We start from the raw sequence: 57,671 nt of genomic DNA, 5'->3' as shown, positions 1-57,671 counted from the left end.
CAGGGCGTCGGCGTCGACGCCGAAGACGATCTCGGCGACCGGCGCGTCCAGCACGGCGCACGCGGCGTCGAACGCCTCGGCGAACACCGGGTAGGAGTTGTACAGCTCGCGGCCCATGCCGAGGCGCTGCGAACCCTGGCCGGTGAACAGGATCGCGGTCCTGCCCTGCACCACCGTGTCCCGCACGGCCAGGGACTTCAGGCCGGACAGCAGTTCGTCGGTGTCGGCGGCGACCACGACGGCCCGGTGCTCCAGGTGGGCGCGGGTCGTGGCGGCGGAGAAGCCGAGGTCGGTCAGGTCGACGGAGTCCGCGATCGACTCCAGGTTCGACGCCTGGCCCAGCAGCGCGTCCGCGCTCTTGGCCGACAGGACGACCGGCGTGACCGGCGGGGAAGCCTTGGTCCCACCGACGGGCCGGGAGGGACCAGGACTTCCGAAGCCGCTGTTCCCGGCTTCGGGCGCCTGCTCGATGATCGTGTGGGCGTTGGTGCCACCGATGCCGAACGAGGAGACGCCCGCGCGGCGCGGGTGGCCGGTCGTCGGCCACCCGACCTGCTCGGTGATCAGCTCGACGTCACCGGCGGTCCAGTCGACCTGCGGGGTCGGCGCGTCGGTGTGCAGCGTGCGGGGCAGGACGCCGTGGCGCATGGCCAGCACCATCTTGATGATGCCCGCGACACCGGCGGCGGCCTGCGTGTGGCCCAGGTTGGACTTCAGCGCGCCGAGCAGCAGCGGGCGCTCGCGGTCCTGGCCGTAGGTGGCCAGCAGCGCCTGCGCCTCGATCGGGTCGCCCAGCTTCGTGCCGGTGCCGTGGCCCTCCACCACGTCGACGTCCTGGGTGGACAGTCCGGCGTCGGCGAGCGCGGCCTTGATGACCCGCTGCTGCGACGGACCGTTCGGGGCGGTCAGGCCGTTGGACGCGCCGTCCTGGTTCACGGCGGAGCCGCGCACCAGCGCGAGCACCTGGTGGCCGTTGCGCTGTGCGTCGGACAGCCGCTCCACGAGCAGCAGGCCGATGCCCTCGGACCAGGTGGCGCCGTCGGCGGCGGCGGCGAACGGCTTGCAGCGGCCGTTGGGGGCCATGCCGCCCTGGCTGGCGAAGTCGACGAACGTGCCGGGGGTCGCCATGACGGCGACCCCGCCGACCAGCGCCATGTCGCACTCGCCGCTGCGCAGCGACTGCGTGGCCACGTGCAGCGCGACCAGCGAGGAGGAGCAGGCCGTGTCGATCGTGACGGCCGGGCCCTCCAGGCCGAAGGTGTAGGAGACGCGGCCGGACGCGACGCTGCCGGAGTTGCCGGTGCCCAGGTAGCCGGACACCTCCTCCGGGATCGTGGTCAGGCCGTTGACGTAGTCGTGGTACATCAGGCCGGTGAACACACCGGTCTTGCTGCCGCGCAGCGTGGCCGGGTCGATGCCCGCGCGCTCGAACGTCTCGTAGGAGACCTCCAGCAGCAGCCGCTGCTGCGGGTCCATCGCGACGGCCTCGCGGGGCGTGATGCCGAAGAACGCGGAGTCGAACGAGCTGGCGTTGTGCAGGAACCCGGCCTCGGTCGAGTCCAGCGCCTGGCGCAGCAGGTCGAGGTCCCAGCCGCGGTCGGTCGGGAACGGCGAGATCGCGTCCACGCCGTCCGTCATGACCTGCCACAGGTCCTCCGGCGAGGCGATGCCGCCGGGGAAGCGGCAGGCCATCGACACGATGGCGAGGGGCTCGTCGGTGTTCTTGCGGGCGGCGGGCTTCGCGACGACCTCGGCGGGCACGGTGCCGAGCAGTTCGCCGCAGAGGAAGTCGGTGAGCACGGCGGAGGTCGGGTAGTCGAACACCAGCGTCGCGGGCAGGCGGAGGCCGGTCGCGGCGGAGAGCTGGTTGCGGAACTCGACGGCGGTCAGCGAGTCGAAGCCCAGCTCCTTGAACGCGCGGCTCGCGTCCACCTCGGAGCCGGAGCCGTAGCCGAGCACGGCGGCGACGTAGGCGCGGACGATCTCCAGCACCTCGGGCAGCCGCTCGGCCTCGGGCAGCGCGGCCAGCCGACCGGCGAGACCCGCGACGGCGGCCTCGTCGGCGGCGGTCGCCCTGCGGCGGGTGGTGGTGCGGACGAGCCCGCGCCACAGGCGGGGCACGGAGCCGTCGGCGGCCTTGAGGGCGCTCAGCGTGACGCGCACCGGCAGCAGCAGGTCGTCGCCGGTGGTGAGCGCGGTGTCGAACAGCGCCAGACCCTCGGCGTCGGTCAGCGCGCTGAACCCGCCGCGCGACAGGCGGTCCTGGCCACTGGAGCCCATCGCGCCGGACATGCCGCTTGCGCGCTCCCACAGGCCCCAGGCCAGCGAGACGCCGGGCAGCCCGAGGGCGCGGCGGTGAGCGGTGAGGGCGTCGAGGAACGCGTTCGCGGCGGCGTAGTTGCCCTGGCCGGGCGAGCCGAGCACGCCCGCGGCGGAGGAGAAGGAGACGAACAGCGCCAGGTCGTCGTCGGCGGTGAGGTCGTGCAGGTGCCAGGCGGCGTCGACCTTGGGCCGCAGCACGGCGTCGACCCGCTCCGGCGTCAGGGAGGCGAAGATCCCGTCGTCGAGCACACCGGCCGCGTGCACGACGCCCGCGAGGCGGTGCCCGGTCCGGATGTCGGCCAGCACGGCGGCGAGCGCGTCGCGGTCGGCGGCGTCGCAGGCGACGATCCGGGCGTCGGCGCCCAACCCGGCCAGCTCGGACAGCAGGTCGGCGGCGCCGTCGGCGTCCGGGCCGCGGCGGGAGGTCAGGACCAGGTCGCGCACGCCGTAGGCGGTGACGAGGTGCTTGGCGAGCAGCGCGCCCAGTCCGCCGGTGCCGCCCGTGACGAGGACCGCGCCGTCGACGACGGGGGCCTCACCGGCGGGAACGGCCCTCGCCAGACGGGGAGCGAGCACGACGCCGTCGCGGATGACGACCTCGGACTCGTCGGCGGCGAGCGCGATGCTCAGCGCCGACTCCGACGACGGCAGGCCGTCGGTGTCGACCAGCAGGATGCGGCCGGGGTTCTCCGACTGCGCGGAGCGGACGAGGCCGCGGGCCGCGGCGGCGGCGAGGTCGAGCACGTCCTCACCGCTCGTGGAGACGGCGTTGGAGGTGACCAGCACCAGGCGTTCGGCGTGGTCGCCGCCCAGCCACTCCTGCACGAGCTGGAGCACGGAGTGCGCGGTGGAGTGGACCGAGTCGACGTCGTTGGTGCCGCGCACCGGGATGACCACGGCGGGCGACTCGTCGTCGGCACCGTCGGTGACCGGGATCCAGGTGAGCGTGAACAGCGACTCGGAGGTCGTGGAGCGGACGGCGCTGAGCTGGTCGGTGGAGATCGCCCGCAGGACCAGGGATTCCACGGACGCGACCGGCTGGCCCGCGCCGTCGGCGACGAGCAGCGAGACGGCGTCGGTGCCCGCGCGGGTGATGCGGACCCGCAGCGCGGTGGCACCGGCGGCGACCAGTTCGACGCCGCTCCAGGAGAACGGCAGCCACGGGCCGTCGGCGGAGCTGAGGAACTCGCCGTGCGCGATGGCGTGCAGCGAGGCGTCCAGCAGCGCGGGGTGCAGGCCGAAACCGTCGACGTCGGTGCCCTCGGGCAGCGCGGCCTCGGCGTAGACGGCGTCGCCGTCGCGCCACACCGCGCGCAGGCCCTGGAACACCGGGCCGTAGTGCAGGCCACCGGCCGCGAGGGCCTCGTAGAGACCGTCCAGGTCGACGGACTCCGCGCCCGCGGGCGGCCACGTCGTCAGGTCGGCCCGCTCGCCGAGCGACGACGGCGCGAGGGTGCCGGTCGCGTGCCGGACCCAGGCGCCCTCGTCCTGGCGGGCGGAGATGGTGAACGAGCGGCGGCCGGACGGGTCGGCCTCGGCGACGGCGACCTGGAGCTGCACGGCCCCGTGCTCGGGCAGCACCAGCGGCGCCTGCACGGTCAGCTCGTCCAGCAGCGCGCAGCCGACGTGGTCGGCGGCGCGGATCGCGAGGTCCACGAACGCGGTGCCGGGCACGAACACCAGGCCGGACACGACGTGGTCGGCGAGCCACGGGTGGGTGCCGACGGACACGCGGCCGGTGAACACCACACCGCCGTCGTCGTCGGACAGGTCCACGACCGCGCCGAGCAGCGGGTGGTCGGCCTCGCCGAGACCGGCGGCGGTGACGTCCACGACGGACGAGGTGCCGCCGATCATCCAGTAGCGGCGGTGCTGGAAGGCGTAGGTGGGCAGCTCGACGGCGCGGGCGCCGGAGCCGTCGAACAGCGCGGGCCAGTCCACGGGCAGGCCGCGGACGTGCGCCTCGGCCAGCGACGCGAGGAAGCGGCGGAGGCCGCCCTGGTCGCGGCGCAGCGACCCGAGGGCGAGACCGGTGACCTCGGCGTCGTCGAGCATGTCCTGCACCGGCATGGTGAGCACCGGGTGCGGGCTGACCTCCACGAACGACCGGAAGCCCCGGCCGATCATGTCCTCGACCGTCGGGGCGAAGACGACCGTGCCGCGCGCGTTGCCGTACCAGTACTCGGCGTCCAGCTCGGCGCCGTCGACCAGTTCGCCGGTCACGGAGGAGAACATCGGGATCGTGGTGGCGCGCGGGGTGATCGGCGCGAGCGCGGCCAGGACCTCGTCACGGATGATCTCCACGACCGGCGAGTGCGAGGCGTAGTCGACGCGGATGCGCCGGGCGCGCAGGCCCTCGGCCTCCAGCTCGGCGACCAGGCGGTCCAGCACCTCGGGCTCGCCGGAGAGCGTGACGGAGCGCGGGCCGTTGATGGTCGCGATCGTCACGCCGTCCACGCCGGCGATCCGCTCGCGCAGGTCGGCGAGGGGCAGGCCGACCGAGGCCATGCCGCTCTTGCCCGCCAGGGCGATGAGCGCCTTGCCGCGCAGGGCGACCACGAGGGCGGCGTCCTCCAGGGAGAGCGCGCCCGCCACGCACGCGGCGGCGATCTCGCCCTGCGAGTGGCCGATGACGGCGTCGGGCTTGATCCCGTGGGACTGCCACAGCGCCGCGAGCGACACCATGACGGAGAACAGCGCGGGCTGCACGACGTCCACGCGGTCGAGGCCCGGCGCGCCGTCCTCGGCGCGCAGCACGGCGGTCAGCGACCAGTCGACGTGCGCGGACAGGGCCTGCTCGCACTCGGCGATGCGGGCGGCGAACACCGGGGAGGAGTCGAGCAGCTCACCGGCCATGCCCGCCCACTGCGAACCCTGGCCGGGGAAGACGAAGGCGGTCTTGCCGCGCACGTCGGCGGTGCCGCGCACGAGGTCGGTGACGGGGCCGTCCTCGGCGAAGGCGCGCAGGCCCGCGGCCAGCTCGGCGCGGTCGTCGCCGACCAGCACGGCGGCGTGGTCGAAGCGGGAACGCCTGGTGGCCAGCGAGTAGGCGACGTCGGTCAGGTCGACGTCGTCCTCGATCAGGGCGACGAGCCGGGCGGCCTGGGCGCGCAGCGCGTCGGACGTCTTGGCCGACAGCAGCAGCGGGACGACGGGGAGCGGCTTTCGCTCAAGAGTCCCCACGACGGGCTGGGAAGGATCAGAACTTCCGAAGCCGCTGTTCGCGGCTTCGGGCGCCTGCTCGATGATCGTGTGGGCGTTGGTGCCGCTGATGCCGAACGACGAGACGGCGGCGCGGCGCGGGCGGCCGGTCTCGGGCCACGGCGTGGTCTCGGTGACCAGCTCGACGGCTCCGGAGGCCCAGTCGACGTGCGGGGTGGGGTTCTCGGCGTGCAGGGTCTTCGGGACGACGCCGTTGCGGATCGCCATGACCATCTTGATGACACCGGCGACACCGGCGGCGGCCTGGGCGTGGCCGATGTTGGACTTGAACGAGCCCAGCAGCAGCGGGGTCTCGCGGTCCTGGCCGTACGCGGCGAGCAGCGCCTGCGCCTCGATCGGGTCGCCGAGCTTGGTGCCGGTGCCGTGCGCCTCGACGGCGTCCACATCGGACGGTGAGAGCCTGCCGGAGGCCAGCGCCTGCGCGATGACGCGCTCCTGGGCGAGGCCGTTGGGGGCGCTCAGGCCGTTGGACGCGCCGTCCTGGTTGATGGCGGAGCCGCGCACGATCGCGAGGACCCGGTGGCCGTTGCGGCGCGCGTCGGACAGCTTCTCGACGGCGAGCATGCCGACGCCCTCGGCCCAGCCGGTGCCGTCGGCGTCGGCGGAGAACGCCTTGCAGCGGCCGTCGGTGGACAGGCCGCGCTGGCGGGAGAACTCGACGAACATGCCGGGGGTCGCCATGACCGCGACACCGCCCGCGAGCGCGAGCGTGCACTCGCCGGAGCGCAGCGCCTGGATGGCCCAGTGCAGCGCGACCAGCGAGGAGGAGCACGCGGTGTCGATCGTGACGGCCGGGCCCTCCAGGCCCAGGGTGTAGGAGATGCGGCCGGACGCGACGCTGGTGGCGTTGCCGGTGAGCAGGTAGCCCTCGACGCCGTCCTCGGCGTCGGCGGTCTCGGCGGCGTTGCCGTACTGGTACTGGGCGGCGCCGACGAACACGCCGGTCTGGCTGCCGCGCAGGGTGTGCGGGTCGATGCCCGCGTGCTCCAGCGTCTCCCACGACGCCTCCAGCAGCACCCGCTGCTGCGGGTCCATCGCCAGGGCCTCGCGGGGGCTGATGCCGAAGAAGTTCGCGTCGAACTGGGCGGCGTCGTGCAGGAAGCCGCCGTCGGCCACGTACGCGCTGCCCGCGGCCTCCGGGTCGTCGTCGAGGTTCAGCTCCCAGCCGCGGTCGCCCGGCATGCCGCCGATCGCGTCACCGCCGGACTCCACGAACCGCCACAGCTCGTCGGGGGACGACACACCGCCGGGAAAACGACAGCCCATGCCGACGATCGCGATGGGCTCCTGGCCCTCGCGGTCGAGCTCGCGCAGCTTCCGCTTCGCGTCGTCGAGCTCGCTCGTCACCTTTCGCAGGTAGGCGAGGACCTTGTCTTCGTTGGCCATTCGAGTCGTCTCCTCTACAGCGGTGCAGGCGGGTTGGGGGTGATCACGAGGAGCTGAGGTTGTTGTCGATGAAGTCGAACAGCTCGTCGTAGCCCGCCTCGTCCAAAGTGGCCTTTCCGGCGCTCTCCTCCGAGGAGCCGCCGTTCCACTTGGCCAGCACGCGCTGCAACCGGCTGGTGATCTTGGTGCGCATCGGGTCGTCCGCGCCGACCTCGCCGAACGCGAGTTCCAGGCGGTCGAGGTCGTCCAGGAGCGTCGCGGCCGTGCTGTCGTCGCCCGCCAGCTCCACGCGCAGGTGGGCGGCCAGCTCGATCGCGTTGGGGTAGTTGAAGACCAGCGTCGCGGGCAGCTTCACGCCGGTGGCGGCGCTGAGCGTGTTGCGCAGCTCCACCGCCGACAGCGAGTCGAAGCCGAGTTCCTTGAACGCCAGCGTGGGCTTGATGTCCAGCGCCGACTCGTAGCCGAGCACGGTCGCGACCTGCCCGACCACGAGGTCCAGCAGCAGTTCGTCCTGCTCGGCCTTGGTCCTGCCCGCGAGCCGCTGCGACCAGGAGGCCGGTTCGGCCTTGCCCGCGGTGGTGGCCGCCGCGCGCCGGGCCGGGGCACGGACCAGGCCGCGCAGCAGCGGGTGGACCTCACCCGAGTCGCGCAGCGTCGCGAGGTCCAGCTTGACCGGCGCGAGCAGGGCGTCGTCGGTGGCGCGGGCCAGGTCGAACAGCGCCAGGCCGTCGGCCGCGGCCAGCGCGGGCATCCCCGAGCGGGCCATGCGGGCGAAGTCCGCGTCGGACAGCGTCGAGCCCATGCCCGCGGTCTGGTCCCACGGGCCCCAGGCCAGCGAGACCGCCGGGAGGCCGCGGTGGCGGCGGTGCACGGCGAGCCCGTCGAGGAAGGTGTTGGCCGCGGCGTAGTTCGCCTGCCCCGCACCGCCGAACAGGCCGGAGGACGAGGAGAAGACGACGAACATCGCCAGGTCCGCGTCGGCGGTCAGCTCGTGCAGGTGGGCCGCGGCGTCCGCCTTCGGGCCGAGCACGGCGGACAGCCGCTCCGGGGTGAGCGAGTCGAGGACGCCGTCGGCGAGCACGCCCGCCGCGTGCACCACGCCGGTCAGCGGGTGCTCGATCCCCTTGAGCAGGGCCGCGACGGCGGCGTGGTCGGCGACGTCGCACGCCGCCAGGTCGACGGTCGCGCCGAGGCCGATCAGCTCGTCGGCCAGTTCGCGGGCGCCGGGGGCGTCCGCGCCGCGGCGGGAGGTCAGGACCAGGTGCTGCACACCGTGCTCGGCGACGAGGTGCCGGGCCACGAGCGCGCCCAGTCCCCCGGTGCCGCCGGTGATCAGCACCGAGCCGTTCGGGTCGAGCGGGGTCGGGATGGTCAGCACGACCTTGCCGGTGTGCTTGGCCTGGCCGAGGAAGCGGAACGCCTCCGGGGCGCGGTGGACGTCCCACGTCGTCACGGGCAGCGGCGACAGCGAGCCGTCGGCGAACCAGCCGTGCAGGCGGGTCAGCAGCTCGCCGATGCGGTCCGGTCCGGCCTCGATCAGGTCGAACGCGGTGTACTCCACGTCGAGGTGCTGCCGGGCGACCTCGTCGGGGCGCCGCACGTCGGTCTTGCCCATCTCCAGGAACCGGCCGCCGTGGCCCTGCGCCAGCAGGCGCAGCGAGGCGTCCACGAACTCGCCGGACAGGGCGTTGAGGACGACGTCCACGCCCCGGCCGTCGGTGGCGATGGTGAACTCGTGCTCGAAGTCGGTGGTGCGGGAGGAGGCGATGTGGTCGTCGGCGATCCCGGCGGCCCGCAGCGCGTCCCACTTGCCCTTGCTCGCGGTGCCGTAGACCTCGGCGCCCAGGTGCTTCGCGATCTGGGTGGCGGCCATGCCGACACCACCGGCGGCGGCGTGGACGAGGATCGACTCGCCGGACTTGAGGCCGCCCAGGTCCTCCAGGGCGTAGAGCGCGGTGAGGAACACCAGCGGCACGCCCGCGGCCTGGGTGAACGACCAGCCGTCCGGGATCGGGCAGACCTTGCGGCGGTCGGCGATCACGACGGGGCCGAACGCGGCGTCGACCATGCCCATGACCCGGTCGCCGACGGCGAGGTCGTCCACACCGGGACCGACCTCCAGCACGACGCCCGCGCCTTCCAGGCCCATGATCCCGGCGTCGCCGGGGTACATGCCGAGCACGTTCATCACGTCGCGGAAGTTGACGCCCGCGGCGCGCATCGCGATGCGGACCTCGCCGGGCTCCAGCGCCGACTCGGCGTGGGGCCAGGGGATGGTGGTGAGGTTGTCGACCGTGCCGGGGGCGGTGAAGTCCAGGCGCCAGGCGGAGTCCGTGGCGGAGGGGGCGATCGAACCCGAGTTCGCGCGGACCAGGCGCGGGGCGTACAACGTGCCCGCGCGGACCGCGACCTCCAGCTCGTTCGCGCCCAGCACGGCGGGCAGGACCGCGTCGAGCGCGGCCACGTCGTCCAGGTCCACCAGCACGATCGCGCCGGGGTGCTCGGACTGCGCGGAGCGCACCAGGCCGGACGCCGAGGACTGGGCGGGGACGGTGACGTCCTCGCCGGGCAGCGCGGCGACGGCGTGGCTGGTCACGACGACCAGCACGGACTCCTCGGTGCGCTCACCGTCCACGAAGGACTTGAGTCCCGTGAGCAGTTCCGCGGTCACGGTGTGCACGTCGGCCGAGTCGGCGACGTGCAGGATCGTCACGTCCTCCACCGACGCGGCCTCGGTGGTCACCGGCGTCCAGTCGACCCGGTAGAGCGAGTCGGTGCCGCCGCCCGCTCGGGTGAACTGCTCGCCGCTGATCGGGCGCAGCACCAGCGAGTCGACGCGGGCGACCGGTGAACCGGTGCCGTCGGCGACGTCCACCGAGATGCCGTCCCCCTGCGGCGACGGGGAAACGCGGGCGCGCAGCGTCTCGGCCCCGGCGGCGAACAGGCTCACGCCGGTCCAGGAGAACGGCAGCGACGCCGGGCCGCTCTGCTCCTGGGCGTCGCCGTCGGCGATGCCCAGGGTGTGCAGGACGGAGTCGAGCAACGCCGGGTGGACGCCGAACGCGCCCGCCCGACGCTGTTCCGCCTCGGGCAGCACGACTTCGGCGTACACGTCGCCGCCGCCGCGCCAGGCGTTCACCAGCCCGCGGAACACCGGGCCGTAGCGCAGACCGCCGACGGCGAGGTCCTCGTAGAGGCCGGTCAGGTCGAGGGGAACGGCTCCGGCGGGCGGCCACTGCGCCAGCTCGAACGCGGGGGCCGTGGTCTCGTCGGTGAGGACGCCGGTCGCGTGCACGACCCACGCGGCGTCGTCGTCATCGGTGCGGGAGTAGACGGTGATCATCCGGCGGCCGGGCTCGGCGTCCAGCTCGACGTGCAGGCTGATGCCGCCCTGGGCCGGGACGACCAGCGGGGCCTGGAGCAGCAGCTCCTCCAGGTGGCCGCAGCCGACCTGGTCGCCCGCGCGGATCGCCAGCTCCACCAGCGCGGTGCCGGGCACGACCACGTTGTCCGCGACGACGTGGTCGGCCAGCCAGGCGTGCGTGGCGACCGAGAGGCGCGCGGTGAACAGCACGCCGCCGTCGGGCATCGGCAGGACCGCGGCGAGCAGCGGGTGCCCGGCGGCCGACAGGCCCGCGGAGGTCACGTCGCCGACCGAGCCGTTGTCCTCCAGCCACAGGCGCTGGCGGTCGAACGCGTAGGTCGGCAGGTCGACGCGGCGGGCGCCGGTGCCGTCGAAGTAGGCGGCCCAGTCGATCCGGGTGCCCCGCACGTGCAGCGCGGCGAGCGCGGTGGTGATGGCCGAGACCTCGGGGCGGTCCTTGCGCAGCGCCGGGACCAGCACGGCCTTCTCGACGCTGTCGGCGCCCATCGCGGTGAGCACGGCGTCGGGGCCCAGCTCCAGGAACGTCGACACGCCCTGGCCTTCCAGCGTGCGGACGGCGTCGGCGAACCGGACCGCGTCGCGCACGTGGGAGACCCAGTGGTCGGCGGAGCACAGCTCGACGGCGGTCGCGACCCGGCCGGTGGCCGTGGAGACGATCGGGATGGTGGGCGAGGAGTAGGTCAGCCGCGCCGCCACCGCGCGGAAGTCGTCGAGCATGGCGTCCATGTGCGCCGAGTGGAACGCGTGGGAGACGCTGAGCCGCTTGGACTTCCGGTCCGGGAACCGGGCGACCACCGCGAGGACGGCGTCCTCGTCGCCCGCGAGGACGATCGAGTCGGGGCCGTTGACCGCGGCAATAGAAACGTCGTTACCAATGACCGTGAGGACTTCCTCCTCGGTGGCCTGGAGCGCCACCATCGCGCCGCCGGTCGGCAGCGCCTGCATCAACCGGCCACGCGCCTCGACCAGCGTCGCGGCGTCCTCCAGGGACAGGACACCGGCCACGTGGGCGGCGGCCAGCTCGCCGATCGAGTGCCCGGCCAGGAACTCCGGCCTCACGCCCCACGACTCGACGAGGCGGTAGAGCGCCACCTCGATCGCGAACAGCGCGGGCTGGGTCGTGCCGGTCCGGTCCAGCGCGGCGGCGTCGTCGCCGAACACCGCCTCGCGCACCGGGCCGTCGAACTCGGCGCACACGGCGTCGAAGGCTTGCGCGAACACCGGGAACGCGTCGTGCAGCTCGCGGCCCATGCCGAGCCGCTGGCTGCCCTGCCCGGTGAACAGGACCGCGAGGCCGCCGTCGGTGACGGTGCCGCGCTGGAGGTTCGCCGCCGCGCCGCCGTCGACCAGCGCGTCCAGGCCGGCGTGCAGGGCGGGGGCGTCGGCGCCGACCACGACCGCGCGGTGGGCGAGCGCGGTGCGGGTCGTCGCCAGGGAGAAGGCCACGTCGTCGAGGTGGGGGTCGGCGGCGGCGAGGTGGTCGCGCAGGCGGCGGGCCTGCTCGCGCAGCCCGTCCTCGGTGCGCGCGGCCAGCAGCCACGGCAGCACCTCGCGGCCCGCGCGCCGGACCTCGACCGGCTCGGCGGCGGGCGCCTGCTCGATCACGACGTGGGCGTTGGTGCCGCTGACGCCGAACGACGAGACGCCCGCGCGGCGCGGGTTGCCGGTCTCGGGCCACGGGCGGGCCTCGGTCAGGATCTCCAGCGAACCCGCGTCCCAGTCGACCTGGTGCGACGGCTCGTCGGCGTGCAGCGTCCTGGGAGCCAGACCGTGGCGGATGGCCATGACCATCTTGATGACGCCCGCGACGCCGGCCGCGGACTGGGTGTGGCCGATGTTGGACTTGAGCGAGCCCAGCAGCACCGGGCGCTCGCGGTCCTGGCCGTAGGTGGAGAGGATGGCCTGCGCCTCGATCGGGTCGCCGAGGCGGGTGCCGGTGCCGTGGGCTTCCACCACGTCCACGTCGGCGGGGGCCAGACCGGCGTTGGCCAGGGCCTGGAGGATCACCCGCTGCTGCGACGGGCCGTTGGGGGCGGTCAGGCCGTTGGACGCGCCGTCCTGGTTGACCGAGCTGCCGCGCACGACCGCGAGGACCTCGTGGCCGTTGCGCCGCGCGTCGGACAGCTTCTCGACGAGCAGCAGGCCGACGCCCTCGGACCAGCCGGTGCCGTCCGCGTCGTCGGAGAACGCGCGGCAGCGGCCGTCCGGGGAGAGCCCGCCCTGCTTGCCGAACTCGGCGAACACGGCGGGGGTGCTCATCACCATGACGCCGCCCGCGAGCGCGATGGAGCACTCGCCGTTGCGCAGCGCGGTGGCGGCGAGGTGCAGCGCGGTGAGGGAGGAGGAGCAGGCGGTGTCGACCGTGACGGCCGGGCCTTCGAGGCCGAACGTGTAGGAGAGGCGGCCGGACAGGACGCTGGGGGCCGCGCCCGTGAGCAGGTGGCCCGCGACCTCGTCGGGGACCTCGGTCAGGCCGATGCCGTAGCCCATGGCGCTGCCACCGATGAACACACCGGTCTGGCTGCCGCGCAGGGACCTGGGGTCGATTCCGGCCCGCTCGAACACTTCCCACGTCGTTTCCAGCAGCAGCCGCTGCTGGGGGTCCATGGCCAGTGCTTCACGCGGGGAAATTCCGAAGAACGCGGGCTCGAAATCGGCCGCGTCATAGAGGAACCCGCCACCCTCCACGGCGAAAACACCGTTTTCGGTGCCCCAGCCGCGGTCGTCGGGGAGCGGGGAAATGGCGTCGCCGCCGGACTCGACCAGCCGCCACAGATCCTCGGGCGAGCGGACACCGCCGGGGTAACGGCAGCTCATCGCCACGATCGCGATCGGCTCCTGGTTGCCTTCCTCCAACTCCTGAAGACGCTGCCGGGTGGTCTGGAGATCCGCCGTCACCAGTTTGAGATACTCCCGGAGCGTGTCTTCATTCGCCATTTAAGAGCACCTCTTCGCTACGGACGACAGGGTTTCTCCGGCGCAGGAGAATGAGATCGTCGTGAATTCAGAAGCGCTTGGCACACTTCAGCTCACGAAACGATTCTGTCCGTGGCCCCAACCCCCCTCAACCCCTAGCGCGCCCCTACCGGCCCCTGAGGAAAGGGCCTGAAAACCGGGTTCTCCCCAGCACCGCTACCCCCTCCGACCAGGTCGGAGGGGGTGGCGAGGGGGCGGCAGGGGTGGGGCGCCTACTTCCCGAGCTGCTTGTTGATGAGGGCGAACAGCTCGTCGTCGGACGCGTCGTCCAGACCGCTCGTGGTCCCGGTCGCCTCCTTCTGGGCGGCCTTGCCCGAGTTCCACTGGGACACGAGCGACTGGAGCTTGATCGTGATCTTGGTCCGGGTGAGCGTGTCCGGGGTGGCGGCGGCGAGCACGGCCTCCAACTTGTCGAGTTCGTCGAGGACCGGCACCGCGGCGCCGCCGACGACGAGCTGGGAGTGCAGGAACTTCGCGAGCGGTTCGGCACTGGGGTGGTCGAACACCAGGGTCGCCGGGAGCTTGAGCCCGGTGGCGCTGGTCAGGGTGTTGCGCAGTTCCACGGCCGTGAGCGAGTCGAAGCCGAGGTCGGAGAACGCCTTGTCCTTGGCGACCGCGTCCGCCGAGCCGTGGCCCAGGACGGTCGCGACCTGCCCGCGGACCAGGTCGACCAGCAGCGCGTGCTGCTCGACCTCGGACAGCGCGGCGAGCCTCCCGACCAGGTCGGACTCCTCACCGGCCGCGGGGGCGGTCTCCTCCAGGGCCGCGCGCACCTCGGGCAGGTCGCCGAGGAACGGGCTGGGCCGGGCCATGGTGAACGCCGGGGCGAACCTGTCCCACTCGATGTCGACCACGGTCACCGTGGTCTCGCCGGAGCGGATGGCCTTCTCCAGGGCGCTGAGCGTGAGCGCGGGCGGCATCGCGATCAGGCCGCGACGGCGCAGGTGCTCCTCGGTGTCGCCGACGGTCGCCATGCCGCTCTCGGCCCACGGACCCCAGGACACCGAGGTCGCGACCAGTCCCCGTGCCCGGCGGGACTCCGCCAGGCCGTCGAGGAACGCGCTGGCCGCCGAGTAGGCCGACTGGCCACCCGAACCCCAGGTGCCCGCGATGGAGGAGAACACCACGAAGGCGTCCAGGTCGGCGTCCGCCAGCAGCTCGTCCAGCAGGACCGCGCCCGCGACCTTCGCGGACAGGACCTCGTCGAACGTGCCCAGGTCGTGGTCGGCGATGGCCCCGTAGTGGTCCGCACCGGCCGCGTGGACCACGGCGTTCGGCGGGAACTCGGTGAGCAGGGTCGACAGCGAGTCGCGGTCGGCCACGTCGCAGGCGGCGATGGTGACCTTCGTGCCCAGCGCCTCCAGCTCGGCGGCCAGCTCGGCCGCGCCGGGGGCGCTGGGGCCGCGCCGGGACGTGAGCACGAGGTGCTCGGCGCCCTCCGCGGCCAGCCAGCGGGCGACCCTGGTGCCCAGGGCACCCGTACCGCCGGTGACCAGGACCGTGCCGCGCGGCGACCAGTCGGACAGGCCGGTCGCGGCCCGCGCGTGCGCCAGCCGTCGGCCGAACACGCCGGACGAGCGGACGGCGACCTGGTCCTCGGAGCCGACGAGCACGCTCGCGATCCGGTCGAGGGCCTTGTCGGTCAGCTTCTCCGGCAGGTCGAGCAGACCACCCCAGCGCTCGGGGTGCTCCAGGCCGATCACGTAGCCGGTGCCCCAGATCGTGGACTGGGTCGGGTCGACGACGCCGTCGGACCGGCCCGTGGACACCGCGCCGCGGGTCGCGACCCACAGCGGGGCCTCGATCCCGGCGTCACCGAGCGCCTGCACGGTCAGCACGGTCGTGGTGGCCGTGGTTCCGATGGCCAGCACACCCTCGGCGGGACCGTCGGTCATCGCCTTCTCCAGCAGGGTGGTGAGGCCCGTGCGGTCGGTGTCGGCCTCGCACTCGACGGGCACGACCTCCACACCACGGGCGCTCAGGCCTGCCAGCACGGCGTGCTCGGCCTGCCCGGCGGGCACGACGGCCAGCCAGCGGCCGGACGCGCTCGCCTTCTCCTGCGGGACCGACTTCCACTCGACCTGGTAGCGCCAGCCTTCCACCGCGGCGTTGTCGCCGCGCTGCTTGCGCCACGACGCCAGCACCGGCAGAGCGTCGCCGAACGGCGTGGACGGGTCGATGTCGGCGCCGAGCGACGCCAGGTCCTCGCTGTCGACGGCGGCCCAGAACTGGGCGTCGACCTCGGAGACCTCGGTGGAGGCCGTCGTGGTCGGCCACGGCTGCGAGTCCAGCCAGAAGTGCTGGTGCTGGAACGCGTAGGTGGGCAGGTCGACCCGCTTCGCGGCGGTTCCGGCGAAGAAGGCCGCCCAGTCGACCGCGCCGCCGCGGGCGTGGACCCGGCCGAGTGCCGTCAGCAGGGTGCGGACCTCGTCCCGGCCCTTGCGCAGCGCCGGGACGAGCACGGCGTCGGTGACGCTGTCGGCCCCCATCGCGGTGAGCACCGCGTCCGGACCCAGCTCCAGGAACGTCTTCACGCCCTGGCCTTCGAGGGTGGTCACGGTGTCGGCGAACCGCACCGCGTCCCGCACGTGCCGCACCCAGTGCTCCGGGTCGGTCACGTCACCGAGCATCGGGATGCTGGGCTGGGTGAAGGTCAGCTCGCCGACGACCTCGCGGAACTCGTCCAGCATCGGCTCCATGAGCGGCGAGTGGAACGCGTGGGACACGGCCAGCCGCTTGGACTTCCGGTCGGGGAACGCCCCGACGACCTGCCGCACCGCGTCTTCCGCACCCGCGACGACGATCGACGTGGGTCCGTTGATCGCCGCGATGGAGACGGCGTCGGTGAGCAGGGGCAGCACTTCTTCCTCGGTGGCCTGGAGAGCCACCATCGCGCCGCCGGCGGGCAGGGCCTGCATGAGGCGACCGCGTTCGCCGACGAGCGTGGCCGCGTCCTGGAGGGACAGGACACCGGCCACGTGGGCCGCGGCGATCTCGCCGATGGAGTGGCCGCCCAGGAAGTCGGGCTCCACGCCCCACGACTCGAAGAGGCGGTAGAGCGCCACCTCGACCGCGAAGATCGCGGGCTGGGTGAACTCCGTGCGGTTGAGGGTCTCCTCGTCGTCGATCCGGATGTCGACCAGGGCGGCGATCTCGTCGAACGCCTTCGCGAACACCGGGAACGCGGCGTGCAGCTCGCGACCCATGCCGACCCGCTGGCTGCCCTGACCGGTGAACAGCACCGCGAGTTTGCCCTCGACCACGGCGTCACCGGCGGACACGGTCGCGAGACCGTCGAGCAGTTCGTCGGTCTCCCCCGCCACCACGACGGCGCGGTGGGTGAGGCCGGACCTGCTGGTGAGCAACGAGTACGCCAGGTCGGTCAGGTCGACGTCGTTGGTCGCCACGTGCTCGCGCAGCCGTTCCGCCTGGTCCTTCAGGGCTTCCGCCGACTTCGCCGCGAGCACCACCGGCAGTGCCGGCAGCGTGCTGGTAGCCGTCTCGACCACGAGGTCCGCCTTCGGCGCCTGCTCGATGATCGCGTGGGCGTTGGTGCCGCTCATGCCGAACGACGAGACGGCGGCCCGGCGCGGACGCCCGGTCTCCGGCCAGGACGCGGCCTCCGTCAGCAGCTCCACCGACCCGGAGGTCCAGTCGATCTGCGGCGACGGCTCGTCCACGTGCAGGGTCTTCGGTGCGATGCCGTGCTGGAGGGCCAGCACCATCTTGATGATGCCGGAGACACCGGACGCGGCCTGCGTGTGGCCGATGTTGGACTTCAGCGAGCCCAGCAGCAGCGGGGTCTCCCGGTCCTGGCCGTAGGTCGACAGGATCGCCTGGGCCTCGATCGGGTCGCCGAGCTTCGTGCCGGTGCCGTGGGCCTCCACCACGTCGACGTCCGTCGTGGACAGTCCGGCGGCCGCAAGCGCTTGCCGGATCACCCTCTGCTGCGACGGGCCGTTCGGGGCGGTGAGGCCGTTGGAGGCGCCGTCCTGGTTGATGGCGCTGCCGCGGATGACGGCGAGCACCTCGTGGCCGTTGCGCTGCGCGTCGGACAGGCGTTCGACGACGAGCATGCCGACGCCCTCGCCCCAGGCCGTGCCGTCGGCCGCCGCGGCGAACGACTTGCACGTGCCGTCGACCGCGAGGCCGCGCTGGCGGCTGAAGTCGATGAACGCGCCGGGGGTGGACATCATCGACGCGCCACCGGCCAGTGCCAGGTCGCACTCGCCTGCCCGCAGTGCTTGAGCCGCCAGGTGGATCGCGACCAGCGACGCGGAGCACGCCGTGTCGACGGTGACCGCCGGGCCTTCCAGGCCGAACGTGTAGGACAGGCGACCGGAGACGACGCTGGCCGCGATGCCGGTGCCGAGGTAGCCCTCGATGCCGGGCGGCAGCTCGAACGTCTGCATCGCGTAGTCCTGGCCGTTCGTGCCGGTGAAGACGCCGGTCCGGCTGCCGCGCAGCGAGTCCGGGTCGATGCCCGCGCGCTCCACGGCCTCCCAGGACGTTTCGAGGAGCATCCGCTGCTGCGGGTCCATGGCCAGGGCCTCACGCGGGTTGACCCCGAAGAAGGCCGCGTCGAACTCGCCCGCGTCGTGCAGGAACCCGCCTCGGGTCACGTAGGACGTGCCCTCGTGGTCCGGGTCCGGGTCGAACAGGTTCGCCAGGTCCCAGCCGCGGTTGGTCGGGAAGTCCGAGATGGCGTCGCTGCCCGAGGTGACCAGCTCCCAGAGCTGTTCGGGCGTCTCGATGCCGCCCGGCAGCCGCAGGCCCATGCCGACGATCGCGATGGGCTCGTTGGTGAACCCGGTGGCGGTGGCGGTGAGGGCTTCCGGCCGGGTGCCGACCAGCTCGTCGCGCAGGAACGCCGACAGCGCGGCCAGGTTCGGGTAGTCGAACACCAGCGTGGCGGGCAGGCGGAGCCCGGTGACGTCGTTGAGCTTGCCGCGCAGCTCCACGGCCGTGAGCGAGTCGAAGCCGAGTTCGCGGAACGCGACCCCGAGTTCGACGGCCTGCGGCGAGGAGTAGCCGAGCACGTCGGCGACCTGCGTGCGGACCAGGTCGACCAGCAGGGACCGCTGCTCGTTCTCCGACAGCCCGGTCAGCGTGGCGACCAGGCCGGTGTCGTTGTCCCCGGCCGGGGTCTCCAGCGCCGCCACCACGTCCGGCAGCGCGCTGAGCAGCGGGCTGGGCCGGGCGGCGGTGAACGCCGGGGCGAAGCGGGTCCAGTCGACGTCGGCGACGACGACGGTGGCCTCGCCGAGGCCGACGGCCCGGCGCAGCGCCGCGAGCGCCTGCTCCGGTGCCAGCGCGGGGAGCCCGCGTCGGCTGAGCGCGTCCCGGCCCTCCTGGGTCATCGCTCCCCCGGCCCACGGGCCCCACGCCACCGAGGTGGCGGCGAGGCCGTCGGCGCGGCGGCGTTCGGCCAGCGCGTCGAGGTGGGCGTCGGACGCGGCGTACGCGCCCTGGCGGCCGGAGCCCCAGACACCGGAGGTGGAGGAGAAGAGGACGAACGCGTCCACCTCACCGACCAGCGCGTCCAGGTTGACGGCGCCCTCGACCCTGGCGGCCATGACGTGGGCGAGCTCGTCGGCGTCCATGTCCGCCAGCGCCGTGTCCTGGCCGACCCCGGCGAGGTGCACCACGGCGTCCGGCGGGTACTCGGCGATCACGGCGGTCAGGGCGTCGCGGTCGGTCACGTCGCACGCGACCACCGTGGCGCCGGGGACTTCTCCCCCGCCGCGGCTGACCAGCACGACCTGCTCGGCGCCTGCTTCGGTGAGCCACGCCGTGACGTGGCGACCGATGGCACCCGTGCCGCCGGTCACCAGGACCGTGCCGCGCGGCGTCCAGTCGGAGCCGCTGCCCGCCGGGGCCGCGACGAGCCTGCGGGCGTGGACGACCGAGCCGCGCACGGCGACCTGGTCCTCCGTGCCGCCCAGGATGGAGGCGATCCGGTCGAACGCCCTGGCGTCCAGGGTGTCTGGCAGGTCGACCAGGCCACCCCAGCGGTCGGAGTGCTCCAGCGCGGCGACGCGGCCGAAGCCCCACACCTCGGCGGCGTGCGGGTCGGCGGCGGTGTCGGCCGGGCCGGTGGCGACCGCGCCGCGGGTGGCGATCCACAGCTTCGCGGTGTGGGTCTTGACCAGGTCGAGCGCCTCGGTGACGTCGTTGGTCAGCGCGAGCACGCCGTCGAACGGGCCGTCGGTGACGACGTCGACACCGCGGGCGGCCAGGCCTTCGGCCAGCTCGGGGTCGGTGACCAGCCAGCGGCCTGCCACGACCCCGGTCGGGGTGACGGGCGTCCAGTCGATCCGGTAGCGCCAGCCGTCGACCGCGCTGTGCTCGCGGCGCGAGCGGTGCCACGACGAGAGCGTGTCGACGGCGTCCGCGTCCAGGGTGAGGTTCAGCGAGGTCAGGTCGCCGTTCTCGACGGCCTCCCAGAACTCGGCGTCGACCACGGGGGCCTTGGCCGGGCTCGGGTCGAGCCAGAAGCGGTCGCGCTGGAACGCGTAGGTCGGCAGGTCCACCTTCCGCGCGCCGGAGCGGGCGAAGTAGGCGGCCCAGTCGACCGCGACGCCGCGGACGTGCAGCGCGGCCAGTGCCCGGACCAGGGTCGTGACCTCGGCGCGGTCCTTGCGCTGCGCCGCGACCAGTGCCGCGTCGGTGACGCTGTCCTGGGCCATCGCGGTGAGCACCCCGTCCGGGCCCAGCTCCAGGAACGTGCTGACGCCCCTGCCCTCCAGGCTCGTGACGGCGTCGGCGAACCGGACCGTGCCGCGGACGTGGCGCACCCAGTGCTCCGGGTCCGTCACGTCGCCGGGCATCGGGATCTTCGGAGCGGAGAAGGTGAGTGCGGAGACGACCTCGCGGAAGTCGTCCAGCATCGGGTCCATCAGCGGCGAGTGGAACGCGTGCGACACGGTGAGGCGCTTGGACTTCCGGTCGGCGAAGTGCGCGAGCACCTGCTCGACCTGGTCCTCGGCCCCGGCGACGACCAGGGCGTTCGGGCCGTTGACGGCGGCGATGGAGACCAGGTCCGTGAGGTGGGGCAGCACCTCCGCCTCAGTCGCCTGGATAGCGACCATCGCGCCACCGGCCGGGAGCGCCTGCATCAGGCGGCCACGGGCGGAGACGAGCGTCGCCGCATCGGCCAGGGACAGCACCCCGGCCACGTGGGCCGCGGCGATCTCGCCGATCGAGTGCCCGGCCACGTGGTCCGGCCGAACGCCCCAGGCTTCGAGGGTGCGGAACAGCGCGACCTCGACGGCGAACAGCGCGGGCTGCGTGTACTCGGTGCGGTCCAACGCCTCCGCGTCGCCGAACACCACGTCCCGCAGCGGCCGGTCCAGGTCGAGCTGCGCGCAGACCGCGTCGAACGCGTCGGCGAACACGGGAACCGTCTCGTACAGCTCACGACCCATGCCGAGCCGCTGCGAACCCTGGCCGGTGAACAGGAACGCCAGTCCACCGTCGGCGGCGGTGCCGCGCAGCAGGTTCGGGGCGGTGCCGCCGTCACGGGCGGTGGTCAGGGCGGCGATGGCCGAGTCGCGGTCCTCGCCCAGCACCACCAGGCGGTGGGCCAGCGTGGCGCGAGTCGTGGCCAGCGAGAACGCCACGTCGGCGGCCTCGACGGAGGTCCACTCCAGCTGCTCGCCGATGCGTCCGGCCTGCTCGGCCAGTGCTGCGGCGTTCTTGGCGGACACCAGGTACGGCGTGACCGGCAGCTCCACCCGGCGCGGCGCGGCCTCCTCGGCGATCGGCGCCTGCTCGATGATCGTGTGGGCGTTGGTGCCGCTGATGCCGAAGGACGACACCGCCGCGCGGCGCACCCGGCCCGTCTCGGGCCACGCCACCTGCGAGGTGACCAGCTCGACCGCACCGGCCGACCAGTCGATCGCGGGCGACGGCTCGTCCACGTGCAGGGTCTTGGGCACCTGGCCGTGGCGCATCGCCATGACCATCTTGATGATGCCCGCGACACCCGCCGCGGCCTGCGTGTGGCCGATGTTGGACTTCACCGAGCCCAGCAGGAGCGGCTCGTCGCGGTCCTGGCCGTAGGTGGCCAGCAGCGCCTGAGCCTCGATCGGGTCGCCCAGCGAGGTGCCGGTGCCGTGCGCCTCCACGACGTCGATGTCCGAGGTGGACAGACCGGCCGAGGCCAGCGCCTTGCGGATGACCCGCTGCTGCGACGGGCCGTTCGGCGCGGTGAGGCCGTTCGAGGCACCGTCCTGGTTCACGGCCGAGGCGCGCACGACGGCGAGGATCTCGTGGCCGTTGCGCTGAGCGTCGGACAGCCGCTCAACGAGCAGCATGCCGACACCCTCGCCCCAGCCCGTGCCGTCGGCCGCGGCGGCGAACGACTTGATCCGGCCGTCGGTCGCGAGACCGCGCTGGCGGGAGAAGTCGATGAACGTGCCGGGCGTGGACATGATCGTCACACCACCGGCGAGCGCCAGGTCGCAGTCGCCGTTGCGCAGGGCCTGGACGGCCATGTGCAGGGCGACCAGCGACGAGGAGCACGCGGTGTCGACGGTGACGGCCGGGCCTTCGAGGCCGAAGGTGTAGGAGATGCGGCCGGACGCGATGGCGGCGGAGTTGCCCGTGCCGAGGTGGCCCTCGACGCCCTCCGGGATCTCCTCCAGCAGCGCCAGGTAGTCCTGGCCGTTGCTGCCAGCGAACACACCGGTCTGGCTGCCGCGCAACGACACGGGGTCGATGCCCGCCCGCTCGAACGCCTCCCAGGAGGTCTCCAGCAGCAGTCGCTGCTGCGGGTCCATCGCGGTGGCCTCGCGGGGGCTGATCCCGAAGAACGCGGGGTCGAACCTCGTGGCCCCGTCGAGGAACGCGCCCTCGCGGGCGTAGGTCGTGCCCTGGTGGTCGGGGTCGTCGTGGAACAGGGTCGACAGGTCCCAGCCGCGGTCGGTCGGGAACGGGGTGACGGCGTCACCGCCCGCCAGCACCAGGTCCCAGAGCTGCTCGGGCGAGGCGATCCCGCCCGCGAACCGGCAGCTCATGGCGACGATGGCGATCGGCTCGTCGGTGTTGACCGCCGTGACGACGTCGGCGACCTCGACCTGCGAGCCCAGCAGCTCGGTGCGCAGGTGGTTGGCCAGCGTGACGGCGTTCGGGTAGTCGAACACCAGCGTCGCGGGCAGCCGCAGCCCGGTGGCGGTGTTGAGGGTGTTGCGCAGTTCCACGGCCGTGAGCGAGTCGAAGCCGAGTTCCTGGAACGCGCGGTCCTTGTCGACCGCGTCGGACGAGCTGTGCCCGAGCACGGAGGCGACCTGGTCGCGGACGACGTCGACCAGCAGCGTGACCTGGTCGGCCTCCGGCAGTCCGGCCAGTCGGCCCGCCAGCTCGGAGTCCGCGCCCGTCTCGGCGGGGCTGTCGTCGGCGAGCGCCTTCCGCACCTCGGGCAGGTCGCCGATGAACGCGCTGGGCCGGGCGAGCGTGAACGCGGGGGTGAACTTCTCCCACTCCATGTCCACGACGGTCACGGTCGGCTCGCCGGAGCGGATGGCCCGCTCCAGGGCGTTCAGGGTGAGGGCGGGCGGCATCGTGACGAGACCGCGCTTGCGCAGGTGCGCCTCGGTGTCGCCGACGGTCGCCATGCCGCTCTCGGCCCACGGACCCCACGAGACGGACGTGGCCACGAGGCCGCGCGCCCGGCGGGACTCCGCGAGGCCGTCGAGGAACGCGCTGGCGGCGGAGTAGGCCGACTGGCCACCGGAACCCCAGGTGCCCGCGATGGACGAGAACACCACGAAGGCGTCCAGGTCGGCGTCGGCGAGGAGTTCGTCGAGCAGTACCGCGCCGGACACCTTGCCGGACAGGACGTCGTCGAAGACCGCGAGGTCGTGGTCGGCGATGCCCATCGTGTGGTCGGCACCGGCCGCGTGGACCACGGCGTTCGGCGGGAACTCGGTGAGCAGGCTCGACAGCGAGTCGCGGTCGGCCACGTCGCACGCGGCGATCGTGACGCGGGCGCCCAGTTCTTCCAGCTCCGCCTGGAGTTCGGCGGCACCGGGGGCGTCGGGGCCGCGGCGGGACGTGAGCACCAGGTGCTCGGCGCCACCGGTCGCGAGCCAGCGGGCGACCTTGCCGCCGAGGGCGCCGGTACCGCCGGTGACGAGCACCGTGCCGCTCGGGGACCAGTCGGCGAGCTTGTCGCCCAGCGGGGCGTGCACGAGGCGTCGGCCGAAGACACCGGACGAGCGCAGCGCGACCTGGTCCTCGTCGCCGTTGAACACGCCGACGAGGCGGTCGAACAGCCGGGCGTCCAGGGTGTCCGGCAGGTCGACCAGGCCACCCCAGCGGTCGGGGTGCTCCAGGCCGATCACGTAGCCGAGACCCCAGACCTCGCTCTGGGACGGGACGACCACGCCGTCGGAACGGCCGGTCGACACCGCGCCGCGGGTCGCGATCCACAGCGGCGCCGCGACTCCCGCGTCGCCGAGGGCCTGCACGACCACGACGGACGCGGTGGTCGTGCCGACGAGCGCGACCAGCGACAGCACGCCGTCGAGGGGGCCGAGGTCGGCGAACGACGTGGCGAGGGTGGCGCGGTCGGCGAACTCGACCGGCACGACCTCCGCGCCGCGGGCGGTGAGGCCCGAGGTGATCTCGGTGGCGTCGAACCCGTCCGGGACGACGATCGCCCAGCGGCCGGTGAGCGTCGGGGCGCCCAGGTCGGTCAGCGGCAGCCAGGAGACCCGGTAGCGCCAGCCGTCGATCTTGTTGTGCGCCCGGCGGGCCTTGCGCCACGACGACAGCGCGGGCAGCACCTCGCCCAGCGCGCTCTCGTCCAGGGCGAGCGTGGTGCCGACGAGCCCGAAGTCCTCGCGTTCCACGGCTTCCCAGAACTTCGCCTCGGCCTCGTCGGTCGCACCTCCGCCCGAGGTCGGGAAGCCCTGCGTCTCCAACCAGAACCGCTGCCGCTGGAACGCGTAGGTCGGCAGTTCGACCCGCCGCGCTCCCGTTCCGGCGAAGAACGCGTCCCAATCCACGCGGACGCCCCGGTTGTGCAGGGTCGCGATGGCGGAGGTGAGCACGGCGGCTTCGGGCCGGTCCTTCCGCTGACCCGCCACGAGCACCGCGTCGGTGACGGATTCCTGCCCCATCGCGGTGAGCACACCGTCCGGACCCAGCTCCAGGAACGTGCTGACGCCCTTGGCCTCCAGCGTCGTGACCGCGTCGGCGAACCGCACGGCGTCGCGGACGTGGCGGACCCAGTGCTCCGGATCGGTCACGTCGCCCAGCAGCGGGATCGTCGGCTCGGTGAACGTCAGCTCCGAGACCGCGGAGCGGAACTCGTCGAGCATCGGCTCCATGAGCGGCGAGTGGAACGCGTGCGAGACGGCCAGCCGCTTGGACTTCCGGTCCGCGAAGTGCGCGAGCACCCGGTCGACGGCGGCTTCCCCACCAGCGACGACGACCGAGTTCGGGCCGTTGACCGCCGCGATGGAAACAGTGTTGTCGAGATGTGGGAGGACCTCGTCCTCGGTGGCCTGGATGGCGACCATCGCGCCACCGGACGGCAGGGCCTGCATGAGGCGACCGCGTTCGGAGACGAGCTTGGCCGCGTCCTCCAGGGAGAGCACACCGGCCACGTGGGCCGCGGCGATCTCACCGATGGAGTGGCCGCCCAGGAAGTCGGGCTTCACGCCCCACGACTCGACCAGGCGGTACAGCGCCACTTCCAGGGCGAAGATCGCGGGCTGGGCGAACTCGGTGCGGTCCAGGGTCTCCTGGTCGTCGATCCGGATGTCGACCAGGGCCGCGATCTCGTCGAACGCCTCGGCGAACACCGGGAACGCGGCGTGCAGCTCACGGCCCATGCCCGCGCGCTGCGAACCCTGACCGGTGAACAGGACGGCCAGCTTGCCGTCGGTCACGGCGTCGAGCCCGCGGCCGTCGGCGATGGCGGTCAGGCCGCGCGCCAGCTCGTCGTGATCGCTCGCGACCACGGCCGCGCGGTGCGGCATCGGGGTGCGGAGCGACGTGGAGAACGCCAGGTCGGTCAAGGAGACCGTCGGGTTGGCGGCCAGCAGTGCGGCGGCCTGGCCCTTGAGCGCGTCAACCGACTTGGCCGACAGCACCACCGGCACGACCGGCAGCTCAGCCGTCTCGCCCGCGACGACCGCGTTGGGTGCTTCCTCGATGATCAGGTGGGCGTTGGTGCCGCTCATGCCGAACGCCGACACCGCCGCGCGGCGGGCGCGACCCGTCTCGGGCCACTCCTGCGCCTCGGTCAGCAGTTCGACCGATCCGGAGGTCCAGTCGATGTGCGGCGACGGCTCGTCGACGTGCAGGGTCTTGGGCATGATCCCGTTGCGGATCGCCATGACCACCTTGATGACGCCGGAGACGCCCGCCGCTGCCTGCGTGTGGCCGATGTTGGACTTGAGCGACCCCAGGCGGAGCGGGATCTCGCGGTCGCGGCCGTAGGTCGAGAGCAGCGCCTGGGCCTCGATCGGGTCGCCCAGCTTGGTGCCGGTGCCGTGCGCCTCGATCAGGTCGACGTCCTGGGTGGACAGTCCGGCGTTCGCGAGGGCCTGGCGGATGACCCGCTGCTGCGACGGCCCGTTCGGGGCGGTCAGGCCGTTGGAGGCACCGTCCTGGTTGACGGCCGAGCCGCGGATGACCGCGAGGACCTGGTGGCCGTTGCGCTGGGCGTCGGACAGCCGCTCGACGAGCAGGATGCCGACACCCTCGCCCCACCCGGTGCCGTCTGCGGCGGCGGCGAACGACTTGCACCGGCCGTCGACCGCGAGGCCGCGCTGCCGGGAGAAGTCGATGAACGCGCCGGGCGTCGACATCATCGACGCGCCACCGGCCAGCGCCAGGTCGCACTCACCGGCCCGCAGCGCCTGCACGGCCAGGTGGATCGCGACCAGCGAGGCCGAGCACGCCGTGTCGACCGTGACGGCCGGGCCCTCCAGACCGAACGTGTAGGAGATGCGGCCGGACACGACGCTGGCCGCGAGACCGGTGCCGAGGTAGCCCTCGATGCCCGGCGGCAGCTCGTAGGTGGACGCCGCGTAGTCCTGGCCGTTGGTGCCGGTGAACACGCCGGTCCTGCTGCCGCGCAACGACTCCGGGTCGATCCCGGCCCGTTCCACGGCCTCCCACGAGGTTTCCAGCAGCATCCGCTGCTGGGGGTCCATCGCCAGGGCTTCCCGCGGGTTGATGCCGAAGAAGCCTGCGTCGAACTCGGCGGCCTGGTGCAGGAACGCGCCTTCGCGCGAGTAGGACGTGCCCTCGTGGTCGGGGTCCGGGTCGTAGAGGTTCTCCAGGTCCCAGCCGCGGTCGGTCGGCCAGCCGCCGACGGCGTCCGTGCCGGTGAACACGAGCTGCCAGAGGTCTTCCGGCGTCCGCACGTCGCCCGGCAGCCGGACACCCATGCCGACGATGGCGATCGGCTCGTCGAACGCGCCACCCGCGGCGACCGCGGCGGCCACCTCCGGCGCGCTGCCGAACAGCTCGTCCCGCAGGTGCGCGGCGAGCGAGGTGAGGTTCGGGTAGTCGAAGACCAGCGTGGCGGGCAGGCGGAGCCCGGTCGCCTCGGCCAGCTTCGTGCGCAGCTCGACGGCGGTCAGCGAGTCGAAGCCCAGGTCGCGGAAGGCGGTTCCGGGGTCGACCGAGTCGGCGGAGGTGTAGCCGAGCACCTGGGCGACCTGCTCGCGCACGAGGTCGACGAGCGCCGCCTCCTGCTCGGCGGTCGCGCGACCGGCCAGGCTGTCGGTCAGGTCGGTGTCGGTGGTCTCCTCGGCGGGCTTGAGCGCCGCGACGACCTCGGGCAGGTCGCCGAGCAGCGGGCTCGGGCGGGTCGCGGTGAACGCGGGGGCGAACCGCGCCCAGTCGACGTCGGCGACGACGAGCGTGGAGCGCTTGCCCGCCACGGCTTTCCCGAGTCCGGCGAGAGCGGAGGCCGGGGCCAGCGGCGTGACACCGCGGCGGCGCAGGAGGTCCGCCCACTCGGCGTCCCCACCGGCCCACGGGCCCCACGAGATCGACAGCGCCGCGAGCCCGCGGGCCTGCCGGGACTCGGCGAGCGCGTCGAGGAAGGCGTCACCGGCGGCGTAGCCGCACTGCCTGCTCGCGCCCCAGGCACCGGAGGTGGAGGAGAACAGCACGAACGCGTCGACGTCGCCGACCAGGTCGTCCAGCAGGCGGGCACCGTCGACACGGGCCGACCGGACCTCGGCCAGCAGGTCGAGGTCGGTCTCGGCGATCGAGGCGTCCTGGCCGGCACCGGCGAGGTGCAGGACGGCGTTCGGCGGGAACTCCTGGACCAGCGCGGTCATCGCGGCGCGGTCGGTCACGTCGCACGCGGCGACCGTGACCCGTGCGCCGAGTCCTTCGAGTTCGGCGACCAGGTCCGGCGCCGCGACGCCGCGGCGGGACGTGAGCACCAGGTGCTCGGCCCCCTCGGCCGCGAGCCAGCGGGCCACGTGACCGCCCAGCACGCCGGTGCCGCCGGTGACGAGCACGGTGCCGGTCGGCTTCCAGGCCTCGGTGGTGGTGGCGGGGGCGTGGTCGAGGCGGCGGGCGAAGATCCCCGTCCCGCGCACGGCCACCTGGTCCTCGGTGCCGACCAGCGCGATGGCGAGCCGGTCGAGCACGCGGCCGTCCAGCGCCTCCGGCAGGTCGACCAGGCCGCCCCAGCGGCCGGGGTGCTCCAGCGCGGCGACCCGGCCGAAGCCCCACACCTGCGCGGCGTCGGGGTTCGCGGGCTGACCGTCGATGGAGACGGCGTTGCGGGTGATGGCCCACAGCGGCGCGGTGGTGCGCTGGACCAGCAGGAGCGTCGACTCGACGCCCGCGGCCGACAGCACGCCGTCGAACTCCTGGTCCGGCAGGTCGGAGACGTCGTCGATCGCGGTCACGTCCAGGCCGCGGTCGGCCAGTCCGGTGGCGACCTCCTGGTCACCGACGACGAGCCAGCGGCCGTAGGCCATGGCGGTGCCGGGCTTGGCGACCGGCTGCCAGGTGACCCGGTAGCCCGCGGTCTCCCTCGGCTTCGCCGGGGCCACGTCGAACCAGTAGCGCTCGCGCTGGAACGCGTAGGTGGGCAGGTCGATCCGGCGGGCGCCGGTGCCCGCGTAGAACGCGGTCCAGTCGACGGCGACACCGCGCACGTGCAGCGCGCCGATCGCGCGGAGCAGGGTCGTGACCTCGTCGCGGTCCTTGCGCTGCGCCGCGACCAGCACGGCGTCCGCCACGGACTCGGCCGCCATGGCGGTCAGCACGCCGTCCGGGCCCAGCTCCAGGAACGTCTTGACGCCCTTGGCCTCGAGCGCGGTCATCGTGCCGTGGAAGCGCACGGCCTCGCGGACGTGCCGCACCCAGTGCTCGGGGTCGGTGACCTCGCCGAGCATCCCGATGGTGGGCTCGGAGAACGTCAGGCCTGCGACGACCGCGCGGAACTCGTCCAGCACCGGGTCCATCAGCGGTGAGTGGAACGCGTGCGACACCGTGAGCCGCTTGGACTTCCGGTCCGCGAACCGTGCCAGCACCTCGTCCACGGCGTTCTCGTCACCGGCGACGACGATCGAGTTCGGGCCGTTGACCGCGGCGATGGAAACGTTGGTGCCGAGGTGGGGCAGAACCTCGTCCTCGGTGGCCTGCAACGCGACCATCGCGCCGCCCGCCGGGAGCGCCTGCATCAGGCGACCGCGAGCGGCGACGAGCGTGGTCGCGTCCTCCAGCGTCAGGACACCGGCGACGTGGGCCGCCGCGATCTCGCCGATGGAGTGGCCCGCGACGAAGTCGGGACGGACGCCCCAGGCCTCGACGAGCCGGTACAGCGCGACCTCGACGGCGAACAGCGCGGGCTGCGTGTACTCCGTGCGGTCCAACGCCTCCGCGTCGCCGAACACCACGTCACGGAGAGGGCGGTCCAGGTCGAGCTGCGCGCACACCGCGTCGAACGCGTCCGCGAACACCGGGAACGCCTCGTACAGCTCGCGCCCCATGCCGAGCCGCTGCGAACCCTGGCCGGTGAACAGGAACGCCGACCGGCCCTCGGCCGCGACACCCCGCTCCCCCGCCCCGTTCGCGACGGCGTCCAGGCCCGCGAGGAGTTCGTCGTGGTCCCGCGCGACGATCGTGGCGCGGTGGTCGAGCCGCGCCCGCGTGGTGGCGAGCGAGAAACCCAGGTCGGTCAGGTCGGCACCGTCCACAGCGGACCGCAGCTTGGCGGCCTGGTCGCGCAGGGCGGCGGCCGTCTTGCCGGACAGGACCAGCGGCACGGCCGGCAGCGGGGTCCTCTTGGTCCCACCGACGAGCCGGGAAGGATCAGAGCTTCCGGAGCCGCTGTTCGCGGCTCCGGGCGCCTGCTCGATGACCGCGTGGGCGTTGGTGCCGCTGAAGCCGAACGACGACACGGCGGCTCGACGCGGACGGCCGGTCTCCGGCCACTCCGTGGTCGACGTCACCAGCTCGACCGACCCCGCGTCCCACTCGACCTGCGGGGACGGCGCGTCGACGTGCAGCGTCCTCGGCACGAGGCCGTGGCGCATCGCCATGACCATCTTGATCACGCCGCCGACGCCGGACGCCGACTGCGTGTGGCCGATGTTGGACTTGAGCGAACCGAGCAGCAGCGGCCGTTCGCGGTCCTGGCCGTAGGTGGCCAGCAGTGCCTGGGCCTCGATCGGGTCGCCGAGAGCGGTACCCGTGCCGTGGGCCTCCACGACGTCCACCTCGGACGGCGTGAGACCGGCGTTGCCGAGCGCGTGGCGGATGACCCGCTGCTGCGACGGCCCGTTCGGCGCGGTGAGGCCGTTCGAGGCACCGTCCTGGTTCACGGCCGTGCCGCGCACGACGGCGAGGATCTCGTGGCCGTTGCGCTGGGCGTCCGACAGCCGCTCGACGAGCAGCATGCCGACACCCTCGCCCCAGCCTGTGCCGTCGGCGGCGGCGGCGAACGCCTTGCAGCGCCCGTCGGTGGCCAGACCGCGCTGGCGGGAGAAGTCGATGAACGTGCCGGGCGTGGCCATCACCGTGACGCCACCGGCCAGCGCGAGGTCGCAGTCTCCGCCGCGGAGCGCCTGCACGGCGAGGTGCAGCGCGACGAGCGACGACGAGCAGGCCGTGTCGACCGTGACGGCCGGGCCCTCCAGGCCGAACGTGTAGGACACGCGGCCGGACACGACGCTGGCGGCGTTGCCGGTGCCGAGGTGGCCTTCGAGGCCGTCCGGCACCTCGTCCAGCAGCGCGAGGTAGTCGTGGTTGTTGGTGCCCGCGAAGACACCGGTCCGGCTGCCGCGCAGAGAGGTCGGGTCGATCCCGGCCCGCTCGAACGCCTCCCACGAGGTCTCCAGCAGCAGGCGCTGCTGCGGGTCCATCGCGGTGGCCTCGCGGGGCGAGATGCCGAAGAACGTCGGGTCGAACCGCGGCGCGTCGTAGAGGAACCCGCCGTCGCGGGCGTAGGACGTGCCCTGGCGGGTGGGGTCCGGGTCGTACAGCGCGTCGAGGTCCCAGCCGCGGTCGGTCGGCATGGCCGACACCGCGTCCACGCCGTCGAACACGAGCTGCCACAGGTCTTCCGGCGACGACACGTCACCGGCGTAGCGGCAGCTCATCGCGACGATGGCGATGGGTTCGTCGGTGTGCGTCCCGGTGACCACCTCGGCGGTCTCCGTCCGGGTGCCCGCGAGTTCGGCGTGCAGGAAGTCCGCGAGCACCCCGGCGTTCGGGTAGTCGAACACCAGGGTCGCGGGCAGCCGCAGGCCGGTGTCGGCGGTGAGCCGGTTGCGCAGGTCGACGGCGGTCAGCGAGTCGAAGCCCAGTTCCCGGAACGCCCGGTCGGTCTCGATCGCGTCGACCGACGAGTAGGCCAGCACCGCGGCGGTGTGCTCGCGCACCAGTTCCACCACGGCGTGGCGCTGCTCGCGCCCGCCGAGCCCGGCCAGCTTCCGGACCAGCTCGGACTCCCCGGTCGGAGCCGCGGTCTCCATCGACTCCAGCGCCGCCCGCACCTCGGGCAGGTCGCTGATGAACGGGCTCGGCCGCGCCATGGTGAACGCGACGGTGAACTTCGACCAGTCCATGTCGACGACGGTCACGGTCGGCTCGCCCGAGCGGATCGCCTTCTCCAGCGCGCTGAGCGTCAGCTCCGGCGACATGGAGGTGAGACCGCGCTTGCGCAGGTGCTCCTCGGTCTCGCCGACGGTCGCCATGCCGCTCTCGGCCCACGGGCCCCACGACACCGACGTGGCCACGAGGCCGCGCGCCCGACGGGATTCGGCCAGACCGTCGAGGTAGGCGCTGGCCGCGGAGTACGCGGCCTGCCCACCGGAACCCCAGGTGCCCGCGATGGACGAGAACACCACGAAGGCGTCCAGGTCCGCGCCGGCCAGCAGCTCGTCGAGGTGCGCGGCACCGTCGACCTTGGCCGCCAGCACCTCGTCGAACTTCTCGACGCCGTGGGTCTCGATCGCTTCCAGGTAGTCCAGACCGGCCGCGTGCACGACGGCGTTCGGCGGGTACTCCGCCAGCAGCGCCGCCACCGCGTCGCGGTCGGCCACGTCGCACGCGACGATCGACACGCGGGCGCCGAGCGCCTCCAGCTCCGCGGTCAGCTCGGCCGCGCCGGGCGCGGCCGGGCCGCGGCGGCTGGTCAGGACGACGTGCTCACATCCAGAAGTAGCCAGCCAGCGAGAAACACGTCCACCCAGCGCTCCAGTACCACCAGTGACGATAATCGTGCCGTTGGGCTTCCACTGCGTCTCCTCCGGGTTGAGGGGCGCGTGCACCAGCCTGCGGCCGAAGACGCCGGACGCGCGGATGGCGATCTGGTCCTCGCCACCGGTCCCGGCCAGCACGGCCACGAGGCGGTCCGCCGCCCGCTTGTCCATGACCTCCGGCAGGTCGACGACACCGCCGTAGCGGTCGCCGTGCTCCAGACCCACCACGTACCCGACGCCCCACACCTGGGTCTGCGTCGGTTCGACCACGCCGTCGGAACGGCCGGTCGACACCGCGCCGCGGGTCGCGATCCACAGCGGGGCCGCGATCCGCGCGTCGCCCAACGCCTGGACCACGACGACGGTGGCCGACGACGGCGCGTCCAGCGCCACCAGCGACAGCACGCCGTCGACCTCGCCCGCCGCGCTCAGCGCGGCGGCCAGGGTCTCGCGGTCGGTTCCCGGATCGCACGCGACCCGGACGATGTCGAGGCCCCGTTCGGCGAGGCCGTCCACGACGTCGTCGTGGTTCCCGCCGAGCACGAGCCAGCGACCGGACGCCACGGTGGCGCCCAGGTCGGTCAGGGGCAGCCAGGAGACGCGGTACCGCCACGCGTCGACCGTGCTGCTCTCCTTGCGGGCGCGCCGCCACCTCGCCAGCGCGGCGACGGCGTCGGCACCCAGGTCGAGGTCGTCGAGCGACCCCAGGTCGCCGGTGTCGACGGCGGCCCAGAACTCCGAGTCCACCTCGCCGCTCGCGGACACCGTGCGGATCGGGGACATCTCCAGCCAGAAGTGCTCGCGCTGGAACGCGTACGTCGGCAGCTCGACCGGGCGAGCGCCCTCGATCAGGGTTGTCCAGTCAACCCGAACGCCCCGGACGTGGAGTTCGGCGACCGCGCGCAGCAGCGTCGCGACCTCGGGACGGCCCTTGCGCAGGCCGGGGACCAGCACGGCCTCGGTGACGGACTCCTGGCCCATCGCCGTGAGCACGCCGTCCGGGCCCAACTCCAGGAACGTCCGCACGCCCTGCGCTTCGAGGGTCGTGACGGCGTCGGCGAAGCGGACCGTGCCGCGCACGTGCCGCACCCAGTGCTCCGGGTCCGTCACCTCGCCGAGCACCGGGATCCGCGGCTGGTTGAAGGTGAGCGTGGAGACGACCGCGCGGAACTCGTCCAGCATCGGGTCCATCAGCGGCGAGTGGAACGCGTGCGACACGGCCAGGCGCTTGGACTTCCGGCCGCCGAACGCCTCGACGACCGCCAGCACACCGGCTTCGTCCCCGGCCACGACGACCGACGACGGCCCGTTGACGGCGGCCAGCGACACCTTCTCGGTGAGGTGCGGCGTGACCTCGTCCTCGGTGGCCTGGAGGGCGACCATCGCGCCACCGGCGGGCAGTGCCTGCATGAGCTTGCCGCGAGCCGCCACGAGCTTCGTGGCGTCTTCCAGCGACAGCACCCCGGACACGTGCGCGGCGGCGATCTCGCCGATCGAGTGGCCGGTCACGAAGTCGGGCTTGACGCCCCACGACTCGACCAGCCGGTAGAGCGCCACCTCCAGCGCGAACAGCGTCGGCTGGGTGAACTCGGTGCGGTCCAGCAGGTCCTGGTCGTCCAGCCGGACGTCGACCAGCGCGGCGATCTCGTCGAACGCGGCGGCGTAGACCGGGAACGCGGCGTGCAGCTCACGCCCCATCCCGGCCCGCTGCGACCCCTGGCCGGTGAACACGACGGCCGTGCGGCCGTCGACCGTCCGCCCGGAGACCACGTTCTCGGCCCGCTCACCGGCGGCCAGCGCGTCCACGCCCCGACGCAGTTCCTCTGGCGTCGAGCCGAGGACGACGGCGCGGTGCTCGAACGCGGCACGGGTCGTGGCCAGCGAGAACGCCACGTCGGCCGGGTCGCCCAGGTCGAACGACCGGAGCCGGTCGGCCTGCGCCTTCAGCGCCTGCTCACCGCGACCGGACAGCACCCACGGCACCAGCCCGCCGACGACGCCGGAGGCGGTCTCCACGACGTCGGTTTCCGGCGCCTGTTCGATGATCGTGTGCGCGTTGGTACCGCTCACACCGAACGACGACACGGCGGCGCGGCGCGGCTTGCCGGTCTCGGGCCAGGCCTGCTCGTCGGTCAGCAGCTGGATGGCCCCGGCGGACCAGTCGACCTGCGAGGTCGGCTCCTGGACGTGCAGGGTGCGCGGCGCGATCCCGTTGCGGATCGCCATGACCATCTTGATCACGCCACCGACACCCGCGGCGGCCTGCGAGTGGCCGATGTTCGACTTGAACGACCCCAGCAGCAGCGGGCGTTCGCGGTCCTGGCCGTAGGTGGCGAGCAGCGCGCCCGCCTCGATCGGGTCGCCGAGCCGGGTGCCGGTGCCGTGCGCCTCCACCACGTCCACATCGGACGGTGACAGCTTGGCGCTGCTCAGCGCGGCCTTGATGACCCGGCGCTGGGCGGGGCCGTTGGGGGCGGTGAGGCCGTTCGAGGCACCGTCCTGGTTGATGGCGGAACCCTTGACCACGGCGAGGATCTGGTGGCCGTTGCGCTGGGCGTCGGACAGCTTCTCCAGCAGCAGGATGCCCGCGCCCTCGGCCCAGCCGGTGCCGTCGGCGGTGGAGGAGAACGCCTTGCAGCGCCCGTCCGGGGACAGGCCGCCCTGCTTGTCGAACTCGGAGAACACCGCCGCGTTCGCCATGACCATGACGCCACCGGCGAGGGCGAGCGTGCACTCGCCGTTGCGCAGCGCCTGCGCGGCCAGGTGGATCGCGACCAGCGAGGAGGAGCACGCGGTGTCGATGGTGACGGCCGGGCCCTCGAAGCCGAACGTGTAGGCGACGCGGCCGGAGAACACGCTGGGCGTGTTGCCGGTCAGCAGGTGGCCTTCCAGGCCCTCGGGCACCTCGTCCAGGCCGGAGCCGTAGCCGGTGGCGCTGCCGCCGACGAACACTCCGGTCTGGCTGCCCTTCAGCGAACGCGGGTCGATGCCCGCCCGTTCCACGACCTCCCACGAGGTTTCCAGCAGCAGCCGCTGCTGCGGGTCCATCGCCAGCGCCTCGCGGGGGCTGATCCCGAAGAACGCCGGGTCGAACTCGCCAGCGTCGTAGAGGAACCCGCCCGCGGCCACGCCGAACGTGAGGTCGTCGCCCCAGCCGCGGTCGGCGGGCAGGCCCGCGACGGCGTCGCCGCCGGTGGACACCAGGCGCCACAGGTCTTCCGGCGAGCTGACGCCACCGGGGTAGCGGCAGCTCATCGACACGATCGCGATCGGTTCACGGGCCGCGGACGTGAGCTGCTGGTTCTGCTTCCGCAGCCGCTCGGTCTCCTTCAGGGACGCCCGCAGCGCCGCGACGACTTTTTCGTTGGAGGTCATCATGTGCTCCGCACTTCGGGGCTGATCAGGAGTTGCTGCTGTCGAGGGCCATCGAGACGAGGCTGTCGACGTCCATGTCGTCGACCGAGTCCCCGTCGTCGGCGGCGACCGTTTCGGCTTCGCCGTTCACCAGCCGCAACAGGGCGTCGAGCAGGCCCGCGTCGCGCAGCCGGTCCAGCGAGAGTCCGGCGAGCGCTCGGCGCACCTCGGTTTCCGCCGCGTCACCCAGCAGTTCGGTGCGCAGCAGGTCCACGAGGACGAGCGGGGTCGGGTAGTCGAAGACGAGCGTGGCGGGCAGCGTCAACCCCGTCGCGCCGTTGAGGTTGTTGCGCAGCTCCACCGCGGTGAGCGAGGAGAAGCCGAGTTCGCGGAACGCCCGGTCGGCCTCGATGCCGCCCGCGTTCGCGTGGCCGAGCACCGCGGCGACCTGCTCGCGCACCAGGTCCAGCAGCACGCGGTCACGATCGGTCTCGGGCAGCGCCAGGAGGGTGGTCCGCAGCGCGCTGTCGCCGTCGGAGGTCTCGACCGCGAGCGCCTTGCGCACCTCCGGCAGGTCCGCGATGAGCGGACTCGGCCGGGCGGCGGTGAACAGGGTCGCGAAGCGGTCCCAGTCGACGTCGGCGACGGTGACCGTGGTGTCGCCGGACTCGACGGCCTGCCGCAGCGCGGCCACCGCCCGTTCCGGCCGGAGGGCTGGGAGTCCGCTGCGGCGCAGCACCTCGTCCTGCCCGCCACCCGCCCACGGGCCCCACGCCACCGACAGCCCCGCGAGGCCGCGGGCCCGGCGCTGCTGGGCCAGCGCGTCCAGGAAGGCGCTGCCCGCCGCGTAGGCGGCCTGGTTGGCGCTGCCCCAGACACCGGCCGTGGAGGAGAACACCACGAACGCGTCCAGCGGGGTGTCGCCGAGCAGGTCGTCCAGGTGCGCCGCGCCCATGATCTTGGCGGACAGGACCGAGGAGAACTCCGCGAGGTCGTTGTCCCGCACCGGGGTCGACTGGCCGACCTCGACCGCGTGCACCACGGCGTTCGGCGCGTGCTGGTCGACCACCACGGCGGCCTGGTCGCGTTCGGTCACGTCGCAGCGCACGACCGTGGTCCTGACCCCGAGGTCGGCCAGTTCGGCCAGCAGCTCCGGTGCCTCCTCGGCGTCCGGGGCGGCGGTGAGCACCAGGTGCTCCGCGCCCGCACCGGCCAGCCAGCGGGCGACCTGCCCGCCGAGCGCTCCGGTGCCGCCGGTCACCAGGACGGTGCCGCGCGGCGTCCACGGACCGGTGGACGGCCCGGCGGGCGCGTGCGCCAGCCTGCGGGCCAGCACGCCGCCCTCGCGGATCGCGACCTGGTCCTCGGTGCCCGCGAGGACGCGGGCGAGGTGGTCGAGCACGGTCCCGTCCAGGGCTTCCGGCAGGTCGATCAGGCCGCCCCAGCGGTCGGGGTGCTCCAGCGCGGCGACCACGCCGAGGCCCCAGACCTGGGCCTGCGCGGGGCTGAGCACCGGGTCGCCGGAACCGGTCGACACCGCGCCGCGGGTCGCCGCCCACAGCGGAGCGCCGATCTCGGCGTCGCCGAGGGCCTGCACCAGCACCAGGGTGTCGGTGGCGCTGTCGGACAGCGACAGCACGCCGTCGACCGCGTCGACACCCGCGAGCGCGGCGGTCAGCGCGGCCCGGTCGTCGGACGAGCCGACGGTGACCACGTCGAGACCGCGCTGCCCGAGGCCGGTGACCAGCTCGGACTCCTCCGCACCCGCCGGGGTGACGACCAGCCAGCGGCCGGTGGCCGCGGGGCCGCCGTCGGCGACCGGCGTCCACTCGACGCGGTAGCGCAGGGCGTCCGTGCCGGGGTTCTCGTCGGAGGCGAGCCAGAAGCGCTCACGCTGGAACGGGTAGGTGGGCAGGTCGACCCGGCGGGCGCCGGAACCGGCGAAGAACGGCGTCCAGTCGACCGCCACGCCGCGCACGTGCAGTGCGGCGAGCGCGCCCAGCAGTGCGGGCACCTCGGACCGGTCGGCCCGCTGCGTCGGGACCAGGGTGGCGGTGGTGGCGCTCTCGGCGCCCATCGCGGTCAGCACCGCGTCCGGGCCCAGCTCCAGGAACGTCGACGCACCGGCGGTTTCCAGCGTGCGCACGGCGTGGGCGAAGCGGACGGTGTCGCGGACGTGGTGGACCCAGTAGTCGACCGAGGTCAGCTCCTCGGCGGTGGCGAGTTCCCCGGTCAGCGTGGAGACGATCGGGATGCGCGGGGCGGAGAACGTCAGTTCCTTCGCCACCACGCGGAACTCCTCCAGCATGGCGTCCATGCGCGGCGAGTGGAACGCGTGCGACACGGCCAGGCGCTTGGACTTCCGGTCGCCGAAGCGGGCGACCACGTCCCGCACGGCGTCCTCGTCACCGGCCACCACGACCGACGACGGCCCGTTGACGGCGGCGAGCGAGACCCGGTCGGTCAGGTGCTCCAGCACCTCACCCTCGGTGGCCTGCAGGGCGACCATCGCGCCGCCGGTCGGCAGGGCCTGCATCAGCCGACCGCGAGCGCCGACGAGCGTGGCCGCGTCGTCCAGCGACAGCACCCCGGACACGTGGGCGGCGGCGAGTTCGCCGATGGAGTGGCCCGCGAGGTAGTCGGGCTTGACGCCCCACGACTCGGTGAGCCGGAACAGCGCCACCTCGACCGCGAACAGCGCGGGCTGCGTGTAGCCGGTCTGGTTCAGCAGGTCGGCGTCGTCGCCGAACACGACGTCGCGCAGCGGCAGGTCGAACCGGGCGCACACCGCGTCGAACGCGTCCGCGAACACCGGGAACGCCTCGTACAGCTCACGCCCCATCCCGAGCCGCTGCGAGCCCTGACCGGTGAACAGGAACGCCAGTCGGCCGGTCGCGGTCGACCCGCGCACCACCTCGGGCGCCCCGGTGCCGCCTGCCACGGCCGTGAGACCGCGTTCCAGCTCGTCGGGACCACCCGCGATGACCACCGCGCGGTGCTCCAGCCCGGCCCGGCCGGTGGCCAGCGTGAAGCCGATGTCGGCCAGGTCGGCGTCCACGGTCATCAGGCGAGCGGCCTGCTCGCGCAGGGCCTGCGGGGTCTTGGCCGACAGGATGATCGGCACAACGGGAACGGGGGCCCGCTCCACCTCCGGTTCGGCTGGAGCCTGCTCCACAATGGCGTGGGCGTTGGTGCCGCTCATGCCGAACGACGACACGCCGACCCGGCGAACGCGGCCCGTTTCGGGCCACTCGACGGTCTCGGTCGCCAGTTCGACCGCACCGGCGGACCAGTCGACCTGCGCGGACGGCTCGTCGACGTGCAGGGTCTTGGGCACGATCCCGTGCCGCATCGCCAGCACGGACTTGATGATCGCGGCGACACCGGCGGCGGCCTGCGTGTGGCCGATGTTGGACTTCACGGAGCCCAGCAGCAGCGGCGTTCCCCGGTCCTGGCCGTAGGTCGCGAGCAGCGCCTGCGCCTCGATCGGGTCGCCCAGGGCGGTACCCGTGCCGTGGGCTTCGACGACGTCCACGTCGGACGGTGCCAGGCCCGCGCGGTCCAGCGCACGGCGGATGACCCGCTGCTGCGAAGGACCGTTCGGGGCGGTCAGGCCGTTCGACGCGCCGTCCTGGTTCACGGCCGTGCCGCGCACCACCGCGAGGACCTGGTGGCCGTTGCGCCGCGCGTCGGACAGCCTCTCCACGAGCAGCATCCCGATGCCCTCGCCCCACGCCGTGCCGTCGGCGCCGGACGCGAACGCCTTGCAGCGCCCGTCCACGGCCAGGCCGCGGTTGCGGGAGAAGTCGATGAACGCCCCCGGCGACGACATGATCGTCACGCCACCGGCCAGGGCCAGGTCGCACTCGCCGTTGCGCAGCGCCTGCACGGCGAGGTGCAGGGCCACGAGGGAGGAGGAGCACGCGGTGTCGACCGTGACGGCCGGGCCCTCCAGGCCGAAGGTGTAGGAGATGCGGCCGGAGAACACGCTGGCCGCGTTGCCGGTGCCGAAGAAGCCCTCCAGCTCGCTGGGCAGCGAGGTGAGCGCGGCGCCGTAGTCCTGGCCGTTGGTGCCAGCGAACACGCCGACCTGCTGGCCGCGCACGGACGCCGGGTCGATCCCGGCCCGCTCGAACGCCTCCCACGACGTCTCCAGCAGCAGGCGCTGCTGCGGGTCCATCGCCAGGGCCTCGCGGGGGCTGATCCCGAAGAACGCCGGGTCGAACTCCCCCGCGTCGTGCAGGAACGCGCCTTCGCGGGCGTAGGACTTGCCCGCGGCGTCGGGGTCCGGGTCGTACAGGTCGAGGTCCCAGCCGCGGTCGGCGGGGAAGCCGGTCATCGCGTCGCGGCCCTCGACGAGCAGGCTCCACAGGTCTTCCGGCGACGAGACACCACCGGCGAAGCGGCACGACATGGCCACGATCGCGATCGGGTCGTCGGTCACGGCCGCGGTGACGGGGGTCAGCGCTGTCGTGTTCGATGTGGCGGAGCGGGACCCGACCAGCTCGGTGCGCAGGTGCGCGGCGAGCGCGGCCGGGTTCGGGTAGTCGAACACCAGCGTCGCGGGCAGGCTGAGCCCGGTCGCGGTGACGAGGCTGTTGCGCAGCTCGACGGCGGTCAGCGAGTCGAAGCCCAGCTCCTTGAACGCGCGGTCCGGGCGGACGGCGTCGGCGGAGGCGTGGCCGAGGGCCGAGGCGACCTGCGCGCGCACCAGCTCCACCAGCGCGTGCGCCTGCTCGGCCTCCGGCAGGGCCGCGATCCGGCGGGCCAGCGAGGAGTCCTCGGTGGTCTGGACGGGCTTCTCGGCGACCTCGGGGAGTTCGGCGAGCAGCGGGCTCGGCCGGGCGGCGGTGAAGACCGGCGCGAACCGGGTCCAGTCGACGTCGGCGACCGTGACGGTGGTGTCGTCGGCGCGGATCGCCCGGCGCAGCGCGGTGATCGCGGGGGCGGTCGCCATGCCGACCACACCGCGGCGGCGGAGCTGCTCGGCGGCGTCGCTGCCCTCGACGGCCATGCCCGCGTCGGCCCACGGGCCCCAGGACACCGCGAGAGCGGTCAGCCCACGGGCCCGGCGGGACTCGGCGAGCGCGTCCAGGTGGGCGTTGGCGGAGGCGTAGGCGGCCTGGCCGCCGCTGCCCCAGATGCCCGCGATGGAGGAGAACAGCACGAACGCGTCGACCTCCCCGACCAGCTCGTCCAGGTGCTGGGCACCGGAGACCTTGCCCGCCAGCACCCGCGCGAACGTGTCGAGCCGATGTCCCTCCACCGCTTCGGTGTGGTCCGTGCCCGCGGCGTGGAAGACGGCGGTGGGCGGGTGTTCGGCGACGAGCGCGGCGACGGCGTCGCGGTCGGCCGCGTCGCACGCGGCGATCGTGACGCGAGCGCCCAGGGCTTCGAGGTCGGCGGTCAGCTCGGCGGCACCCGGTGCCCCGGCGCCGCGGCGGGAGGTGAGCACGACGTGCTCCGCGCCCGCACCGGCCAGCCAGCGGGCGACGTGCCCGCCGAGCGCGCCGGTGCCGCCGGTGACCAGGACGGTGCCGCGCGGCGTCCACGCCGTTCCCGCGCCCGCGGGGGCGTGGACGATCCTGCGGCCGAAGACGCCGGACGAGCGGACGGCGACCTGGTCCTCGGACCCGGCCAGCACGGCGGCGAACCGGTCCGCGGCGCGCTTGTCGAGGTCGGCGGGCAGGTCGACCAGGCCACCCCAGCGCTCGGGGTGCTCCAGGGCGACGACCCGGCCGAGGCCCCACAGCTGCGCGGCCTCGGGGGTGCTGGGGCGGTCGGCGCGGCCGGTCATCACGGCTCCGCGCGTCACCAGCCACAGCGGCGCGTCGACGTCGGCGAGCGCCTGGACGGTCAGCAGCGCCTCGGTGACGTCGGCGGGGAACGCGAGCACGCCGTCGAACCGGCCGAGGTCGGCGGCGGACGCCGGGTCGGTGACGGTGACGACCTCGACCCCGCGGTCGGTCAGCGCGGACGCGGCGTCGTCGGTCCCGACGGCCAGCCAGCGGCCACGGGCCGAGGCGGTGCCGACGTCGGTGGGCCGCCACTCGACCCGGTAGCGCCAACCGTCCACGGTGGACTCGCTGCGGGCGTCCCTGCGCCAGCGCGACAGCACCGGCAGCACGGCGTCGAACGCCTGCGAGTCCTCATCGGACAGTGCCGCGCCCAGCGACGCCAGGTCCTCGTGCTCGACGGCGTCCCAGAACTTGGCCTCGATCGAGTCGGGGGCGTACCCGGCCTCCTTGGCGGGCTCGAACCACAGGTGCTCGCGCTGGAAGGCGTAGGTGGGCAGGTCGACGCGCTGCGCGCCGCTGCCCTCGTAGAACGCGGACCAGTCGACGCGGACACCGCGGGCGTGCAGGAGCCCGACCGCGCGCAGCAGGCCCTTGGCCTCCGGCCGGTCGCGGCGCTGCCCGGCGACCAGCACGGCGTCGGTGACGCTGTCCTGGCCCATCGCGGTGAGCACACCGTCCGGGCCCAACTCCAGGAACGTGCTGACGCCCCTGCCCTCCAGCGTGCGGACGGCGTCGGCGAACCGGACGGCGTTGCGCACGTGGCGGACCCAGTAGTCGGGCGACGCCAGGTCCTCCGGGTCTGCGAGCTGCCCGGTCAGCGTGGACACGATCGGGATGCGCGGCGCGTGGAACGTGAGCCGGTCGGCGACCGCGCGGAAGTCGGTGAGCATGGCGTCCATGCGCGGCGAGTGGAACGCGTGCGAGACGCTGAGCTTCTTGGTGCGTCGGTCCGCGAACGCGGCCACGACGGCCTCCACGGCGTCGTCGTCACCGGCCACGACCACCGACGTGGGGCCGTTGACGGCCGCGATCGAGACGCGGCCGACCAGCCGGGCGCGGACCTCGGACTCGGTGGCCTGGATGGCGACCATGGACCCGCCGGTCGGCAGGGCCTGCATCAACCGGCCGCGAGCGCCGACGAGCGCGCAGGCGTCGGCCAGGGACAGCACGCCGGACACGTGGGCGGCGGCGAGTTCGCCGATGGAGTGGCCCGCCAGGTAGTCGGGCTTGACGCCCCACGACTCGACCAGCCGGTACAGCGCGACCTCGACGGCGAACAGCGCGGGCTGCGTGAGACCGGTCTGGTCGAGGGCGTCGGCGTCGGTGCCGAAGACGACCTCGCGGACCGGCACGTCGAACTCCGCGCACACCTCGTCGAAGGCCTTGGCGTAGGCGGGGAACGTCTCGTGCAGCTCGCGGCCCATGCCGAGCCGCTGCGAACCCTGGCCGGTGAACAGGACGGCGAGGGCCCCGTCCACCACGGCACCGGTCGGCGCCTGGCCGAGCACGAGCGCGTCCAGGCCGTCGATCAGCTCGTTCCAGTCCCGCGCCACGACCACCGCGCGGTGGTCGAACGTCGCACGGGTCGCCACGGACGAGTAGCCGACGTCGACCAGCTCGGTGTTCTCGTCGTGCAGGTAGGCGGCCAGGTTCGCGGCCTGCTCGCGCAGCGCCTCGGACGTCTTGCCCGACACCAGCACCGGCACCAGCGGAACCGACGTCCGCTCGACCTTCTCGGGCCGGGCTGCGGGCGCCTCCTCCAGGATCAGGTGGGTGTTGGTGCCCGCGATGCCGAACGCGGACACGGCGGCCCGGCGGGGACGGCCGGTCTCGGGCCACGGGGTGTTCTCGGCCAGCAGCTCGACGGCGCCCGCGGCCCAGTCGATGTGCGGCGACGGCTCCTCGACGTGCAGGGTCTTCGGCGCGACGCCGTGGCGCAGGGCCTCGACCATCTTGATGATGCCCGCGAGACCGGCGGCGGCCTGCGTGTGGCCGAGGTTCGACTTCAGCGAGCCCAGCAGCACCGGGCGGTCGCGGTCCTGGCCGTAGGTGGACAGGATCGCCTGCGCCTCGATCGGGTCACCGAGCCGCGTGCCGGTGCCGTGCGCCTCGACCACGTCGACCTCGTCCGGCGTGAGGCCGGAGTTGGCGAGGGCCTGGCGGATGACGCGCTGCTGCGACGGGCCGTTGGGGGCGGTGAGCGTGCTGGACGCGCCGTCCTGGTTGATGGCGGAACCCCGCACGACGGCGAGGACCTCGTGGCCGTTGCGGCGGGCGTCGGACAGGCGCTCCACCAGGAGCATCCCGACGCCCTCGGACCAGCCGGTGCCGTCGGCGCCGGAGGAGAACGCCTTGCAGCGGCCGTCGGGCGAGAGACCGCTCTGCGTGGCGAACTCGGCGAAGACGGACGGCGTGGCGAGGACCATGACGCCGCCGACGAGCGCGCTGTCGCACTCGCCGTTGCGCAGGGCCTGCGCGGCGAGGTGCAGCGCGACGATCGAGGACGAGCAGGCGGTGTCGACGGTGAACGTGGGGCCTTCCAGGCCGAACGTGTAGGCGATGCGACCGGACATGACGCTGGGGGTGATGCCGGTGAGCACGAGGCCCGCCAGCTCCTCCGGGATGTCCATGCCGTCGCCGTAGTCGGTGGCGCTGCCGCCGATGTAGACGCCGATCTGCTTGCCCCGCACGGACGTCGGGTCCATGCCGGCGCGCTCGAACGTCTCCCACGTGGTCTCCAGGAGCATCCGCTGCTGCGGGTCCATCGCCAGCGCTTCGCGCGGGTTGATGCTGAAGAAGTCGCGGTCGAAAGAGGTCGCGGTCTCGACGAAACCTCCACCGGACACGTCGAACCCGAGCTTGGTGGCCCAGCCGCGGTCGGTGGGGAACGGCGTGATCGCGTCGCGGCCCGAGGTCACCAGGTCCCACAGGTCCTCCGGCGACCGGACACCGCCGGGCAGGCGGCACGCCATCGACACGATCGCGATCGGCTCGTCGGAGCCGACCGTGGACGCGACGGCCTTCTTGGCGCCGGAGTCGCCGGTGTCGACCAGTTCCTCGCGGAGGTGACCGGCGAGCGCCTGGGGCGTCGGGTAGTCGAAGACGACCGTGGCGGGCAGCCGCAGACCGGTGGCGGAGCTGAGGGTGTTGCGCAGCTCCACGGCGGACAGCGAGTCGAGGCCCATGTCGACCAGGCCGCGACCGGCCTGGACCTGGTGGGCGGAGGAGAAGCCGAGCACGATGGCGACCTGGCCGCGGACCATGTCCAGCAGCAGGTCGTCCTGCTCGGCGGGGCTCAGCGCGGCGAGCTTCTGGCTCCACTGCGAGGATTCCGCGCCGCTACCGGCGGCGGCCCTGCGCACCGGCTGGCGGACCAGGCCGCGCAGCAGCGGGTGCAGCTCGGTCTTGCTCGTGCGCAGCGCGGCGAGGTCGAGCTTGATCGGCACGGCCACGGCCGCGTCCAGCGCGAGCGCGGCGTCGAACAGCGACAGGCCCTCGGGCACCGACAGGGCCGGGATGCCCGCGCGGGCCATGCGGGCGAGGTCGACCTTCGACAGGCCCGCGCCCATGCCCGCGCTCTGGTCCCACAGGCCCCAGTCCATCGCGACGGCGGGCAGGCCCAGCGACCGGCGGTGGGTGGCGAGGCCGTTGAGGTAGGTGTTGGCGGCGGCGTAGTTGGCCTGGCCGGGCGAGCCCAGCAGACCGGCCGAGGAGGAGAACAGGGCGAACACGGCCAGGTCTCGGTCCAGCGTCAGCTCGTGCAGGTGCCGGGCGGCGTCGACCTTCGGCGCGAACACGGCGTCGAACCGTTCGGGCGTCAGGGATTCCAGGACCCCGTCGTCCAGCACACCGGCCGTGTGCACGACGCCGGAGAGGTTCGGGATGCCCGCCAGCAGCGCCTCCACGGCGGCGCGGTCGGACACGTCGCAGGCCACGACGTCGACCCGCGCGTCCAGTTCCGCGACCAGTTCGGCGGCACCGGGCGCGTCCGGGCCTCGGCGGGAGGTCAGCACGAGGTGCTGAACTCCTTGGCCGACGAGGTGCCGGGCCAGTTCCGCGCCGAGACCACCGGTGCCGCCGGTGATGAGGACGGTGCCGTCGAGCTTCGCCGGGATGGTGAGGACGACCTTGCCGATGTGCTTGGCCTGGCCGAGGTAGCGGAACGCCTCGGGTGCGCGGTGCAGGTCCCAGGTGGTGACCGGCAGCGGGCTCATGTCGCCCGCGGAGAACCAGTCGTAGAGCTGGTAGAGCATCTCGCGGATGCGCTCGGGCCCGGCCTCGATCAGGTCGAACGCCCGGTAGGTGACGCCGGGGTACTGGGCGGCGACCTCGTCGGCGTCGCGGATGTCGGTCTTGCCCATCTCGACGAACCGGCCGCCGTCACCGAGACCGGCCAGGCGCAGGGAGGCGTCCACGAACTCGCCCGCGAGGGCGTCCAGGACGACGTCGACGCCGCGTCCGCCGGTGGCGGTGGTGAACTGCCGCTCGAAGTCCGTGGTGCGGGAGGAGGCGATGTGGTCCTCGGGCAGGTCGGCCGCGCGCAGCACGTGCCACTTGCCGGTGGACGCGGTGCCGTAGACCTCGCCGCCGAGCCGGCGGGCCACCTGCGTGGCGGCCATGCCGACACCACCGGCGGCTGCGTGGACGAGGACCGACTCGCCGGGCTTGAGGCCGCCCAGGTCGTTGAGGCCGTACAGGGCGGTCAGGAACACCAGCGGCACGGCGGCGGCTTCGGCGAACGACCAGCCGTCGGGCATCGGGCACACCATGCGGTGGTCGGCCAGCGCGACGGGGCCGAACGAGGCGTCCATCATGCCCATGACCCGGTCGCCGACGGCGAGGCGGTCCACGGCGGACCCGACGGCCAGCACGACGCCGGCCGCCTCCAGGCCCATCAGGCCCGCGTCACCGGGGTACATGCCGAGGGTGTTCATGACGTCGCGGAAGTTCACGCCCGCCGCGCGGACGCCGATCCGGACCTGCTCGGGCTCCAGGTCGCGCTCGGCCTCGGGCCACGGGACGGTGATGAGGTTGTCGACGGTGCCCTGCGCGGAGAAGTCCAGCCGCCACGGGCCCTCGGCGTCGAAGCGGGGGACGGTGCCGGAGAACGCCCGCACCAGCCGGGGCGCGTAGGCCTTGCCGCCGCGGACCGCCAGTTCGCTCTCGCCGCTGGCGACCTCGGTGCCCAGCAGGCCCTCCGGGGCGTCGACCAGCACGATCCGGTCGAGGTGCTCGGACTGCGCGGCCCGGATCAGGCCGGACACGGCGGCGTGCGCCAGGTTCGTGGTGTTCTCGCCGGGCAGCGCCGTGACGGCACCGCTGGTCACCACGACCAGCACCGCGTCGGACTCCTCGGCCAGGAACGCCTGCACGTCGGCGAGCACGGAGGCGGTGACCTCGCGGACGTCGCCGTCCGGGACCACCAGCGTGACCGCGTTGGTGTCGGGCGCCTTGTCCTCCAGGGACAGCGGCGTCCAGTCGATGCGGAACAGCGAGTCGGCGTGACCGGTGGCGGACTTCAGCGGTTGGCCGCCGATGGGCCGCAGCACCAGGGAGTCGATCCGCGCGACCGGCGAGCCGCCGCCGTCGGCGACGTGCACCGAGACCGCGTCGCCGTGGCCGGACGGGGAGATCTTGGCGCGCAGCACCGTCGCGCCCGCGGCGTGCAGGCTCACGCCGTTCCACGAGAACGGCAGCGAGCCGCCCTCGCCCTTCCCCGAGTTCAGCGCGAGGGCGTGCAGCACGGCGTCGAGCAGCGCGGGGTGCACACCGAACTTGGCGGCCTGGCGGTGTTCCGAGTCGGGCAGCGCCACCTCGGCGTACACGTCGTCGCCGTCGCGCCACGCGGCCTTGAGGCCCTGGAACACCGGGCCGTAGGACAGGCCGGCACCGGCCAGGTCGTCGTAGACCGGGCCCACCTCGACCGGCTCGGCGCCGGGCGGCGGCCACGCGGTCAGGTCGAACCCGGCGGAGACGGTCTCGTCGGCGAGGACACCGGTGGCGTGGGTGGTCCACGCCGTCTCCTCGTCGCCCTCCGGGCGGGAGTACAGGGTGACCGGGCGGCGGCCGGAGGCGTCGGGCTCGGACACCGACACGCACACCATGACGCCGCCGCGCTCGGGCAGCACCAGCGGCGCCTGGAGCAGCAGCTCGTCGAGGTGGCCGCAGCCGAGCTGGTCACCGGCGCGGATGGCGAGGTCGACCAGGGCGGTGCCGGGCACGACGACGTTGCCCGCGACCACGTGGTCGGCGAGCCAGGCGTTGCCGGACCGGGAGAGGCGGGCGGTGAACAGGGCTTCGCCGTTGGGCGAGAGCAGGACCGCGCCGAGCAGCGGGTGGTCGGTGGCGCCGAGGCCCGCGGACCGCACGTCCTGCTTGGACTTCGTGCCGTCGAGCCAGTAGCGCTCGCGCTGGAACGCGTAGGTGGGCAGCTCGACGCGCACCGCGCCGGAGCCTGCGAAGTAGGAGGACCAGTCGACCCGCACGCCACGGCTGTGCACCGCGCCCAGCGCGGACACGACGCTCCGCACCTCGGAGCGGTCCTTGCGCAGCGCGGGCACCAGGGCGGCGGTCGTGCTCTCGGCGGCCATCGCCGTCAGCACGCCGTCCGGGCCCAGCTCCAGGAACGTCGCCACACCGGCGGTTTCCAGGGTCTTCACCGCGTCGGCGAAGCGGACGGCCTCGCGGACGTGCTTGACCCAGTGGTCCGGCGAGGTGATCTCCTCGGCCGTGACGAGCCCGCCGGTCAGCGTGGAGACGATCGAGATCATCGGGGCGCGGAACGACAGACCCGCCGCGACCGTCCGGAACTCGGCCAGCATCCCGTCCATGCGCGGCGAGTGGAACGCGTGCGACACGGTGAGCCGCTTGGACTTGCGGTCCGCGAAGCGCGCCACGACCTGCTCGACCGCGTCCTCGTCGCCCGCGACGACGACCGAGCGGGGCCCGTTGACCGCGGCGATGGACACGCGGTCGGTCAGGTGGGGGCGAACCTCGTCCTCGGTGGCCTGCACCGCGACCATCGCACCGCCGGTCGGCAGGGCCTGCATCAGCTTGCCGCGCGCGGTGACCAGCGCGGCGGCGTCGGCCAGGGACAGCACCCCGGCGACGTGGGCGGCGGCGAGTTCGCCGATCGAGTGGCCCGCCAGGAAGTCGGGGCGCACGCCCCAGGACTCGACCAGGCGGTAGAGCGCGACCTCGATCGCGAACAGGGCGGGCTGGGTGAACTCGGTCCGGTTGAGCAGGTCCGCGTCGGCCATCGCCTCGGCGAGGCGGGGGTCCAGGTGCGCGCACACGGCGTCGTAGGCCTCGGCGTACACCGGGAACGCGGCGTACAGCTCCTGGCCCATCGCGATCCGCTGGCTGCCCTGGCCGGTGAACAGCACGGCGGTGCGGCCGATCACGGCCTCGTCGCGGACCAGGCCGGGTGCGGTGGAGCCGTCGGCCAGTGCGACGAGACCGGCGAGCAGGTCGTCGCGGCCGTCGGCGACGAGCACGGACCGGTGCTCCAGGTTGGCCCGCGTGGTGGCGGCGGAGAACGCGAGGTCGGCGAGGTCGATCCCCCGCTCCACCAGCGGGACCAGGTTCGCGGCCTGCTCGCGCAGCGCCTCGGGGGTCTTGCCCGACAGCACCACGGGCACGATCGGCAGTTCGTGGCGCTCGGCCACCTCCACATCGAGGAGTGGAGCCTGCTCCAGGATCGCGTGGGCGTTGGTGCCGCTGTAACCGAAGGACGAGACGCCGACGCGGCGGGCGTGACCGGTCTCGGGCCACGGGCGGGTCTCGGTGACCAGCTCGGCCGCGCCGGAGCTCCAGTCGATCTGCGGCGACGGCTCGTCGACGTGCAGCGTCTTCGGGATGACGCCGTGCTGGAGCGACAGGACGGTCTTGATGACCGCGGCGACACCGGCGGCGGCCTGGGTGTGGCCGATGTTGGACTTGACCGAGCCGAGCAGCAGCGGGCGTTCGCGCTCCGGGCCGTAGGCCGCGATGAGCGCCTGCGCCTCGATGGGGTCGCCCAGCTTGGTGCCGGTGCCGTGGGCCTCGATCACGTCGACGTCGAGCGGCGTCAGACCGGCGTTCGACAGCGCCTTGCGGATCACGCGCTGCTGCGACGGACCGTTGGGGGCGGTGAGTCCGTTCGACGCGCCGTCCTGGTTGACCGCCGAGCCGCGCACGACCGCGAGGACCTGGTGGCCGTTGCGGCGGGCGTCGGAGAGGCGTTCCACCAGGACGAGGCCGACGCCGTCGCCCCACACCGTGCCGTCGGCACCGGCGGCGAACGACTTGCAGCGGGAGTCGGCGGACAGGCCGCGGGCGCGGCTGAAGTCGATGAACGCGCCGGGCGTGCACATGATCGTCGCGCCGCCCGCGAGCGCCAGGTCGCACTCGCCGCCGCGCAGCGCCTGGACGGCGAGGTGCAGCGTCACCAGCGACCCGGAGCAAGCGGTGTCGACGGTGACGGCGGGGCCTTCGAGGCCGAACGTGTAGGAGAGGCGGCCGGACACCATGCTGGCCGCGGTGCCGGTGCCGATGTGGCCTTCGAGACCGGCGAAGTCACCCTCGGTGACGACGGAGAAGTAGTCCTGGCCGTTGGTGGAGGTGAACACACCGGTGCGGCTGCCCTTGAGGGACTGGGGGTCGATGCCCGCGCGTTCGAACGTGCGCCACGCGGTCTCCAGCAGCAACCGCTGCTGCGGGTCCATCGTGATCGCCTCGCGCGGGGAGATGCCGAAGAAGCCGGGGTCGAAGTCGGCGGCGCCGTCGACGAAGCCACCCTCCGTGATGTAGGAGGTGCCCTCGTTCTCGGGGTCCGGGTGGTACAGGTTCTCCAGGTCCCAGCCGCGATCGGTGGGGAAAGGCACGATCGCGTCGCGGCCGTCGACGATGAAGTCCCAGAGCTGTTCGGGCGAGGAGATTCCACCCGCGAAACGGCAGTCCATCGCGACGATCGCGATGGGTTCCTGTCCTTTCTCCTCCACCTCCTGCAAACGGTGGCGCGTGTTGTGCAGGTCCGCGGTCACCCGCTTGAGGTAATCACGAAGCTTCTGCTCGTTGGACATTCAACGCCACCTCTTCACAGAAACCAGCACGTCTCCGGCACTTCCGACAGACCACTGATTCGAAAACTAACGAGGGGCCGTCAGGGATGACACCCCTGACGGCCCCCTAGGCGCCCCCTACCCATTTACCCCCTGGAGCTGGGAAAACAGGTGCCCTTATTCGGTTGTCGAGGCAATTCGGGTCACACTCCGAACTCCTTGTCGATGAAGTCGAAGATGGCGTCGTCATCAGCGGTGTTGAGCTGTTCGGCGACGCTCGGGGCCTCCACGGCGGACGAGTACTTGGCGAGCAGCGCCTGGAGCCTGGCGACCACCCCTACCTTGTCCTGCTCACCCAGGTCCGTGCGGGCCGCGGCGCTCTCCAGGAGCCCCAGCTCGTCCAGCACGGGCGTCGCCTCCTGCTCGTCGAGCGCGAGCTTGCCGCGCAGGAACTGGGCCAGTGCGGCGGACGTCGGGTAGTCGAAGACGAGCGTCGCGGGCAGCGCCAGACCGGTCGCCGCGCCGAGCGTGTTGCGCAGCTCGACGGCGGACAGCGAGTCGAAGCCCAGTTCGCTGAAGCCGCGGGTGGGCTGGACCGCGTCGATCCCGGCGTGCCCGAGGACGGCGGCGACCCGCGTCCGGACCACGTCCAGCAGCATCCGGTCGCGTTCCTTCGGGTTCACCGCGCTCAGACGGCTGACCAGGCCGGACGTCTCGGGCTCGGCGGGCGTCCCGGTGGCCGCGTCGCGGACCTCGGGCAGCTCGCTGAGCAGCGGGCTGGGTCGGGCCGCGGTGAACACCGCCGCGAACAGCGCCCAGTCCACGTCGGCCAGCGTGATGGTCGTGTCCCGCTGCGCGAGCGACGTGCGCAGCGCGGCCACGGCCTGCTCGGCGGGCATCACCGTGACGCCCCGGCGGCGGAGCTGCTCCGCCGCGTCGCCGTCGGCCATGCCGCCGTCCGCCCACGGGCCCCACGCGACCGACAGACCGGCCAGGCCGCGGGCTCGCCGCGATTCGGCCAGGCCGTCGAGGGCCGCGTTCGCCGCGGAGTAGGCGGACTGGCCGCCGCTGCCCCACGTGCCCGCGATGGAGGAGAACAGCACGAACGCGTCCACGTCCCCGACCAGCTCGTCCAGGTTCCGGGCCCCGGCCACCTTCGCCGCCAGCACGGCGTCGAACTCGGCCAGGTCGTGGTCCTCCAGCGGCTGGAACAGCTCCACGCCCGCCGTGTGCACCACGGACGTCGGCGGGTGCTCGGCCACCAGTGCCGCGACGGCGTCCCGGTCGGCGACGTCGCACGCGGCCACGGTGACCCGTGCGCCGAGGGCCTCCAGTTCGGCGGTCAGCTCCGCGGCTCCCGGTGCGGCGGCACCGCGGCGGGAGGTGAGCACCAGGTGCTCCGCGCCCGCACCGGCCAGCCAGCGGGCCACGTGCCCGCCGAGCGCGCCCGTGCCGCCGGTGACCAGGACCGTGCCGCTCGGTGTCCACTCCGCGGCGCCGTCCTCGGCGGGTGCGTGCGCGAGGCGTCGGCCGAACACGCCGTTCTCGCGGATCGCGACCTGGTCCTCGGTGCCCGCCAGGGTGGCGGTGAGGGCGTCCAGCGCGTGGTCGTCCAGGGTGGACGGCAGGTCGACCAGGCCACCCCAGCGGTTCGGGTGCTCCAGGGCGACGACCCGGCCGAGTCCCCAGACCCCGGACCGCACCGGGTCCACGTCCTCGCCGCCGGTCGACACCCCGCCGCGGGTCAGGCACCACAGGGGCGCGTCGACCACGGCGTCGCCGAGGGCCTGCACCAGGACCGCGGTCGACAGCGGGTCGGCCGCGAGCGACAGCACGCCGTCGACCGGGCCGGCGGTGATCAGCTCTTCGGCGAGCCGGTCGCGGTCGGTCGACGCGTCGACCGGCACGACCTCGACACCGCGGGCGGTCAGGCCCGCCAGGAGGGCGGCGTCGTGGCCGTTCTCCGGTGCCACGACCAGCCAGCGGCCCGCCGTCGACGATCCCGTGGTGATCCGCTCCCAGCGGACCCGGTAGCGCCAGCCGTCGGCGGCGGAGCGTTCCCGGCGGGTGCGGCGCCACGACGACAGCGCGGGCAGCACCTCGCTGAGCGGCCGGTCGCCGTCCAGCGCCAGGGTCGAGCTGATCGACTCCAGGTCGCCGTTCTCCACGGCCTCCCAGAACCGGGCGTCCACCTCGTCCACGGTGATCGCGGCCGGGTCGCCCGCGAGCCAGAACCGCTCGTGCTGGAACGCGTACGTCGGCAGGTCGATCCGCCGAGCGCCGCTGCCCGCGAAGTACGCGGCCCAGTCGACCGGCACGCCCCGCTCGTGGATCCTGCCCAGCGCGGCGAGCAGCGTGCGGGCCTCGGGCCGGTTCTTCCGCAGGGCGGGCACCAGTTCGGCGTCGGTCACGCTGTCCGCGCCCATCGCGGTGAGCACGGCGTCCGGGCCCAGTTCCAGGAACGTGGACACGCCCTCGGCCTCCAGGGTCCGCACCGCGTCGGAGAACCGCACGGCCTCGCGGACGTGCCGCACCCAGTACTCGGGCGAGCACAGCTCCTCGGTGGTGGCGATCGCGCCCGTGAGGGTGGAGACGATCGGGATGCGCGGGGCGTTGAACGCCATGCCCTTCGCGACGACCAGGAACTCGTCGAGCACGTCGTCCATCAGCGGCGAGTGGAACGCGTGCGACACGGCCAGGCGCTTGGACTTCCGGTCGCCGAAGTGGGCGAGCACGTCGGCCACGGCGCTCTCTGCGCCGGAGACGACCACCGAGTTCGGTCCGTTGACCGCCGCGATGGACACGTGGTCGGTGAGGTGCGGTCGCACCTCCTCCTCCGCGGCCTGGACGGCGACCATCGCGCCGCCCTCGGGCAGGGCCTGCATGAGCGAGCCGCGCGCCGCGACCAGCACGGCCGCGTCCTCCAGGGTCAGCACCCCGGAGACGTGGGCGGCGGCCAGTTCGCCGATGGAGTGGCCCGCCAGGAAGTCCGGGCGGACACCCCACGACTCGACGAGGCGGTAGAGCGCGACCTCGACGGCGAACAGCGCGGGCTGCGCGAACTCCGTGCGGTCCAGGGACTCGTCCAAGCGGACGTCCAGCACGGCGGCGACCTCGTCGAACGCCTTGGCGAACGCCGGGAACGCCTCGTGCAGCTCACGTCCCATGTCGATCCGCTGCGAACCCTGGCCGGTGAACAGGAACGCGAGCCGCCCGCCGACCGCGGCACCGGTCGGCTCGAACGCCTCCAGCTGCCTGGTCAGGTCGTCGTGGTCCTCGGCCACGAGCACCGCGCGGTGCTCCAACCGGGCCCGCGAGGTGGCCAGCGAGAACCCGAGGTCCAGCAGGTCGGCCGACGGCACCCGTCGTGCCTGCGCCCTCAGCGCTTCCGGGGTCCTGCCGGACAGCACGATCGGGACCAGCGCCGGGGACTTCCGGTCGGCCGCGGGAACATCGGCTTCGGGCGCCTGCTCGATGATCGTGTGCGCGTTGGTGCCGCTGATGCCGAACGACGACACCGCCGCGCGCCGCGGACGTCCCGCGCTCGGCCACTCGCGCTGCTCGGTCAGCAGCTCGACCGAGCCGGAAGCCCAGTCGACGTGCGAGGTCGGCGCGCTGACGTGCAGCGTCTTGGGTGCGACCCCGTGGCGCAGGGCCTGCACCATCTTGATCACACCGCCGACGCCCGCCGCGGCCTGGGCGTGACCGATGTTGGACTTGAGCGAGCCCAGCAGCAGCGGGGTCTCGCGGTCCTGGCCGTAGGTGGCCAGCAGCGCCTGCACCTCGATCGGGTCGCCGAGCGGCGTGCCCGTGCCGTGCCCCTCCACCACGTCGATGTCCGACGTGGACAGACCGGCGTTCGCGAGGGCCTGGCGGATGACCCGCTGCTGCGACGGGCCGTTCGGCGCGGTGAGCGTGCTGGACGCGCCGTCCTGGTTGATCGCGCTGCCCCTGACGACGGCGAGGACCTGGTGGCCGTTGCGCCGCGCGTCGGAGAGCCGCTCGACCAGGAGCACGCCGACGCCCTCGGACCAGCCGGTGCCGTCCGCGCCCTCGGAGTAGGCCTTGGAACGGCCGTCGGCGGACAGCCCGCGCTGGCGGGAGAAGTCGACGAACGTGTCGGGCGTGGCCATGACGGTCACACCACCGGCGAGCGCGAGGTCGCACTCACCGGTCCGCAGGGCCTGCACGGCCCAGTGCAGCGCGACGAGCGACGACGAGCAGGCCGTGTCGACCGTGACGGCCGGGCCTTCGAGGCCGAACGTGTAGGAGACGCGGCCGGACACGACGCTGCCGGAGGTGCCGGTGCCGAGGTAGCCCTCGACCTCGTCCGGGACGGTCCCGAGGTTCGTGGCGTAGTCGTGGTACATCAGGCCCGCGAACACGCCGGTGCGGCTCCCCCGCACCGTCGTGGGGTCGATGCCCGCGCGTTCGAACGCCTCCCACGACGTCTCCAGCAGCAGTCGCTGCTGCGGGTCCATCGCCAGGGCCTCCCGCGGCGAGATCCCGAAGAACGCCGGGTCGAAGTCGCCCGCCTCGTGCAGGAACCCGCCCTCGCGGGTGTAGGTCTTGCCGATGGCGTCGGGGTTCGGGTCGTACAGGCCGTCGAGGTCCCAGCCGCGACCGGTCGGGAACCCGGACACCGCGTCGCGGCCGTCGAGCACGAGCTGCCACAGGTCCTCCGGCGACCGGACGCCGCCGGGGAAGCGGCAGGCCATCGCGACGATCGCGATCGGGTCGTCGTTCGCGACCTTCGCCGCCACGACCTGCTCGACGACCTCGTCCTCGTCCACCAGCTCGGTGCGCAGGTGCGCGGCCAGGGCCAGGGAGGTCGGGTAGTCGAACACCACGGTCGCGGGCAGCCGCAGTCCGGTCGCGGCGCCGAGCGCGTTGCGCAGCTCCACGGCGGACAGCGAGTCCAGGCCCATCTCGACGAGGCCGCGGCCCGGTTCGACCTGGCCGGCGTCCCGGTAGCCCAGGACGGTCGCGACCCGGCCGCGCACCAGGTCCAGCAGCAGCCGGTCCTGCTCCTCGGTCGGGACTCCCAGGAGCTTCTGGGACCACCGCGCCGATTCGGCGGACGCCTTGGCGGCGGTGCGGCGCTTCGGCGCGCGGACCAGGCCGCGCAGCAGGGCGGGCACCTCGGTGCTCGTGCGGAGCACGGCGGTGTCGAGCTTCATCGGCAGCGCCAGCGCCGTGTCCGCCCGCAGGGCGGCGTCGAACAGCGCGAGCCCGTCGGCGACGGGCAGCACCGGCATCCCCGCGCGGGCCATCCGCGCGAGGTCGGCGGGCGAGAGGCCCGCGCCCATGCCCGTGGTCTGCTCCCACACGCCCCAGGCCAGCGAGATCGCCGCCTGGCCGGTGGCGCGGCGGTGGGCGGCGAGGCCGTCCAGGTAGGTGTTGGCCGCCGCGTAGTTCGCCTGGCCCGGCGCGCCGAGCACACCCGACGAGGACGAGAACAGCGCGAACAGCTCCAGCTCACCGGTCAGCTCGTGCAGGTGCCGGGCCGCGTCGGCCTTGGGGGCCAGCACGGTCGCGAAGCGCCGCGGCGTCAGGGATTCCAGGACGCCGTCGTCCAGCACACCGGCGGTGTGCACGACACCGGTCAAGTTCTCGACGCCCGCGAGGAGCTTCTCCACGGCAGCGCGGTCCGAGACGTCGCAGGCGACCACGTCGACCCGTGCGTCCAGTTCCGCGACCAGCTCGGCCGCGCCCGGTGCCGCGAGGCCGCGGCGGGACGTGAGCACCAGGTGCCGCACGCCGTGCTCCGCGACCAGGTGCCGGGCCAGTTCCGCGCCCAGTCCGCCCGTGCCGCCGGTGACCAGCACCGTGCCGGTGAGGGTCTTGCGGGCTCCCAGCGCCAGCGGCACCAGGCGCGGCGCGTACACCGCGCCACCGCGGACCGCCATCTCCGGTTCGCCGAAGCCGACCAGCGGTGCGGAGTCGTCGCTGTCCACCAGCACGATCCGGTCCGGGTGCTCCGACTGCGCCGAGCGCACCAGCCCGGACACGGCGGCCTGCGCCGGGGACACGTCCTCGCCCGCGACCGACACCGCGCCGGACGTCACGACGACGAGCCGGTCCCGTTCGCCCGCCAGGAACTCCTGGAGGTCGGCCAGCACACCCGCGACCACGTCGTGCAGGTCGCCGTCCGGCACGACCAGGACCTGGGCGTCCGGGTCCGGGGCGACGTCGTCGGTCGGCAGGGCCGTCCACTCGACGCCGTAGAGCGGGTCGGTGGCCTTGCGGTCGATGCCGCCGAACTCCCGCAGCACCACCGAGTCCACCCGCACGACGGGTGCTCCCGTCCCGTCGGCGGCCAGCACGGTGACGGAGCCGCCGCGGGTGGTGACCCTGGCCCGCAGCACCGAGGCGCCCGCGGCGAACAGGCTCACGCCCGCCCAGGAGAACGGCAGCGCGCCCGGTCCGGTCTGGCCGATGCCGATGGCGTGCAGCACGGAGTCCAGCAGTGCCGGGTGCACGCCGAACTCGGCGGCCTGGCGGTGCTCCGACTCGGCCTCCACGTAGAGGTCGTCGCCGTCGCGCCACGCGGCCTTGAGGCCCTGGAACACCGGGCCGTAGACGAGTCCGCTCGCGGCCAGGTCGTCGTACAGCGTGGTCACGTCGAGCGCGGTGGCGCCGGCCGGCGGCCAGGTGGTCAGGTCGAAGTCCGGTGCGGTGGTCTGGTCGGTCAGGAAGCCGGTGGCGTGGGTCGTCCACAGCACCTCGTCGCCGTCGGGCCGCGACAGCACGGTCACCGCGCGGCGGCCGTCGTCCGGTTCGCCGACCGCGACGTGCAGGCTGACGCCTCCGCGCTCCGGCAGGACGAGGGGTTCGCGCAGCAGCAGTTCTTCCAGGTGCCCGCAGCCGACCTCGTCACCCGCCCGGACCACCAGTTCGACCAGCGCGGTGCCGGGCACGACGACCGCGCCCGCGACCACGTGGTCACCGAGCCAGCCGTGCGACGCCACCGACAGCCGCGCCGTCGCCAGCACACCGCCGTCGGGCATCGGCAGGACCGCGCCGAGCAGCGGGTGGTCCGCCGAGTCCAGGCCTGCCGACGTGACGTCGCCGACCGAACCGGAGCCCTCCAGCCAGAACCGCTCGCGCTGGAACGGGTACGTCGGCAGAGCGACCCGCCGCGCGCCGGTCCCGGCGAAGTAGGCGGCCCAGTCCACGTCGACACCGCGGGCGTGCGCCTTGCCGACGGCGGCGACCAGCGTCTTGGCCTCGTCGCGGTCCCTGCGCAGGCCGGCGATCAGCACCGCGTCGCGGACGGACTCCTGGCCCATCGCGGTGAGCACGCCGTCGGGACCCAGCTCCAGGAACGTCGTGACGCCCTTGGCCTCCAGCGTCGTGACCGCGTCGGCGAACCGCACCGCCTCCCGGACGTGCCGCACCCAGTACTCCGGGTCCGTCACCTCGCCCAGCATCGGGATCTTCGGCTCGTGGAACGTCAGCGTCGAGACCACCGCGCGGAAGTCGTCCA

At 73.5% G+C, this 57,671-nt stretch carries 4 protein-coding genes and 1 pseudogene (1 of these 5 running past the window's edge); all 5 read right to left on the bottom strand.

Annotation, left to right across the window (positions count from 1 at the left end; translation table 11 throughout):
- Window positions 1–6,930: part of a type I polyketide synthase coding region (locus AC156L_RS11045; RefSeq protein WP_484406793.1), annotated on the bottom strand (this coding region is incomplete at its 3' end). Its footprint begins 12,208 nt before the window's first position; the window shows 6,930 of its 19,138 annotated nt.
- 43 nt (window positions 6,931–6,973) lie between these two features.
- The gene (locus AC156L_RS11040) at window positions 6,974–13,213 is read right to left on the bottom strand and encodes a type I polyketide synthase (RefSeq protein ID WP_414719888.1); all 6,240 of its coding nucleotides are present in this window, start codon (window positions 13,211–13,213) and stop codon (window positions 6,974–6,976) included.
- A gap of 290 nt (window positions 13,214–13,503) precedes the next feature.
- On the bottom strand, window positions 13,504–35,367 hold the full coding sequence (locus AC156L_RS11035) for a type I polyketide synthase (RefSeq protein WP_484406791.1): 21,864 nt from the start codon (window positions 35,365–35,367) through the stop codon (window positions 13,504–13,506).
- Between the two features lie 22 nt (window positions 35,368–35,389).
- Window positions 35,390–50,203 carry a type I polyketide synthase gene (locus tag AC156L_RS11030; protein ID WP_330876152.1) on the bottom strand — a complete coding sequence of 4,938 codons (14,814 nt, stop codon included), beginning with the start codon at window positions 50,201–50,203 and terminating at the stop codon, window positions 35,390–35,392.
- 182 nt (window positions 50,204–50,385) lie between these two features.
- A pseudogene (locus tag AC156L_RS11025) lies at window positions 50,386–57,654 on the bottom strand (type I polyketide synthase); the annotation flags it as partial.
- Window positions 57,655–57,671 lie beyond the last annotated feature (17 nt).

The sequence above is a fragment of the Umezawaea sp. genome (assembly GCF_057122925.1).
Note: the sequence above shows the minus strand (reverse complement) of the source record. Positions and strands in the feature narration are given on the sequence as shown.

What these genes read in the sequence shown, in the direction of transcription:
- AC156L_RS11030 (WP_330876152.1), bottom strand. Translation starts at nt 50,203, where the DNA reads ATGTCCAACGAGCAGAAGCTTCGTGATTACCTCAAGCGGGTGACCGCG.
- AC156L_RS11035 (WP_484406791.1), bottom strand. Translation starts at nt 35,367, where the DNA reads ATGATGACCTCCAACGAAAAAGTCGTCGCGGCGCTGCGGGCGTCCCTG.